The organism is Cellulomonas sp. P5_C6, from assembly GCF_054049635.1.
In genome coordinates this window covers 1-54,949 of record NZ_JBFULZ010000001.1, presented here as the reverse complement: position 1 = coordinate 54,949, position 54,949 = coordinate 1, and the positions used below count along the sequence as shown (strand labels likewise).

Annotated in this window: 63 protein-coding genes (1 of these 63 cut by a window edge); 24 read left to right on the top strand and 39 right to left on the bottom strand. The window is 72.8% G+C overall.

What is annotated here, in order from left to right; all coding sequences use genetic code 11:
* The 4 genes from ACXJKG_RS00315 to ACXJKG_RS00300 all read left to right on the top strand — a co-directional run.
* Window positions 1–80, top strand: partial view of a TetR family transcriptional regulator gene (locus ACXJKG_RS00315; RefSeq protein WP_456843759.1) — the final stretch only. It extends 487 nt beyond the left edge of the window; 80 of the gene's 567 nt are visible here — the last part of the coding sequence; its start codon lies beyond the left edge, outside the window; it ends in the stop codon at window positions 78–80.
* A gap of 61 nt (window positions 81–141) precedes the next feature.
* A complete protein-coding gene (locus ACXJKG_RS00310) occupies window positions 142–2,103 on the top strand; it encodes a potassium transporter Kup (RefSeq protein ID WP_456843758.1) in 1,962 nt (653 codons plus the stop codon).
* Between the two features lie 46 nt (window positions 2,104–2,149).
* On the top strand, window positions 2,150–2,770 hold the full coding sequence (locus ACXJKG_RS00305; RefSeq protein ID WP_456843757.1) for a TetR/AcrR family transcriptional regulator: 621 nt from the start codon (window positions 2,150–2,152) through the stop codon (window positions 2,768–2,770).
* Window positions 2,767–4,437 carry an MDR family MFS transporter gene (locus tag ACXJKG_RS00300; RefSeq protein ID WP_456843756.1) on the top strand — a complete coding sequence of 557 codons (1,671 nt, stop codon included), beginning with the start codon at window positions 2,767–2,769 and terminating at the stop codon, window positions 4,435–4,437. The genes ACXJKG_RS00305 and ACXJKG_RS00300 overlap by 4 nt, the downstream gene beginning before the upstream one ends.
* A 75-nt stretch (window positions 4,438–4,512) precedes the next feature.
* On the opposite strand, the gene ACXJKG_RS00295 is transcribed toward ACXJKG_RS00300, so the two are convergent.
* The 8 genes from ACXJKG_RS00295 to ACXJKG_RS00260 all read right to left on the bottom strand — a co-directional run bounded on the left by ACXJKG_RS00295 (window position 4,513) and on the right by ACXJKG_RS00260 (window position 9,968).
* On the bottom strand, window positions 4,513–5,481 hold the full coding sequence (locus ACXJKG_RS00295) for an aldo/keto reductase (protein WP_456843755.1): 969 nt from the start codon (window positions 5,479–5,481) through the stop codon (window positions 4,513–4,515).
* A 24-nt stretch (window positions 5,482–5,505) separates the two neighbouring features.
* A complete protein-coding gene (locus ACXJKG_RS00290; RefSeq protein WP_456843754.1) occupies window positions 5,506–6,486 on the bottom strand; it encodes an alpha/beta hydrolase fold domain-containing protein in 981 nt (326 codons plus the stop codon).
* A gap of 108 nt (window positions 6,487–6,594) precedes the next feature.
* Window positions 6,595–6,900 carry a putative quinol monooxygenase gene (locus ACXJKG_RS00285; protein ID WP_456843753.1) on the bottom strand — a complete coding sequence of 102 codons (306 nt, stop codon included), beginning with the start codon at window positions 6,898–6,900 and terminating at the stop codon, window positions 6,595–6,597.
* Between the two features lie 63 nt (window positions 6,901–6,963).
* Window positions 6,964–7,464, bottom strand: a complete 501-nt coding sequence (locus ACXJKG_RS00280; protein ID WP_456843752.1) for a GNAT family N-acetyltransferase — start codon at window positions 7,462–7,464, stop codon at window positions 6,964–6,966.
* Between the two features lie 17 nt (window positions 7,465–7,481).
* Window positions 7,482–7,961, bottom strand: a complete 480-nt coding sequence (locus ACXJKG_RS00275) for a nitroreductase/quinone reductase family protein (protein ID WP_456843751.1) — start codon at window positions 7,959–7,961, stop codon at window positions 7,482–7,484.
* Between the two features lie 33 nt (window positions 7,962–7,994).
* A complete protein-coding gene (locus ACXJKG_RS00270; RefSeq protein WP_456843750.1) occupies window positions 7,995–8,621 on the bottom strand; it encodes a cation transporter in 627 nt (208 codons plus the stop codon).
* Window positions 8,622–8,629: 8 nt separating this feature from the next.
* Window positions 8,630–9,229, bottom strand: a complete 600-nt coding sequence (locus tag ACXJKG_RS00265; RefSeq protein ID WP_456843749.1) for a potassium channel family protein — start codon at window positions 9,227–9,229, stop codon at window positions 8,630–8,632.
* A 121-nt stretch (window positions 9,230–9,350) separates the two neighbouring features.
* Window positions 9,351–9,968 carry a TetR/AcrR family transcriptional regulator gene (locus tag ACXJKG_RS00260; protein WP_456843748.1) on the bottom strand — a complete coding sequence of 206 codons (618 nt, stop codon included), beginning with the start codon at window positions 9,966–9,968 and terminating at the stop codon, window positions 9,351–9,353.
* A 125-nt stretch (window positions 9,969–10,093) separates the two neighbouring features.
* Between ACXJKG_RS00260 and ACXJKG_RS00255 the strand changes: the two genes are divergently transcribed.
* The 3 genes from ACXJKG_RS00255 to ACXJKG_RS00245 all read left to right on the top strand — a co-directional run bounded on the left by ACXJKG_RS00255 (window position 10,094) and on the right by ACXJKG_RS00245 (window position 12,898).
* Window positions 10,094–11,644, top strand: a complete 1,551-nt coding sequence (locus tag ACXJKG_RS00255; protein WP_456843747.1) for an MFS transporter — start codon at window positions 10,094–10,096, stop codon at window positions 11,642–11,644.
* A 67-nt stretch (window positions 11,645–11,711) separates the two neighbouring features.
* Window positions 11,712–12,158, top strand: coding sequence for a DUF1579 family protein (locus ACXJKG_RS00250; protein WP_456843746.1), 447 nt, complete (start codon window positions 11,712–11,714; stop codon window positions 12,156–12,158).
* Window positions 12,159–12,181: 23 nt separating this feature from the next.
* Entirely contained in the window at window positions 12,182–12,898 is a 717-nt protein-coding gene (locus ACXJKG_RS00245; protein WP_456843745.1) for a flavodoxin family protein, read from the top strand.
* A gap of 78 nt (window positions 12,899–12,976) precedes the next feature.
* Here ACXJKG_RS00245 and phoA read toward each other — a convergent pair whose 3' ends face one another.
* Window positions 12,977–14,689, bottom strand: a complete 1,713-nt coding sequence (gene phoA, locus ACXJKG_RS00240) for an alkaline phosphatase (protein ID WP_456843744.1) — start codon at window positions 14,687–14,689, stop codon at window positions 12,977–12,979.
* A 176-nt stretch (window positions 14,690–14,865) separates the two neighbouring features.
* On the opposite strand from phoA, the gene ACXJKG_RS00235 reads away from it, so the two are divergent.
* Window positions 14,866–15,027: a zinc finger domain-containing protein gene (locus tag ACXJKG_RS00235; protein ID WP_456843743.1), complete on the top strand. Its 162-nt coding sequence runs from the start codon at window positions 14,866–14,868 to the stop codon at window positions 15,025–15,027.
* Between the two features lie 14 nt (window positions 15,028–15,041).
* Here ACXJKG_RS00235 and ACXJKG_RS00230 read toward each other — a convergent pair whose 3' ends face one another.
* The 9 genes from ACXJKG_RS00230 to ACXJKG_RS00190 form a co-directional block, all read right to left on the bottom strand.
* Window positions 15,042–15,248 carry a three-helix bundle dimerization domain-containing protein gene (locus tag ACXJKG_RS00230; RefSeq protein ID WP_456843742.1) on the bottom strand — a complete coding sequence of 69 codons (207 nt, stop codon included), beginning with the start codon at window positions 15,246–15,248 and terminating at the stop codon, window positions 15,042–15,044.
* 143 nt (window positions 15,249–15,391) lie between these two features.
* Window positions 15,392–16,156: an ABC transporter permease gene (locus ACXJKG_RS00225; protein WP_456843741.1), complete on the bottom strand. Its 765-nt coding sequence runs from the start codon at window positions 16,154–16,156 to the stop codon at window positions 15,392–15,394.
* Window positions 16,153–16,941 (bottom strand): ABC transporter ATP-binding protein, encoded by a 789-nt coding sequence (locus ACXJKG_RS00220; protein ID WP_456843740.1) that lies wholly within the window; start codon window positions 16,939–16,941, stop codon window positions 16,153–16,155. The genes ACXJKG_RS00225 and ACXJKG_RS00220 overlap by 4 nt, the downstream gene beginning before the upstream one ends.
* 30 nt (window positions 16,942–16,971) lie before the next feature.
* Entirely contained in the window at window positions 16,972–17,823 is an 852-nt protein-coding gene (locus tag ACXJKG_RS00215; protein ID WP_456843739.1) for a DUF4097 family beta strand repeat-containing protein, read from the bottom strand.
* An 80-nt stretch (window positions 17,824–17,903) separates the two neighbouring features.
* Window positions 17,904–18,392 carry a histidine kinase gene (locus ACXJKG_RS00210; RefSeq protein WP_456843738.1) on the bottom strand — a complete coding sequence of 163 codons (489 nt, stop codon included), beginning with the start codon at window positions 18,390–18,392 and terminating at the stop codon, window positions 17,904–17,906.
* 80 nt (window positions 18,393–18,472) lie between these two features.
* On the bottom strand, window positions 18,473–18,742 hold the full coding sequence (locus ACXJKG_RS00205) for a hypothetical protein (RefSeq protein ID WP_456843737.1): 270 nt from the start codon (window positions 18,740–18,742) through the stop codon (window positions 18,473–18,475).
* 106 nt (window positions 18,743–18,848) lie between these two features.
* The gene (locus ACXJKG_RS00200; protein ID WP_456843736.1) at window positions 18,849–19,130 is read right to left on the bottom strand and encodes a hypothetical protein; all 282 of its coding nucleotides are present in this window, start codon (window positions 19,128–19,130) and stop codon (window positions 18,849–18,851) included.
* Window positions 19,131–19,273: 143 nt separating this feature from the next.
* Window positions 19,274–19,717: a hypothetical protein gene (locus ACXJKG_RS00195; protein ID WP_456843735.1), complete on the bottom strand. Its 444-nt coding sequence runs from the start codon at window positions 19,715–19,717 to the stop codon at window positions 19,274–19,276.
* Between the two features lie 16 nt (window positions 19,718–19,733).
* Entirely contained in the window at window positions 19,734–20,468 is a 735-nt protein-coding gene (locus ACXJKG_RS00190; protein WP_456843734.1) for a dienelactone hydrolase family protein, read from the bottom strand.
* A 103-nt stretch (window positions 20,469–20,571) separates the two neighbouring features.
* On the opposite strand from ACXJKG_RS00190, the gene ACXJKG_RS00185 reads away from it, so the two are divergent.
* Window positions 20,572–20,976 carry an aldehyde dehydrogenase gene (locus tag ACXJKG_RS00185; protein ID WP_456843733.1) on the top strand — a complete coding sequence of 135 codons (405 nt, stop codon included), beginning with the start codon at window positions 20,572–20,574 and terminating at the stop codon, window positions 20,974–20,976.
* Here the strand turns inward: ACXJKG_RS00185 and ACXJKG_RS00180 are convergent.
* A complete protein-coding gene (locus ACXJKG_RS00180; protein WP_456843732.1) occupies window positions 20,973–21,227 on the bottom strand; it encodes a nuclease in 255 nt (84 codons plus the stop codon). The two genes, ACXJKG_RS00185 and ACXJKG_RS00180, sit on opposite strands and share 4 nt — an antisense overlap.
* 388 nt (window positions 21,228–21,615) lie before the next feature.
* Between ACXJKG_RS00180 and ACXJKG_RS00175 the strand changes: the two genes are divergently transcribed.
* On the top strand, window positions 21,616–21,984 hold the full coding sequence (locus ACXJKG_RS00175) for a nitroreductase family deazaflavin-dependent oxidoreductase (protein WP_456843731.1): 369 nt from the start codon (window positions 21,616–21,618) through the stop codon (window positions 21,982–21,984).
* Window positions 21,985–22,106: 122 nt separating this feature from the next.
* Window positions 22,107–22,880, top strand: a complete 774-nt coding sequence (locus ACXJKG_RS00170) for a phosphatase PAP2 family protein (RefSeq protein WP_456843730.1) — start codon at window positions 22,107–22,109, stop codon at window positions 22,878–22,880.
* A 3-nt stretch (window positions 22,881–22,883) separates the two neighbouring features.
* Here the strand turns inward: ACXJKG_RS00170 and ACXJKG_RS00165 are convergent, their stop codons facing one another.
* Window positions 22,884–24,725 (bottom strand): PKD domain-containing protein, encoded by a 1,842-nt coding sequence (locus ACXJKG_RS00165; protein ID WP_456843729.1) that lies wholly within the window; start codon window positions 24,723–24,725, stop codon window positions 22,884–22,886.
* Window positions 24,726–24,962: 237 nt separating this feature from the next.
* Here ACXJKG_RS00165 and ACXJKG_RS00160 point away from each other — a divergent pair, with 237 nt between their 5' ends.
* The 3 genes from ACXJKG_RS00160 to ACXJKG_RS00150 all read left to right on the top strand — a co-directional run bounded on the left by ACXJKG_RS00160 (window position 24,963) and on the right by ACXJKG_RS00150 (window position 26,673).
* The gene (locus ACXJKG_RS00160; RefSeq protein ID WP_456843728.1) at window positions 24,963–25,439 is read left to right on the top strand and encodes a CD225/dispanin family protein; all 477 of its coding nucleotides are present in this window, start codon (window positions 24,963–24,965) and stop codon (window positions 25,437–25,439) included.
* Between the two features lie 335 nt (window positions 25,440–25,774).
* Complete coding sequence (locus ACXJKG_RS00155) at window positions 25,775–26,272, top strand: cysteine dioxygenase (protein ID WP_456843727.1); 498 nt, start codon at window positions 25,775–25,777, stop codon at window positions 26,270–26,272.
* Complete coding sequence (locus ACXJKG_RS00150; protein ID WP_456843726.1) at window positions 26,269–26,673, top strand: rhodanese-like domain-containing protein; 405 nt, start codon at window positions 26,269–26,271, stop codon at window positions 26,671–26,673. Before ACXJKG_RS00155 ends, ACXJKG_RS00150 begins: the two co-directional genes overlap by 4 nt.
* Here the strand turns inward: ACXJKG_RS00150 and ACXJKG_RS00145 are convergent.
* The 10 genes from ACXJKG_RS00145 to ACXJKG_RS00100 all read right to left on the bottom strand — a co-directional run bounded on the left by ACXJKG_RS00145 (window position 26,670) and on the right by ACXJKG_RS00100 (window position 36,332).
* The gene (locus ACXJKG_RS00145; protein WP_456843725.1) at window positions 26,670–27,614 is read right to left on the bottom strand and encodes an endonuclease/exonuclease/phosphatase family protein; all 945 of its coding nucleotides are present in this window, start codon (window positions 27,612–27,614) and stop codon (window positions 26,670–26,672) included. The genes ACXJKG_RS00150 and ACXJKG_RS00145 overlap by 4 nt on opposite strands.
* Window positions 27,615–27,643: 29 nt before the next feature.
* Window positions 27,644–28,411: a DUF4118 domain-containing protein gene (locus ACXJKG_RS00140; RefSeq protein WP_456843724.1), complete on the bottom strand. Its 768-nt coding sequence runs from the start codon at window positions 28,409–28,411 to the stop codon at window positions 27,644–27,646.
* A gap of 104 nt (window positions 28,412–28,515) precedes the next feature.
* Window positions 28,516–29,460 carry an alpha/beta hydrolase gene (locus ACXJKG_RS00135; RefSeq protein ID WP_456843723.1) on the bottom strand — a complete coding sequence of 315 codons (945 nt, stop codon included), beginning with the start codon at window positions 29,458–29,460 and terminating at the stop codon, window positions 28,516–28,518.
* Complete coding sequence (locus tag ACXJKG_RS00130; protein ID WP_456843722.1) at window positions 29,460–30,704, bottom strand: glycoside hydrolase family 1 protein; 1,245 nt, start codon at window positions 30,702–30,704, stop codon at window positions 29,460–29,462. The genes ACXJKG_RS00135 and ACXJKG_RS00130 overlap by 1 nt, the downstream gene beginning before the upstream one ends.
* On the bottom strand, window positions 30,701–31,924 hold the full coding sequence (locus ACXJKG_RS00125) for a multidrug effflux MFS transporter (RefSeq protein ID WP_456843721.1): 1,224 nt from the start codon (window positions 31,922–31,924) through the stop codon (window positions 30,701–30,703). Before ACXJKG_RS00125 ends, ACXJKG_RS00130 begins: the two co-directional genes overlap by 4 nt.
* Entirely contained in the window at window positions 31,921–32,343 is a 423-nt protein-coding gene (locus tag ACXJKG_RS00120) for a VOC family protein (RefSeq protein ID WP_456843720.1), read from the bottom strand. The genes ACXJKG_RS00125 and ACXJKG_RS00120 overlap by 4 nt, the downstream gene beginning before the upstream one ends.
* Window positions 32,336–33,709, bottom strand: a complete 1,374-nt coding sequence (locus tag ACXJKG_RS00115) for an FAD-binding oxidoreductase (RefSeq protein WP_456843719.1) — start codon at window positions 33,707–33,709, stop codon at window positions 32,336–32,338. The genes ACXJKG_RS00120 and ACXJKG_RS00115 overlap by 8 nt, the downstream gene beginning before the upstream one ends.
* Window positions 33,706–34,476: an SDR family NAD(P)-dependent oxidoreductase gene (locus ACXJKG_RS00110; protein ID WP_456843718.1), complete on the bottom strand. Its 771-nt coding sequence runs from the start codon at window positions 34,474–34,476 to the stop codon at window positions 33,706–33,708. The genes ACXJKG_RS00115 and ACXJKG_RS00110 overlap by 4 nt, the downstream gene beginning before the upstream one ends.
* On the bottom strand, window positions 34,473–35,714 hold the full coding sequence (locus tag ACXJKG_RS00105) for an FAD-dependent oxidoreductase (protein ID WP_456843717.1): 1,242 nt from the start codon (window positions 35,712–35,714) through the stop codon (window positions 34,473–34,475). Before ACXJKG_RS00105 ends, ACXJKG_RS00110 begins: the two co-directional genes overlap by 4 nt.
* A gap of 93 nt (window positions 35,715–35,807) precedes the next feature.
* Entirely contained in the window at window positions 35,808–36,332 is a 525-nt protein-coding gene (locus ACXJKG_RS00100) for a VOC family protein (protein ID WP_456843716.1), read from the bottom strand.
* A 51-nt stretch (window positions 36,333–36,383) separates the two neighbouring features.
* Here ACXJKG_RS00100 and ACXJKG_RS00095 point away from each other — a divergent pair, with 51 nt between their 5' ends.
* Entirely contained in the window at window positions 36,384–37,013 is a 630-nt protein-coding gene (locus ACXJKG_RS00095; protein ID WP_456843715.1) for an MBL fold metallo-hydrolase, read from the top strand.
* On the opposite strand, the gene ACXJKG_RS00090 is transcribed toward ACXJKG_RS00095, so the two are convergent.
* The 9 genes from ACXJKG_RS00090 to ACXJKG_RS00050 form a co-directional block, all read right to left on the bottom strand.
* Complete coding sequence (locus tag ACXJKG_RS00090) at window positions 36,988–39,618, bottom strand: family 78 glycoside hydrolase catalytic domain (protein WP_456843714.1); 2,631 nt, start codon at window positions 39,616–39,618, stop codon at window positions 36,988–36,990. The two genes, ACXJKG_RS00095 and ACXJKG_RS00090, sit on opposite strands and share 26 nt — an antisense overlap.
* Before the next feature lies 1 nt (window position 39,619).
* On the bottom strand, window positions 39,620–40,399 hold the full coding sequence (locus ACXJKG_RS00085) for an ATP-binding cassette domain-containing protein (RefSeq protein WP_456843713.1): 780 nt from the start codon (window positions 40,397–40,399) through the stop codon (window positions 39,620–39,622).
* Window positions 40,400–40,404: 5 nt separating this feature from the next.
* The gene (locus tag ACXJKG_RS00080; protein WP_456843712.1) at window positions 40,405–41,502 is read right to left on the bottom strand and encodes an ABC transporter permease; all 1,098 of its coding nucleotides are present in this window, start codon (window positions 41,500–41,502) and stop codon (window positions 40,405–40,407) included.
* A 28-nt stretch (window positions 41,503–41,530) separates the two neighbouring features.
* Window positions 41,531–42,538, bottom strand: a complete 1,008-nt coding sequence (locus ACXJKG_RS00075; protein ID WP_456843711.1) for a sugar ABC transporter substrate-binding protein — start codon at window positions 42,536–42,538, stop codon at window positions 41,531–41,533.
* Window positions 42,539–42,673: 135 nt separating this feature from the next.
* Entirely contained in the window at window positions 42,674–43,546 is an 873-nt protein-coding gene (locus ACXJKG_RS00070) for a flavodoxin family protein (protein ID WP_456843710.1), read from the bottom strand.
* A 21-nt stretch (window positions 43,547–43,567) separates the two neighbouring features.
* Window positions 43,568–44,500, bottom strand: coding sequence for a ketopantoate reductase family protein (locus tag ACXJKG_RS00065; protein ID WP_456843709.1), 933 nt, complete (start codon window positions 44,498–44,500; stop codon window positions 43,568–43,570).
* The gene (locus ACXJKG_RS00060) at window positions 44,497–45,474 is read right to left on the bottom strand and encodes a GlcG/HbpS family heme-binding protein (RefSeq protein WP_456843708.1); all 978 of its coding nucleotides are present in this window, start codon (window positions 45,472–45,474) and stop codon (window positions 44,497–44,499) included. Before ACXJKG_RS00060 ends, ACXJKG_RS00065 begins: the two co-directional genes overlap by 4 nt.
* On the bottom strand, window positions 45,471–46,265 hold the full coding sequence (locus ACXJKG_RS00055; protein WP_456843707.1) for an SDR family NAD(P)-dependent oxidoreductase: 795 nt from the start codon (window positions 46,263–46,265) through the stop codon (window positions 45,471–45,473). The genes ACXJKG_RS00060 and ACXJKG_RS00055 overlap by 4 nt, the downstream gene beginning before the upstream one ends.
* 43 nt (window positions 46,266–46,308) lie before the next feature.
* Window positions 46,309–47,067 carry an SDR family NAD(P)-dependent oxidoreductase gene (locus tag ACXJKG_RS00050; protein ID WP_456843706.1) on the bottom strand — a complete coding sequence of 253 codons (759 nt, stop codon included), beginning with the start codon at window positions 47,065–47,067 and terminating at the stop codon, window positions 46,309–46,311.
* A gap of 144 nt (window positions 47,068–47,211) precedes the next feature.
* Here ACXJKG_RS00050 and ACXJKG_RS00045 point away from each other — a divergent pair, with 144 nt between their 5' ends.
* The 9 genes from ACXJKG_RS00045 to ACXJKG_RS00005 all read left to right on the top strand — a co-directional run.
* Entirely contained in the window at window positions 47,212–48,042 is an 831-nt protein-coding gene (locus ACXJKG_RS00045) for an IclR family transcriptional regulator (RefSeq protein WP_456843705.1), read from the top strand.
* Window positions 48,039–48,608 carry a carboxymuconolactone decarboxylase family protein gene (locus ACXJKG_RS00040; RefSeq protein ID WP_456843704.1) on the top strand — a complete coding sequence of 190 codons (570 nt, stop codon included), beginning with the start codon at window positions 48,039–48,041 and terminating at the stop codon, window positions 48,606–48,608. Before ACXJKG_RS00045 ends, ACXJKG_RS00040 begins: the two co-directional genes overlap by 4 nt.
* 81 nt (window positions 48,609–48,689) lie before the next feature.
* Window positions 48,690–49,583 carry a fumarylacetoacetate hydrolase family protein gene (locus ACXJKG_RS00035; protein WP_456843703.1) on the top strand — a complete coding sequence of 298 codons (894 nt, stop codon included), beginning with the start codon at window positions 48,690–48,692 and terminating at the stop codon, window positions 49,581–49,583.
* A 4-nt stretch (window positions 49,584–49,587) separates the two neighbouring features.
* Window positions 49,588–50,430, top strand: coding sequence for a fumarylacetoacetate hydrolase family protein (locus ACXJKG_RS00030; RefSeq protein ID WP_456843702.1), 843 nt, complete (start codon window positions 49,588–49,590; stop codon window positions 50,428–50,430).
* Complete coding sequence (locus ACXJKG_RS00025; RefSeq protein ID WP_456843701.1) at window positions 50,427–51,629, top strand: 4-hydroxybenzoate 3-monooxygenase; 1,203 nt, start codon at window positions 50,427–50,429, stop codon at window positions 51,627–51,629. Before ACXJKG_RS00030 ends, ACXJKG_RS00025 begins: the two co-directional genes overlap by 4 nt.
* 2 nt (window positions 51,630–51,631) lie before the next feature.
* Window positions 51,632–52,390 carry a protocatechuate 3,4-dioxygenase subunit beta gene (gene pcaH, locus ACXJKG_RS00020; protein WP_456843700.1) on the top strand — a complete coding sequence of 253 codons (759 nt, stop codon included), beginning with the start codon at window positions 51,632–51,634 and terminating at the stop codon, window positions 52,388–52,390.
* On the top strand, window positions 52,383–52,940 hold the full coding sequence (gene pcaG, locus ACXJKG_RS00015) for a protocatechuate 3,4-dioxygenase subunit alpha (protein WP_456843699.1): 558 nt from the start codon (window positions 52,383–52,385) through the stop codon (window positions 52,938–52,940). The genes pcaH and pcaG overlap by 8 nt, the downstream gene beginning before the upstream one ends.
* Complete coding sequence (locus tag ACXJKG_RS00010) at window positions 52,937–54,133, top strand: lyase family protein (RefSeq protein ID WP_456843698.1); 1,197 nt, start codon at window positions 52,937–52,939, stop codon at window positions 54,131–54,133. The genes pcaG and ACXJKG_RS00010 overlap by 4 nt, the downstream gene beginning before the upstream one ends.
* Window positions 54,130–54,949, top strand: an 820-nt coding sequence (locus ACXJKG_RS00005; RefSeq protein ID WP_456843697.1) for an alpha/beta fold hydrolase, incomplete at its 3' end; no start/stop codon positions are given. The genes ACXJKG_RS00010 and ACXJKG_RS00005, both read left to right, overlap by 4 nt.

The following is a 54,949-nucleotide window of genomic DNA, read 5'->3' as shown; positions in this document are numbered from 1 at the left end:
CGGACGGCGAGGACCGGCCGTTCGCCCAGATCCAGGACGGCGTCCTCGCGGACCTCCGCGCCCTCACCGGAGCCGCCTGACCGGACGCACCTGCGCCCGTCGACCCGCTGAACCAGCCCGGCACCGTGCCACGATGCCGGGGTGACCCCCAGCCAGTCGCCGAGCGACCCGCAGGCCGCGACCGGAGTCGACGTCCGAGAGAGCCCACCCGCCAGGCACGGGCCCCGGGCCTGGCTGGCGCTGGGCGCTCTGGGCGTGGTCTTCGGTGACATCGGCACCAGCCCGCTGTACTCGCTGCAGACGGTCTTCAGCATCGATCACAACAACGTCAAGCCCACGTCCGTCGACGTGTACGGCGTGATCTCGATGGTGTTCTGGTCCATCGCGATCGTCGTCTCGGTGAACTACGTGGCGCTGGTGATGCGAGCCGACAACGACGGCGAGGGCGGCATCCTCGCGCTCGTCGCGCTGCTGCGCCAGAAGCTCAGGGACAGGCGTCGGCTCGCGGCGGCGATGATGCTGGGGATGTTCGGTGCAGCGCTCTTCTACGGCGACAGCGTGATCACCCCGGCGATCTCGGTGATGTCGTCGATCGAGGGCGTCGTCGTGGCCGACCCGGCCTTCGAGCGGCTCGTGCTGCCGGCCTCGGTGGCGGTGCTCACGGTCCTGTTCCTCGTCCAGCGACGCGGCACCGAGGTGGTCGGGCGAGCGTTCGGACCCGTGATGGCGCTCTGGTTCGTCGTGCTGGCCGTCCTGGGCGTGCCGCACATCGCCGAGAACCCGGCGATCCTGCGCGCGCTGTCGCCCACGTACGCCGTCGCGTTCGTCGTCGAGCACCCGCTCACCGCGTTCGTCGCCATGGGCGCCGTCGTGCTGACGATCACCGGGGCGGAGGCGCTCTACGCCGACATGGGCCACTTCGGGGCGGCGCCGATCCGCTTGGGCTGGTACGCCGTCGTGTTTCCGGCCCTGACCCTGAACTATCTCGGGCAGGGGGCGATGATCCTGGACGACCCCGGCACGATCGACAACCCCTTCTTCCACCTCGCACCGACCTGGGCGACCCTCCCACTGGTGGCGCTGGCGACCCTGGCGACGGTCATCGCGTCGCAGGCCGTCATCTCCGGGGCGTACTCCGTGTCCCGGCAGGCCGTCCGCCTCGGCCTGTTCCCGAGGCTGTCGGTGCGGCAGACGTCCCGCCACGCCGGCGGCCAGATCTACGTGCCGGCGGTCAACTGGATCCTGTTCGTGGGCGTGCTCGTGCTGATCGCGGTGTTCCGCAGCTCGACCCGGCTGGCCACCGCCTACGGACTCGCGGTCACGGGGACGTTGCTGCTCACCAGCCTCCTGTTCCTGCTGCTCGCGAAGCGGGTGTGGCACTGGGCGACGTGGAAGGTCGTCGCGTACGGCGTCGTCGTCATCGGCCTGGAGCTCGTGTTCTTCGCCGCCAACGTCACCAAGATCGTCAGCGGCGGGTGGCTCCCGCTGGTCATCGCCGCGATCGTGATCACGCTCATGACCACGTGGCGCGCCGGTGCCGAGCGGCTGGCCGCCCGGCGCAACGACCTGGAAGGACCGCTCGACGAGTTCGTCGCGATGGTCCAGGACACCGGCGTCCCGCGGGTGCCCGGGCTGGCGGTGTTCCCCCACCCCAACAAGCTGACGACGCCGCTGGCGCTGCGCTCGCACGTCGCGTTCAACCACGTGCTGCACGAGCACGTCGTCATCGTCCAGATCGTCAACGAGAACGTCCCCCACATCCGGCACGTCGACCGCGTCGTCGTCGACGACCTCGGCTACGCCGACGACGGCATCGTGCACGTCTGCGTGCGCGTCGGGTTCAACGACAGCCAGGACATCCCGAGGGGCCTCGCGCTCGCGGTCGGTCAGAGCCCCGAGCTCTCGCTGGACGTCGACGACGCGCGCTACTTCCTGTCGGTCCTCACCGTGCACGTGGGCGGAGCTCCCCATCGGCGGGGCTGGCGCGCGCGGCTGTTCGTCTGGATGGCACGCAACGCCGCGAGCCGCGCGGAGGTCTTCCACCTGCCGCCGGAGCGGACCGTGGTCATGGGCGCGAACCTCGACCTGCAGGGCGCCCCGTGACCGACGGCACAGTGACTGCAGTTTGCAGCCGTGCAATAATGCAGTCATGCAATCAAACGAGAGCGGGCTTCGCGAGCGCAAGCGCGTCGAGACCCGGCACCGCATCGCGGACGCCGCTCTCGAGCTGACGCTCGAGCACGGCCTGGAGGGCGCAACCGTCGAGGCGATCAGCGCCGCGGCCGGTGTCTCCCCCCGCACGTTCTTCAACTACTTCGACTCGAAGGACGACGCGCTGCTCAACGCGCCCGACGCGCGGCAGATCGACCAGATGGTCGCCGCCGTCGTGGCGACCGGCGAGAGCCTGAGCCTGCGCGAGGTCGCCGTGCGCTTCTTCGTCGAGCAGATCCGCGCGAGCCTGCAGGTGGGAGCGCGTCGCGACGAGCGCCGTGCGCTGCTCCGTCGCCATCCCCACCTGTTCGCCGCGGCGTTCCGCCAGCTCGGAGACACCCAGGAGGCGTTCGCCGCCGCCCTGGTCCAGATCGCCGCCGCCCGCGCGGTCGGCACGGACCAGGACACGGCATGGGCGGACGTCGCCATCACCGCCGCGGCCGTCGCCGTGCGCGGCGCCATGAAAGAGGCGGCCACAGCGCCTGAGCCCGCCACCGCAGACCAGATCGAGGAGCGCGCGAACGCGCTCCTGACCACAGCATGGGAGAACCTCACGTGACCACGACCACCGCGGCAGCCGGACGGGCGCCGCAGACCCCCTCGCAGCCGGCGAGCGAAACGTCCCACAAGGGCGTCCTGCTGGTGTTCGCCGGCCTGCTCATCGCGATGCTGCTGGCGTCGCTCGACCAGATGATCTTCTCGACCGCACTGCCGACGATCGTCGGTGAGCTGCACGGCGTCGAGCACATGGTGTGGATCACGACCGCCTACATCCTGGCCTCCACCATCGTCATGCCGGTCTACGGCAAGCTCGGCGACCTCGTCGGCCGCAAGTGGCTGTTCGTCAGCGCGATCGCGATCTTCCTCGTCGGCTCCGTCATCGGCGGCCTCTCGCACTCCATGGGCGGCCTCATCGCGGGTCGCGCGGTCCAGGGCCTCGGCGGCGGCGGGCTCATGATCCTGGCGCTGGCGATCATCGCCGACGTGGTGCCCGCCCGTGAGCGCGGTCGGTACAGCGGGATCATGGGCGCGGTGTTCGCCGTGTCCTCGGTCGCCGGTCCCCTGCTCGGCGGGTTCTTCACCGAGGGTCCCGGCTGGCGCTGGGCGTTCTGGATGAACGTGCCGCTCGGCATCCTCGCGATCGCCTCAGCCATCAAGTTCATCCACCTGCCCAAGCGCGTCCAGGCCAAGCCTCGCCTCGACTACGCGGGCAYGGTCCTCATCGCCATCGCGAGCACCTGCATCGTGCTGACCACCACCTGGGCCGGCTCCACGTACGCCTGGGCATCGCCGCAGATCATCGGCATGATCGTCGGCGCCGTCGTGGCCGGGTTCGCCTTCGTCTTCGTCGAGAGCCGCGCCGCCGAGCCGATCATGCCGCTCGCCCTGTTCCGCAACCGGAACTTCAACGTCGCCACCCTCGGCGGCCTGCTGACCGGCATCTCGATGTTCGGGGCGATGGCCTTCCTGCCGACGTACCTGCAGATGGTCACCGGCTCGAGCGCCACCGAGGCCGGCCTGCTGATGGTCCCGATGATGCTCGGCATGCTGCTGACGTCCGTGATCACCGGCATCGCGATCTCGCGCACCGGGAAGTACAAGTGGTACCCGGTCGTGGGCATGGCGCTCGTCGCCGTGGGCCTGCTGCTGCTCTCCACGATGACGCCCGGCCTGGCCGTCTGGGTCATCTGCGCGTACACCGCGATCATGGGCGTCGGGCTCGGCATGACCATGCAGAACCTCGTGCTCGTCGTGCAGAACTCGTTCTCCATGAAGGTCGTGGGCACCGCGACGTCGTCGAACAACTACTTCCGCCAGATCGGCGCGTCGGTCGGTTCCGCCGTCGTCGGGTCGCTGTTCGCGACGAACCTCGCCCACCTGCTGACCCAGCGGCTCCCGGCCTCCGGGGCGGGTGACACCGGCAGCTTCACGCCGGACCTCGTGCACAGCCTGCCCGACCAGGTGCGGGAGATCATCGTCGGCGCCTACAACGACGCCCTCACGCCGGTGTTCCTCTACATGGTTCCGCTCGCGATCCTCGCCGCCGTCGTGCTCGTGTTCATCAAGCACAAGCCGCTGGCCACGTCGATCGACCTCGAGGTCGAGCCGGTGGACGCCGACGACGCGACGTCCGGTGTCCTGAGCACCGACGCTGAGCTCGACGACGCGATCGACGCCCTCACCCGGGAGGCGCGGGACGCCGAGCTGGCGACCACCTCCTCCTGAGAACCAGAGAGAACGGCCCCGCACCGCCGGTATCGGCGGAGCGGGGCCGTTGGGCTGTCCCCCGGTCGCGATGACTCAGTGCGCGGCCCGGTAGAAGTTCCGCTCCCACCGGTGGCGCCGGATCACCTCGCGCTGCGTGTCGGTGAGCCGCCGACCGTCGCTCGTGGCGGCGTTGCGCTCGACGTTGCGCACGGTGCGCATGCCGGCGATCACCGTGGACACGGCGGGGTGGTCGAGGACGTAGCGCAGGGCGATGTCGGGCAGCTCGTCGGTAGAGATGCCCAGGTCGTCGACGAGCGCGGTGACATGCTCCTCGACCTGCGCCGACCGATCCCCGCCGAAGTACGTGGTGCGGAAGTCCCCGGCGGGGAACGTCGACCCCGCCGTGATGCGCCCGGTCAGTCCGCCCTCGTCCAGGGCGACCCGCACGATGACCCCGACGCCGTGCTCGGCACACGCGGGAAGCAGCTGCGCCTCCGGCTGCTGGTGCCAGGCGTTGTAGATGACCTGGACGGTGTCGACCGTGCCGCTGCGGACGAGCTCGAGCGCGTTCTCGGGCTGGTAGTCGTTGACGGAGACCCCGAAGAATCGGATCTTGCCCTCCTGGCGCAGGTCGGCGATCGTCTCGAGCCAGTCCCCCCGGCCCACCCACTCGTCGCTCCAGACGTGGAGCTGGAGGACGTCGAACGCCTCGAGGCCGGACGCGGCGAGGCTGGTCTCGAGGCTCCGGCGGATGTGGGCGCCGGGGAACGTCTCGTCCGGGTGCACGCCGTCGGGCGCCGGCCAGACGCCGTTCTTGGGCGGGACCTTCGTGGCGACGAGCACGTCCGGGTGGTCCCGCAGGACGCTGCCGACGATGCGCTCGCTCTCGCCGTAGCCGCGCGCGGTGTCGACGAAGTTGACGCCGAGCTCGATGGCGCGGTGCAGCGCCGCGACGGACTCGTCCTCGCGCGCCCCGATCCACATGGAGGCACCGATCCCCCACGCTCCGTAGCCGATCTCGGACACCGTCAGACCGGTGCGCCCCAGCTGGCGAGACTCCATGCGAACTCCTCGATCGTGTTGGGTCTAGCTGTCGTCGGACGCGTCTCGGTGGAGGTGGCGTCGCAAGAAGTCGTCCACGAGGTCGAGCACGTCGTCCTGCCAGAACGGCGGACCCCCGTGGTCGGCGCCCTGGAGCTGGTAGAGCTCGACGGGTCCGCCGGCCTCGACGAGCGCGTCGTGGAGCAGCACGCTCTGACCGAACGGGACCAACCGGTCCTTGCTGCCGTGCACGATCAGCACCGGAGGCAGGTCCCGCCGCGGCGACAGGTGGTTCATGAGGACCGTGGGCTCGACCAGGTCCGGCCGTCGCAGCACGTCGTGGCCGCCGATGAGCAGGCCCTCGGGGCTGGTCGGCGCGATGTGGTCCTGGACCGAGGGCTCCTCGTTCATGCGCGCGATGTCGGTCGGCCCGTAGTAGTCGACGACGCACCGCACTCCCAGTGGCTCGTCGCCGACCGGCTCGTCGGAGTACTCCTGCTGCCCGTCCGTCAGCGCGGTGAGCGCGGCCGTGTGCGCCCCCGACGAGTCACCCCACAGTGCGACGCGCTCGGGGTCGAGGTGGTACTCGTCAGCGCGACTGCGCAGGAAGCCGATCGCGCTCCGCGCGTCTCGGACCTGGGCCGGAAAGATCGCCAGCGTCGACGGCCGGTACTCGACGATCGCGACGACGTACCCGCGTCGCGCGAACTCGGCGAGGGCCGGGAGCGACAGACCGAGCGCCTGCTCCTTCCAGGCCGACCCCTGCACGAACACCACCAGTGGGAACCTCGGACCGGCGTCCGCTCCGGGCAGGTCGTCGCGCATCGGCGGCAGCAGCACCTGCAGGTGCAGGGCGCGCCCGGACTTGCGGGCGTACTCGACCCCGAGCACTGCCGAGCCGTACCGCGGGGTCGGGTCGGCGGCCAGCACCGTCATCCCCGCGCTCCGCCGGGTGCTCTCGGGGAAGTCGGTCGCCCAGGACTCACGCGCTGCCATCGCGGAGGCAGCATCCGGGGCGTTCGTCATGTCATCTCTTCTCGCGGGGGACCCGAGGCTCGCTCTACCGTGCCAGCCCCGCGCCCCCACGGCACGTCGTCGTGACCTGACCTGGCGACGACGACCCCGAGGGCCCGGTCACTCGTTCCAGGTGAACCGGACGTCGAGGTTCAGGAACGTGGGGGGCCCGTCGCACAGGGCTGCCATCTGGGCCGCGAACGCGTCGGTGTCCGGCCGGGCCGAGTTCTCCATCGCCGCCTCGTACGAGTCGAACTCGATGATGTTGAGATAGCGGCCGGGATCGTCCCGGTCGGCGGTGACCACCGCCCGCACCACCGCCGTGCCGCCCTCCGCCGCTCGGGCCGCCCGGTACGCGTCGCCCAACGCCTGGACCTCGTCGATCCGCGAGGTCCGGAAGTCGATGATCTGCACGAACTGTGTCATGGCGCACCTCCGTCCCCGCCCACGGTCCTCCGGCGTGGAACGTGGGACAAGCCCTGGGCATGCTCACAGCTCTCGCACGGTCAGCAGGCTGTCGCCGTGGACCGCGTCGGGCTCGACCCGGCCCGTCTCGTGGAAACCGAGCTTCTCCAGGACGCGCCGCGACGCGACGTTCCAGTCCCGGACCGAGGCCCACAACCGCGGGTAGCCGGCCTCGCTCGCCCACGCGGCCACGGCCCCGCCCGCCTCGGTCGCGTACCCGTGGCCGTGCACCGCACGCAGCAGCTCGAAGGCCAGCTCGGGCTCGCCGGGTCCCCCGTTCCCGTAGAAGACCAGCCCGCAGTAACCGATGACGTCGCCCTCGCCCGTCCGCTCCACCGCCAGGATCCCGGGCCCCGGCCCCGCGAGCTCGGCGCGGATCTGCGCGGCGATGTCCTCCACGGTGGGTCGGCCCTCGGAGTCGATCTGTCGGTGCGGCGGCACGCGCGGATCCCGCTCGGTCCACAGCCGCCGATAGACGGCGGCTTCGTCCGGTCGGCGACGCCGAAGGACGAGGCGCGCCGTCACCAGGGCATCGGGAGCGATCACGAGCCCGCGGCGGGGCTCTCGCGCCGTTCGAGGAGGATCACCGGCAGCTCCCGGTCGGTCTTCTTCTGGTACGACGCGAAGCGCGGGACCGCGGTCGTGATCCTGGTCCAGGCGGCCTCGCGCTCGTCTCCGTGCAGCTCGCGGGCCGTCACCGGGATCGTCTGGCCGACGAGGTCGATGGTGAGCTGGTCGGGCTGGGCGGCGGCGTTGAAGTACCAGGCCGGGTTGTGGGTCGCACCGGCGGCTGCCGCGACGACGATCCAGCCGTCCGGCTCGCCCGGGAACCACCCGAGCGGGCTGGCGCGCTTCTTGCCGCTCTTGCGGCCGACCGTGTTCAGCACGAGGGCGTCCATCCCCATGAACGTCGCGCCGCCGCTCGTCTTCATGCGGCGCGCCGTCCGGTCGTTCATCCATCGGAAGAACCGGTTGTCGGGCTGACGTGCGCCGCGGGTTCCCACGGGGTAGCTGAAGCTCATCGGGTCACGCTCCTTCGTGTGCCGGCGGGGCCCTCAGTCGATCTCCTCCCCCGCCAGCGCCTTCGCGGCGAGCCGTTCCTCCTCCGCGGTCTGCCAGACCACCTTGGCGGCGCTGAGGTTCACCACGATGATGATCAGCCCCAGGACCAGGTCGGGCCAACCGGAGGCGGTCCACAGGGTCAGGACGCCCATGGCGATGACCGCGACGTTCACGATCACGTCGTTGCGCGCCGACAGGAACGCCGCGCGAGCCATCGAGCTGTCGTGGTGCCGGAAGCGCGCGAGGACGAGCGCGCAGGCCAGGTTCACCACCGCCGCTCCACCGGCGGTCAGGACCAGCGCCGCCGGGCTCGGCGGGACGGGATCACCGAGCTTGCCGAACGCCTCCCACGCCGCCGACAGCGCGGGCACCACGATGATGACGGCCATGACCTTGCCCGCCAGCGCCTGACGGTGGAGCGACCAGCCCAGGGCGATGAAGATCAGCACGTTGATCGCGGTGTCCTCGAGGAAGTCGACGCTGTCGGCGAACAGCGACACCGATCCGATCGACAGCGCGACGGTGAACTCGACGAAGAAGTACGCCAGGTTCAGGCCGGCCACCACCAGCACGGCGCGCCGCAGCCGCGTCCGGAGGTCACCGCCGTCGTCGTCGGTCATCGGGTCGCCTACGGCCGCGGCGCGGGCGCCTCGTCGGGCTCGCCGGGTGGCGCCGTGGACCCGGGCTGGGTGCGCTCGGCCTCGCGTCGTGCGGATCCGATGTGGACGGCCTGCGTCAGCAGCCGGACCCCGGCACCGACGAGGATCAGGTTGAGGACCATCTGGACCATGACGACCGTCCGCCCGACCTGGCTGGTGGCGTTGATGTCCCCGAAGCCGACGGTGCTGAACACGGTGAGCGTGAAGTACAGGGTGTCCGTGCGGGTGAGGCCCCCGACGTTGAAGTTGGCCGGGTCCGCCTGGGCCATCAGGTAGTAGCCCGAGGCGAACAGGACGAGGAACACCGGGAGGTACCCGGACAGAGCTACGGTGGCGCGGATCGTCGGGTTCTGCGCGTTCATGATGGAGCGGATCTGCCAGGCGCCCCACGTTCCGAGCAGGAGCAGCCCGGCGACGAGCGGCACGGCGAGTGGCGTGTCCGCGAGACGGTCCATCGGCAGCGTGTAGTAGAGCACGAGCACCACGGCGGCGGTCGCGAGCACTCGCAACGTGACGAGAAGCAGAAGGCGACGGCGTTGCCGTGCCGTCGAGCTGGGTCCTTGCACCATCGCTGAACCTCCACGATCGGTGGTGTGGCGGGCGCCGGACCTGACCGGCGACGTCGTGTTCACCGGACTCTCCCACTGCCGTGCACGTCAGGTGAAACAACCACGCTGTTCGACGGGCGGCCTACCGAGCGGAGCCCGGATCGAGCAGGGCGTGGATGAGGGCCCGCACGGGATCGACCAGCCGGTCCGGCTCGGCGGACGCCAGCGGCTCCATCACCATCGACGACCGCAGGACGGCGATGCCCAGCGCGGCGCACAGCGCGAGCTGCGCGCGCAGGAGGACGTCCGGACCGGCCGGCGCGCCGCCCGCAACCTCGGCGATCCGTCCCGCATAGCTCTGCAGCGTGTCGAGGCGGATCCGCTCGGCGCGCTCGTCGCCCGAGGTGCGCAGCAGCAGCACGAGCTGGTTCGGGTGCTCGGCGCTGTACGGTCCGGCGATCTGCTCCGCCATGGCGCCGGCCACCTCGTGCAGCGTCGCCCCGGGCGCGACCGCGGTCCCCAGCTCGTCGGAGACACGCATGAGGCAGGCCTCGAACAGCCCTTCCTTGGAGTCGAAGTAGCGGCTGATGAGCGCCACGTTCACGCCGGCGTCGTCGGCGATCTCCCGGACCGTGGTGGCGGCGTAGCCCTGACGGGCGAACCGGTCCCGCGCGGCGCCGAGCAGCAGCTGCCGGGTGGCGGCCGCATCCCGGCGCCGCGGTGCCGGCAGGGTGTCGTCGGCGACGTTGCCGATGCTCATGGAGCCCCTCTCGACCCGGCCAGCCTAGCGTTCCGGGAGTGGTGGTAAACGAACGTTGACTTGACTGTAGCCCAGTGTGCATACTGCTAGTCAACAAACGTTTACAACTATCCACCGGGGAACTCGTGTCGCACTCCACCGATCAGACCGGCCTCGCCGGCGCTGCCGTCAGCGCCGGTCAGCCCGCCGCACCACGCTCCGGGACCAGGTTCCTGGTCCTCTACCTCTCCCTGGGCGGTCTCGCGTTCGCCGTCCTGCAGTCCCTCGTGGCGCCGGCGCTGCCCGTCCTCGCAGGCGACCTGAACGTCTCGACCGCGGACGCCTCCTGGATCCTCACGGCCTACCTGCTCTCGGCCTCCGTCCTGACCCCGATCCTGGGCCGCCTCGGCGACATGGTCGGCAAGCGCAAGGTCCTCATCGGCGTGCTGGCGGCCCTCGCCGCCGGCACCCTGGTCGCGGCGCTCGCCCCGACCCTCGGCGTCCTGATCATCGCCCGCGTGCTGCAGGGCTCGGCGGGCGCGATCCTGCCGCTGTCCATCGGCATGGTCCGCGACGAGCTGCCGCGCGAGAAGGTCAGCGTCACCGTCGGCCTGCTCTCGGCGATCTTCGGCGTCGGCGCCGGCGTCGGCATCGTGGCGGCCGGCCCGATCGTCGACCACCTGTCGTGGCACTGGCTGTTCTGGCTGCCCCTCGTGCTCGTCGTCATCGCGCTGCTCGGTGCGATCTTCGGCATGAAGGAGTCGCCGGTCCGCACCCCGGGTCGGCTCGACGTCCTCGGCGCCGGCGTCCTGACCGTCGGGCTCGTCTCGCTGCTGCTCGCGATCAGCAAGGGTCAGTCGTGGGGCTGGTTCGAGACCAAGACCGTCTCCCTCTTCGTGCTCGGCCTGGTCGCGCTCGTCGCCTTCGTGCTGATCGAGCTGCGGGTGAGCCAGCCGCTCATCGACATYCGACTGATGGCCAACCGCGGCGTGTGGGCGACCGACCTGGTCGCGCTGGCCCTCGGCTTCGCGATGTTCGGCACGTTCCTCCTGGTCCCGACCCTGCTCGAGCTGCCGCCCGTGACGGGGATCGGCTTCGGCAAGTCCGTCTCCGAGGCCGGGCTGTTCCTGCTGCCGACGGTCCTGATGATGATCGTGTTCGGTCCCATCTCGGGGCTGCTGGACCGGAAGTTCGGACCCAAGCTGCCCATGTTCCTCGGCACGTTCCTGGTCGTCCTCGCCTTCGCGCTGCCCGCCGCCGTGCACGACGACCTCTGGCAGGTGCTGGCCTCCGGGCTGCTGACCGGCGCCGGCATCGGCCTGGCCTTCGCGGCGATGTCCAACGCGATCATCGAGAGCGTCCCGGCGGCACAGACGGGCGAGGCCAGCAGCGTCAACGTGATCTCGCGGACCATCGGCAGCAGCATCGGCACGGCCGTCGTCGCCGCCGTCATCACGTCGCACAGCACCCCGCAGGGGATGCCGACCGACGACGCGTTCACCTACGGGTTCCTGGTGTGCGCGGCCGTGGCGGTCCTCGCCGTCCTCGCCTCCGCCGCCATGCCCTCGGCCCGCCACCGCCGCGAGAGGGCGCTCGCGGACGGCATCGACGACCTCCCGTCGGAGCCGGCCGAGATCCACGTGCCACACCCGCACCTGCCGGGCCACGGCAAGGACGACACGCACGCCCGCGCCTGACACGTATCGACCGACGGCCCCCTCCGAGCCCACCGCTCGTCGGGGGCCGTCGTCGATACAGTCAGGTATGAGCGTCGTCGAGCACCTCGCCCCCCTGATGGGCAGCTGGCACGGCACGAACCGGCTGCGTCTGATGCCCACGGACGACTACCAGTCGTCCACGGCGACCGCCACGGTCGGCGTCACGGCCCACCGGTTCGTCTCGATCGCCTACACGTGGTCGGACGGCGACGCGGCGCAGGACGGGCTCATCCTGCTGGGCGGGTCCCCCGACGCCGCCACGGCGGTGTGGGTGGACTCCTGGCACACCGGGCCGACGTGGATGAGCTTCTCGGGGGCCGTCGGCGACGGCGACGAGCTGCGGCTCCTCGGCTCGTACCCCGCGGAGTCCGGCCCGGACTGGGGCTGGCAGATCCACGTCCGCCCCCGGGACGCCGTCCTGACGATGCACAACGTCGTGCCCGGGTCGGACCCGTACCAGGTCGTCGAGCTCGCCCTGGGTCGAGACGGCTGAGATCAGCAACCCCGGAGGAACCCATGTCCAGCGTGGCGCCCGACTTCACCGGCCTGCGGGCCACCTTCGTCAACTGCACCCTCAAGCGCAGCCCCGAGCTCAGCCACACCCAGGGGCTGGTCGACGCCAGCGCAGGCATCATGCGCAAGCACGGCGTCGAGGTCAGCGAGATCAGGCTGATCGACCACGACGTCGCCACCGGCGTCTACCCCGACATGCGCGAGCACGGGTGGGCCACCGACGCCTGGCCCGAGCTCTACCCCGGGATCCTCGCCAGCGACATCCTCGTGGTGGCCGGCCCGATCTGGCTGGGCGACAACTCCAGCGTGACCAAGCGCCTGATCGAGCGGATCTACTCGCTCTCCGGCGAGCTCAACGACAAGGGCCAGTACCTGTTCTACGGGCGGGTCGCCGGGTGCCTGATCACCGGCAACGAGGACGGCATCAAGCACTGCGCGCAGAACATCCTGTACTCGCTCCAGCACGTCGGGTACACGATCCCCCCGAACGCCGACGCGGGCTGGATCGGTGAGGCCGGGCCCGGACCGTCGTACCTCGATCCCGGCAGCGGCGGACCCGAGAACGACTTCACCAACCGGAACACGACGTTCATGACCTGGAACCTCATGCACCTGGCCGCGATGCTCCGCGACGCCGGCGGTGTGCCCGGCTACGGCAACCAGCGCGCGGAGTGGAACGCGGGGAACCGCTTCGACTTCGAGAACCCGGAGTACCGCTGAGCCTCCTGACGGGCGCGGACGCGCCGACGCACCCGGGGACGAGCTCCCCAGGTGCGTCGGCGTACGGTCCGGTCGAGGTCAGTGGTTCGCGATCGTGATCCCGACCAGCTTCTCCGTCGTCTGGCCGTCGATGCCCACGGCGTCGATCTTCAGCGTGTAGGACCCGTCGGGGTAGTCACGGGTGTCCAGCACGAGCGTCGGCCGCTTGCCGGACTGCGTGCTGCCCGGCGCCTTCGTGTTGTCCGTGATCCAGGTGCCGCCCTGGTTGAGCTCGATGTAGGTGTAGCGCGGCTCCGTGTCGAGCGTGACCCGGACGGTCTGGCGACCGTGCAGGACGGCGCCCTCGCTGACGTTGACGTTCTGGACGACCGGCGCGGCGGGCGAAGGCGCCGCCGGGTCGAGCCGCAGGGCGTCGCGGATGGTGAAGAACAGGTCCGTCTGGTCGGTGAGCCCGACGACGTTGCCGGCGCGGGGTCCGTAGGCAGCGACCCGCACCTGGGTGCCGGTGTGGTCCTGCGAGCCGCCCACGTCCGCGGTGCCGTAGGCGACCGTCATCGGCTTGCCGTCGGCCGTCAGCAGCGTGCGGGTGAGGCCCGGCGTCAGGGTGTTCGGATACACGATCTGGCTCGAGTGCCCGTGGTCGGCGGTGACGACGACGAGCGTGTTGCCGTCCTTCTTGGCGAAGGCGAGCGCGGCCTGCACGGCCTCGTCGAGGTCGACGGTCTCGCCGATCTGACCGCACGGGTTGGCGGCGTGGTCCTGCTTGTCGATGCTGGCACCCTCGACCTGCAGGAAGAAGCCCTTCTTGCCGCCCTGGAGCAGGTCGATCGCCTTCGAGGTCATCGCCGCGAGCGTCGGCGACGTCGCGACGTACGCCGGGTTGGGGGTGCAGGTGACGGCCGGCTCGGTGCCGCCCGTGTGCGTGGCCAGCGGGCCGACCCAGCGCGTCGCCATGTTGCCCGGCGCGAACAGACCGAGGACCGGCGAGGACTGGTTCGCCTGCGTGACCCCGGCCAGTCCGGCGGCGTCGGAGACCACCTGGTAGCCGCGGTCCTTCGCCTGCTGGAGGAGGGTCTTGCCCACCCACGGGCCGGCGACGGCGGTCTCGTTGAACGAGGTGGCACCGCCACMGAGGGTGACGTCGGGGCGGTTGCCGATCAGCTGCTCCGTGATCGAGCCGAGGCCGCCGTTCTGCAGCGCGTTGGTGGGGCACTTGGCCGTGGTGGCCGTCGGCCCGTAGCAGCCGCGGTCGGTCACGTGCGAGACCAGGACCGCAGGGGTCGCGTCCTGGATCTCCGCCGTGCTGACGTCACCGGTGCGCAGGCCGTTGGCGCGGGCGATCTCCAGCAGCGTGCGCTGCGGGGTGCCGGCCACGTCCACCGAGATGGCGCCGTTGTACGTCTTGGTGCCGGTCGCCCACCCCGAGCCCGAGGCGGCGGAGTCGGTCACGTAGTCCGGCTTCCCGTCGGTCCTGTCGAGCGCGTAGGTGGTGTACTGCCCGGTCAGCGGCAGGGCGTCGATGCCCGCGAACCGGCCGGCCGCGCCGAGCGCGTAGTTGCGCGCGACCGTGATCTCCGAGTCGCCCATCCCGTCGCCGATGAGCAGGATGACGTTCTTGGCGGAGCCCCCGCGGAGCTGGTCCCGCACGGCCGCCGTCTGGTCGCCCGTGAGCCGGCGGGCGTCGCCGTTGCCCGTCAGGCTGCCGGTGGCCGCCCAGCCGCTCGCGGCGCCCAGCAGCAGCGCTCCGCTGACCACTGCCACGCCGAGCGGGCGCAGTGCTCGTGTCCTCATGGTTGTTCCCTTCAGCCTCATCCTGTGGCGACGACGTCGCGCACAGAGTCGACCGGGTGAAGGTGGCCGCCAGGTGAGGACCGGATGAGCGCGGGAGGAACAGGACGAGTCAGGCACGGCCACCAGGACGGTCGGCGACCCTGGCCCGGCGTCGAGAGATTGGGCACCATGGGCGCATGAGCACCGAGCCCGACGACGACGACGTCGCCCTGACGGTCACCTGTCCCCGCTGCGCAGCCGCCCCGGGAGAGCCGTGCCGCACGGCCGACCGCCTCCGGCGCCCCCCGCACTCGCGGCGTACCGCTGCCTACCTCGACAAGCTGGCCGCCGACCACTGAGGGCCGGCTTCACCTCACTCGGGCCCGCCGAACTCGGCGAGGAGCTCGATCGTTGCGTGCTCGACGAGGATCGGGACGAAGTCGCGGACGGTCGAGCCCGCGAAGGCGGCGAGCTGCGCGTCGACCTGCTCCCGGATGATGCTCCGGGGCAGGTTCGGATACTTCGCGGCGATCCGGTCGACGACCTCGTCGATCGCGCGTCCTTCGTCCTCGATGGGCATGGGCGCAAGGCTGCGGCGGGCCGGGCCGTCGGTCAACGGACGCCGTCCGAACAGTGGCCGAACAGCGGGCGCCCCGCACGGAAACGGCGGAGGCCGGCCGTGCGGAGAGTGTCCGCACGACCGGCCTCGACGAGGTCCCGCGGTCAGCTGATCTTGCGCCGGTAGACCGACATCGCGAAGTAGTACGCGAGGACGAGGATGCCGACGCACCAGGCCAGCGCGACCCAGATGTCGCTGCCCACCGGCTGCCCGGCGAACAGGTTCTGGATCGTGTCGACGATCGACGTCACCGGCTGGTTCTCCGCGAAGGCGCGCACGGGGGCCGGCATCGTGTCGGTCGGGACGAACGCCGAGCTGATGAACGGCAGGAAGATCAGCGGGTAGGAGAACCCCGCGGCCCCGTCGACCGACTTCGCCGACAGCCCGGCGATGACGGCGACCCAGGTCAGCGCCAGCGTGAACAGCGCCAGGATCCCGGCCACGGCGAGCCACGCCAGCACGCCGGCGGAGGTGCGGAACCCCATGAGCAGGCCCACCAGCACGATGATCACGACCGTGATCGCGTTGGAGGCCAGCGAGGTCAGCACGTGCGCCCACAGCACGGACGGCCGCGAGATCGGCATGGAGTGGAACCGCTCGAAGATGCCGCTCTGCAGGTCCGTGAACAACCGGACGGCGGTGTAGGCGATGCCGGACGCGATCGCGATGAGCAGGATGCCCGGCAGGAGGTAGTCGACGTAGTTCTCGGTGCCGGTGTCGATCGCCCCGCCGAACACGTAGACGAACAGCACCATGATCGCGATCGGGGTGACCGCGGTCGTGATGATCGTGTCCACGCTCCGCGTGATGTGGCGCATCGAGCGGCCGGTCAGGTCGACCGTGTCACTGACGAAGTGGGTGGCACTCATGACAGCTCCTCGCTGGTCTCGTGGGTGGCATCRCTGCCGACGAGCGCGAGGAAGATCTCCTCGAGGGTCGGCTGCTTCTCGACGTACTCGACGGTCGCCGGCGGCAGGAGCTGCTTGAGCTCGGCCAGCGTGCCGTTCGCGATGATGCGGCCCTGGTGCAGGATCGCGATCCGGTCGGCCAGCTGCTCAGCCTCGTCGAGGTACTGCGTGGTGAGCAGGACGGTGGTGCCCTGCGTGGCCAGCTCCTTGATCACGTGCCAGACCTCGATGCGCGCCTCGGGGTCCAGACCCGTCGTCGGCTCGTCGAGGAACAGCACGGTCGGCTGCCCGATCAGGCTCATCGCGATGTCCAGCCGGCGGCGCATGCCCCCGGAGTACGTCGCGACCCGGCGGGCCCCCGCCTCGGTCAGGTTGAACCGGGCGAGCAGGTCGTCCGCCACCTGGCCCGGACCCGGCAGGTGCCGCAGCCTGGCGACGAGGACGAGGTTCTCCCGCCCCGAGAGGATCTCGTCGACCGCGGCGAACTGCCCGGTCAGGCTGATGGACTCCCGGACGCGGAGCGGGTCGGCCACGACCTCGAACCCGTTGACGGTGGCCGTCCCGGCGTCCGGCTTCAGCAGCGTCGACAGGATGCGCACCATCGTCGTCTTGCCCGCGCCGTTCGAGCCGAGGAGGGCGAAGATGCTGCCAGCCCCCACCTCGAAGTCCACGCCGCGCAGCACGTGCAGCTCCTTGTACGACTTCTCGATGCCCTGCACGCGGATCGCAGGTTCACGGTCGGTCATGTCTCTCTCCCCTTCTGGTGGTTGCCCGGCTCAGTGGGCGCGCTGGATGGTGATGTTTCCGGCCTGGGTGCGGGCCCGGACGGCGACAGCCGATTCCGAGTCCGCAGGCGCGCGGTCGCCGTCGAGGTGGTTGCGGACGGCCCCGCTCTTCGACGACAGGTCGAGCCAGGCCGGGGTGCCGGCGCGGACGCCGATCACGATCTGGCCGAAGCCGCTCTCGACCTGGACGGACCCGCTCGACACCTCGCGCAGCGCGATGGTGCCGTAGGCGGTCTTCGCCGCGACCGAGGCCAGGGCCTGGGTGATCTCGAGGTCGCCGTAGGACAGCTTCGCCTCGAGGTCGCCCCCGGACTGCCCGACCTGGATGTTGCCGTGCGACGCCTTGAGGACGGCGTCGCCGGTGACCGTGCCGAGCCGGATCTGACCGTGGTCGGCGGTGATCTCGGCGCCGCCGTCGGCGGTCCCGACGGTCGCGCTGCCGTGCCCGGCACGCAGCCAGAGGTCGCCGGTGGTGTCGACGTCGACGGCGCCGGTGGAGGCCTTGATGCGGGTGGCGCCGAGGCGTCCGGCGGTCCGGACGTCGCCGACGGCCAGCTCGGCGGTGAACCGCGAGCCCGTGGGCAGCTCGATCACCATGTCGACCGAGTCGAAGGGCCCGGCCCCGATCCAGCTCAGCCGCGGCCGTGGGCCGGTGATGGTGAGCCGCCGGCCGTCGAAGTCGACCTTCGTGTTCTGCACGCCGCGGTGGTCGACGGACTTCGCCGGGTTGGTGGGCGACAGGGTGACGACCGTGTCGGTGCGGTCGCTCGCGACGACCTCGATCTGACCGACCTGCAGGTTGACGGCGAGGTCGATGGGGTCGGGGGTGGGGTACGTGGGCATGCTGACGCCTCCCGGGCTCGGGGTGTGTTCGTCCGGCCCCGCAGGTCTGCGTGGCTGGTGGTCTGGTGGGCTGCGCGGGGCTAGCGCGCCCAGCCGGCGAAGCTGTCGCCGGTGCGCAGGGCTCGCTGCGCGGATCGTCGTTGCTTGGGCTGCAGCGCGGCCGCGACCGCACGGACCAGCCAGGTGTTGACGGACAGGCCGTCGGCCGCCGCCGCCTCGTCCACCCGCACCTTGAGGGCGTCGGGCAGGCGGAGCGTGGTGCGCGAGGTGCTCACGTCGTCGAGGTCGACCGGCACGGCCGGCGCCTCGTCGGCGTCCGGGTCGCTGTTCGGCTGGACGACCACGAACTCGACCTCGCGGCCGCGCAGCCGCAGGTCGACGGAGCCGGGAGCGAGGTCGCGCGTGATCTCGCCGACCGCCGACGACAGGACGTCGAGCAGSACGAGCCGYGCSGCGGCGTCSAGKCCGGCGACCAGCCGYTCGGCSACSGCGCGGGTCTCGTCCGTGCCGTTCTCCGCGGCCTCCAGCAGCTGGCGCTGCAGATCGCTGATGTGATGTCCCAGGTCCATGGCACCAGCATGACACCACGGTGGTGTCGCGTCAACACCTTGTGGTGTCGCGGCGGTGCGATGTTGACACCAGGGCCGCCTCAGGCCGAGCGGATCGCCCCACCCGCGACGTGCGCCGGCCCGAGCAGGCGCAGCACCGACGTCCCGTACTCGTCCTGGTGCTCGAGGCTCACCGAGAGCAGGCGGCCGCGTTGCCGGCTCCTCGCCCACTCGAGCACGTCCTCCACGTCCTCGGCGTCGAGCAGCCGCCAGCGTTCGGCGGGGCCGCCGAGCGTCCACAGCTCGACGACGTACACGGGCTCGGTGACGGACGTCCACGAGTAGTGCGCGAGCGCGCGTTCGACCCGCACGGTCGGCTCCCTCCAGCAGGATGAGCCGCCATCGTCGTCGGCCCGCGTGAACGCCTGGCGGATCGCCGGCGACGCCCGCATGACCGGCACCGGGCTACCGGACCCGCTACGGGTTGCCGGTGGGCTCGTCGAGCCTGGCGACCTCGCGCGCGAACTCCTGCCCGGAGAGCTGCCCGTCCAGGCGCAGCTGGTGCAGCCGGCGCAGCGCGACGACGCGGTCGGTGTGGGCCCCGGCTCGGCCGGTCCGTCGGCGTCTCACGACCGCCGCGACGACGGCGGCGACCAGGCCGACGACGGCCACCAGCAGCGCGGCGTCGAGGACCTCAGCGGTGTGCGTCACGGCCGTGGGCAGCCGGTGCTCACCGTCGGCGACGACGGCGCCCGCCACCGCGTCGTCGTGGCGCGTGGTCGGGTCGACATGGTCACCACGGTAAGGAGCGTGCCGACCCGCGAGGTAGTCCCCCGTACCGATGTTTGCACGTGCGTCGTGCGGTGTTCATGCAGGGGCCGGCGCCGGACGCCGCCCGCGGCTCAGGCCGTGCGCAGCACGAGGAGGAACTGCCCGCCGCCGGGCTCGACGTCCGCGGTCACCCGCAGGTCCGGCGCGAACCGCGAGAGCCGGTCGACCAGCCAGGTGGCGGCCTCGTCACCGTCCGACCGCGTGGGGCAGCGCGCCACGACCTCGCGGCCGCTCTTGCGGGTCAGCCGCTCGACGGTCGCGACGATCGGCGCCGGGTCCACGACGAACAGCGACGGCGACCACGCCACGACGGGCTTGACCGCGCCCTTGCGGGTGTTGCACGCCCGGTGCGCGAGCCGCTCGGACCCGGGTGCCGGCTTCTTGCCCTTCGGCGTCGCTCCCCCGTCGATGCTCGGGCCGCGGTCGGAGTTGACGGACGCGTCGGGGTCGACGGGCTCGTCGCACAACCAGCATCGCCATGCGTCGCGCTCGCCGACCTCGTCCAGGGTGCTCATGCCCGGAGCCTACGGGTCACGCCGTGCCCAGCTTCTCGTCGAAGAAGTCCAGCACGCGGGTGACCGCCGCCTCGTCGCGGTGCTCGGTCAGGGTGCCGTGCAGCGAGCCGGGCAGGTCGACGGCGAGGAAGTTCTCCCCGAGCGCCCGGCGCAGCGTGTCGAACCGCGTCCCGACCGCGCGGTCGCCGACGTACCGCACGCCGAGCACCTGGCAGCCGGCCGCGACCTTGGCGCGCACCGCGGCGACGTCGCCGGGACTGAGCCCGAGGTCCGCGGCTCGTCGGCGTCCGACCGGGAACGGGGTCGCGGGCTGCGCCAGGACCGGTGCGGCGACCGGGGCGTCGGCCAGCATCGCCAGCGCGAACCCGCCGGTGAAGCACATGCCGACCGCGCCGACGCCCGGCCCGCCCAGCTCGTCGTGCAGGTGCCGGGCCAGGGACCGGAGCCACCCCGCGATCGGGCTCGTCCGTCCGAGGGCGAAGGCGTGGAACTCACGGCTGACGCAGACCGACGCGAGCGAGCTCGCGGTGGCCCTCGCCGACTTCGGCTCCCCCGGGGTGCCGAAGAGCACCGGCATGACCACGGTGTGACCCCGTGCGGCGATCTCCTCCCCGAACCGGATGCACGGGGGCGTCAGGCCCGGGAGCTCGTGGATCATGACGACGCCCGGACCGGTCCCGGCGCGGTAGGTGGGGTGCGTCACGCCGTCCGCGGTGTACTCACCGGCGATCCAGCCGTCGAGGTGTGCCATGCCCGCACAGTAGGCGCGCCCGAGCCATGGCGTCCGGCGCGGGGCGCGGCGTAGCGTCGCTGAGGTCAGGAACGACCGGGCGGCACGAGGGCGGAGAGCACCCATGAGCATGATGGCGGACATGATGAAGACGATGCCGATGTCGGGCACGACGGGCATGGACATGTCGATGATGCAGGGCTGCATCGAGGCATGCTCGGCGGCGTCGATGGCGGCCACGATGTGCGCGGACGCCGACAGCGGCGAGGGCATGGGGCGATGTGCGTCCATGTGTATGAGCACCGCGGACGTCGCCATGACGATGATGCGGATGATGATGCGGCCGGCCGGCTACGACATGGCCGTGATGACCTCGATGATGACGGCGTGCATGGCGATGGGCGAGGCCTGCGCGGACGAGTGCGAGATGCACGCCTCTATGTCCGAGCACTGCCGCATCTGCGCCATGGCCTGCCGCGCGATGGTCGACTCGTGCAGGTCGATGATGGCGGGGATGCAGTCCGCCTAGCCCTCCAGGCGGCGCGCCGAGTACCAGGCGCCCCCGATCGCGACGACACCGGCGACGGGGTGCACTGCGACGGGCTCGCCCGGCTCGGGTGAGGCCGACGTGGTCAGGACCGAGACCTGGCCGTCGAGCAGGACGACGGTCAGCTCGTCGGCCTGCCGGGACGCGACCAGGCCGTCGAGCCAGGCGCTCGGAGAGGCGGTCGCGACGATCTCCTGGATCGGGAGGACATCGATTCGGGTGCGGTTCAGCACGTCAGCTCCATCGGTCGTTCTGCGAATGCGTCTGGTCCGCACCGGATCCCGGACGACTTCCGGGACCCGCGGTAGCGGGCTGCGCCGCGTGGCGGCGGGACGGGTCCCCACCCACGGACCAGGCGGATCGCCTGCGGGGAGCTCCTCAGAGCTGCGGGGACGGGGACGACAGGGTCGTCAGCGACACATTCGACAGAGGCACCGGTGCGTCGACGTCACGTCGACGGAACCCGCGTGACGCGGGTCCACGGGCACGGGCCGGGCGATGGACATGTCTCGAGTGTGCGCAAGGCGTCCACATGCTGTCAAGGGATCTCACATCGCGGACGGGCGGTGTCCGTGGGCCGCCCCCCTTGCCGCGGCACCGCCCGCGGTCGACAGTGAGCGCATGGACGACGCGCTCTCGGCCGAGCTGCACCACAGCCAGATCATCGACCTGACGACGACCGGTCGCCGGAGCGGGGAGCCGCGACGCATCGAGATCTTCCTGCACGAGCTCGACGGTCGGCTGTTCATCTCCGGCACGCCCTTCCCGCAGAAGCGGGCGTGGCTGCGGAACATCGAGGACGACCCGCACGTCACCATCCACCTCAAGCAGCACCGCGCGGTGGACGTCCCGGCGACCGCTCGGGCGATCGACGACCCGGTCGAGCGCCGGCCGTTGATCGAGGCGGCCGCGCATCGCTGGAGGCGGGACGACCTCGACGACATGATGGCGATGAGCCCGCTCGTCGAGGTGTTCCCCGACCCGTCGTGACGCGCTGAGCGTGTCGCATGCTCGCCGCGTGCTCGCCGCGTATCTCGGAGACACGACGTCAGGACTCGTGGGATCATTTGCTGCTCGGGGCATCTGTCGCGGCGGACGAAAGGCTTGATCGGGTGCGACGTTTCACCGTTCACGGGGCGCGCGGGCTGCGCGAGCTGGCGGTGCTCGTGCTGCTCTGGATCGGCTACACCGTCGTGCGGGCCTCCGCCGGCACGGACGTCGACGCCGCGAACCGGTCGGCCGTCGGGATCCTGCACCTCGAGCGGACGCTGCACATCGACGTCGAGCAGGCGCTCAACCAGTGGGTCGTCGGCGTCCGGGGCGTCGAGGTGGTCGCCTCGTTCTGGTACGCGTCGCTGCACCTGGTGGTGACCGGGACGGTGCTGCTGTGGCTCTACCTGCGGCACCCCGCCGCCTACCGTCCGCTGCGCACGGCCCTCGTCGTCGCCACCGGGTTCGCCCTCGCCTGCTACCTCGCGCTGCCGACGGCTCCGCCCAGGCTGCTCCCCGGGTACACGGACGTCCTGCAGCACACCGCCGACGTCGGCTGGTGGCCGGGCTCCGGCGGGTCCGGCGCCGTGCCGACCAACGAGCTGGCCGCCTTCCCGTCGATGCACGCCGGCTGGTCGCTGTGGGTCGGTGTCGCCGTGGTGGTCGCCGCACGCAGGCCGGTGGTCCGGTGGCTCGGCGCCAGCTACGCGCTGGGCACGGCCGCGGTCGTCGTGCTCACCGCCAACCACTGGGTGCTCGACGTCCTGGTGGGCTGGGTCGCGGTCGCCGTCCCCGCGGTATGGCTCCTGCACCGCGCAGCCCGGCCGACGGCCCTGTCACGGGGCGCGTCGACGGGGCCGCGCGAGAGCGACGAGCTCGTCCCGACCACGTCCTGACGCTCAGGACGTCGTGGTCAGCGTCTGCACCGGGCCGTACGTCGTGCCGAGCGCGTTGCGGGCGACCACGCGGTACGAGTACGTCGTCCTCGCGGTCAGCCCGGCGAGCCGGAGCGTGGAACCGCGCTCGTAGGAGGCGGCAGCCATCGGCACGTCGATGCTGCGCTGGGCGAGACCCGGTCCCCACTCGACCCACGACGTGGTGTCCAGCAGGTGCGGGTGCACGCGGAGCTTGACCGTGGCGGCCGTCCGGGTGATCTCGACGGCGGGCGCCGCCCGGACCGTCGGCGGTCCCGGGGTACCGAACGTCCGCGTGAGCACGGTCAAGCCGGCGGCGCTGGTCGCCGTCACCGTCCAGGTGTACTGCGTGCCCGGCGCCAGGCTCGTGACCGCCTGCGTGAGCTTCTGCGTCGAGGTCTGCGCACCGACGGCGAGGTCGACGGCGCCGCTGCCGGGCTTGCCCGCCTCGGCGGTCCACGCGATCCGGACGGTGGCAGCCAGCCCCTGCGGTCCGACCCACGTCTGCAGCGTCGCGGACGTGCTCGTGACGTCGCGCTCCCCCGCCGTGACCGAGGGGGTGCCGGCGGCGCGGACGGGGCGCGAGTCGACGGCCGTCGCGCCGCCCGCATCCGTGACCGTCAGCCGCGGCGTGAACGTGCCGGCCCGGTACGTGTGGGTGACCTTGCCGGGCTGCCCGGTGCCCGTCAGCACGGCGCTCCCGTCGCCCGGGTCCAGCTCCCAGCGCACGATGCCCGATCGGTTCACCGACGAGGCCCCAGTGCTGCGCCCCATGTCGAACGTCACGGCGAGCGGCGCGGCCCCGACCTTGGTCGACGGGATGAGCCACGCCGACGGGCGGGCGTGCGCGGTCGGGTCCGACGCGGCCTTCGCGAACGCGGTCGTCGCTGGTGCCGAGGTGGTGACCGACCAGGGGCAGGTGCCCGTGCCCTGGTAGTACACCGCGGCCTCGAGCTCCGGCCACGAACGGAACAGGGCGAACGCGTCGGTGAGCCAGGCGGCCTTGCGGCCCGGGTCGGCCGCGTCCTCGACGGTGCCGAACTCGGCCAGCAGCGGCGTCTTGCCGCGGGCCTTCGCCCAGGCCCGGAACGCCGACGTGATGGTGTCCAGCGAGCGCCAGTCGGTGATCTTGTTCACCGAGCAGGCGTTCCAGTTGTACGCGTTGAGCCCGACCCGGTCGACCACGTCGTCACCCGGGTAGTAGGCGTCGGCGCCGGCCGTGGAGACCATGCCGTAGCTGCCCGTGGTGGTCACGAAGGTCCAGAGCGCGTTGGTCGCCCCCGCGGCGCGGGACACCTCGACGTAGTGGCGCCACGCCGCCTGGAACTCGGCGGGCGTGCCCCAGGACCTCGAGGTGTCCATCTCCTGGTGGAACGCCACGTACACCGGCACCTTGAGGGACGCGATCCCGGCGGCCTGCGCGCGGATCTGCGCATCCGCGTCGCCGCGCGCGATGGCGGCCCAGGTGACGATCGTGTCGTCCTTCTTCTTGGGCCAGATCGAGAGCAGCGGGGTGCGGCCGCGGTCGACGGCCTGGACCACCGGGGTGACCGGCTGCACGTCGTCCCACCGCGAGTACCACCGCTCGACGTCGAGGCGGCGGTCCAGCGTGCCCTCGAACGCCGTGATCGCCGACTCCGCGTCCGGCTGCGAGCCGGTGGTCACGTGCGCACCGAGCAGCACGGCGCCCGCGTCCGCCCGCAAGGTCAAGGCCGGGTCGGGACCGTCCGCGACGGCGGGTGCGGCACCCGCCAGGAGGGCGCCGACGAGCACGGCCGCGACGGCCACCCCCCGGGTGCGGGCATGGGCGAGCAGACGTGACGGCATGGACGGGACCCCCTGGGCGACGATGGAGCACGACGGACCCGGTGCAGGCACGGGTGCGTCCTCGGGCGCCCACTCGGCGCCCGCTCTGCCCTATCGGTCGATCAGGCCCTCCACATGACATTTCCGGAGAACGTCCTCGAACCGTGCGACTCGGGCGCCGTTCGCCGACAGTCAAAGGCTCCTCCCAGGTGCGGGCCGTACCGTGCACCTGACCAGCCACGACGTGCGGAGGAACCCATGTCATCCGACCCGACCCCCAGCGCCGCCGCCCCCGAGCCGTCGGCGGCCCCCCTGCCTCCGGCCGCACCCGCGGCCGTGCCCGTGATGGCACCCCCGCCTCCGCCCCGTCCGACGATGACGTCGGCGCCCGTCGGCTGGGTCATCGCGGCCATGCTCCTGTTCTGGCCGACCGGCATCCCCGCGCTGCTCGCCTCCCACCGCGCCGCCCGCGCGTTCGGTGCCGCCGACCTCGAGGTGGCCGTCCGGGAGTCCGCGACCGCGCGGCGCTGGGGCATCATCAGCGTCATCGTCGGGGCCGTGCTGATCGTCCTGTCCGTGCTCGCGTCGATCGCGTGGTTCCTCGTCGTCGCGTTCGCCGTGCACTCCGGCTTCGGCGACGGTGAGTGGAGCCGCGCGCCCGGGTACTCGCACGTGCAGCCGTTCGGCGGCTCCGACCGGCCCGGCATGCCGGACCGCCAGGGCTCCGACGGGTAGACCCCGGCCCCCGGTCCAGCATGCGAGAGCACGGCACCCGACCCTTGACCGGGCGGCGGGACCGTGCTGCCCTGTGCCCCTCGACACCCGGTCGAGCACCTCGCGACGCGCAGGAAGGGAGCACCCGATGATCCACGTCCCCCCGCTCCCCTCCCCGCTGCCGCCCCTCTCGCTGTCACCTTTCCCGCTGTCACCTTTCTCGCTTCGCTCCTGTCCGGCCTGCTGTCAGCAGCACTGACGTCCCACCCGGCTGACGCCGGGAGCAGGCCCGTCCGACCGCGCCCCCTTGATGGCTGAGCGCCGTCGGTCCGCAGACGCACCCGAGAGGCACCGCCATGACCGTCGACCTGTCCCACCGCACGGACACCGTCCTGGGTGTCGACGAGCTGAGCGCCCTGACGCGCTCGATCGCCGCCCGCACCGAGCTCTGGCAGCCGCTGGTCCGCTTCCGGCAGAGCGGTCGCTGGTGGACCCGCCTCGACGGGCCGCCCGGCGTCGACGTCTGGCTGCTCACCTGGCTGCAGTCGCAGGGCACGGAGCTGCACGACCACGGGCTCTCGTCGGCCGCGTTCACCATCGCCGCGGGAACGCTGACGGAGATCCGGCCCGACCGGAACGGGCGGCTGGTGCCGCAGCAGCTCCGCGCCGGGCAGACCCAGACGGTCGACCCGGGCGACCTGCACGACGTGGTCAACACCTGGGCCGAGCCGGCCGTGAGCATCCACGCGTACTCGGTGCCGCTGACCCGGATGACGTACTGGGCGCGCGACGCGGACGGGGCGCTCGTGCCCAGCCGCACCGTGGAGACCGACGAGCCGGAGAGCGAGGGATGAGCGCCGTGCGTCGCCGGACCATCGACGACGTGCTGGCCGAGGCTCGCGGACGCCTGCAGCGGCTGTCCCCGCGCGAGGCCTGGGACGCCGTGGAGCAGGGCGCCCTGCTGGTCGACATCCGCCCGGCCGCGCAGCGCGCGCTCGAGGGCGAGGTGCCGCAGGCCGTCGTGATCGAGCGGAACGTCCTCGAGTGGCGGCTCGACCCGGCCAGCGACCACCGGATCCCCGCCGCGACCGGCTACGACCTGCAGGTGGTGGTGCTCTGCTCCGAGGGCTACACGTCCAGCCTCGCCGCCGCCGCGCTGGCCGACCTCGGCCTGGACCGGGCGACCGACGTGGTCGGCGGGTTCCACGCCTGGTCCGCGGCCGGGCTGCCGGTCGCCGGGGCGGTGCTGGTCTAGAGACCGATCGTCGCCAGGACCGGCCGGTGGTCCGAGCCGGGCTTGCCGCGGCGCGCGTTCGGGTCGTCGCCGATCGACGGGACAGGCCCGGCGTCGTTGGTGACGACGCCTCCGTCGGCCACCAGCGAGACCAGGACGTGGCTGACGAGGATGTGGTCGATCAGCTCGCGCCGGCCCTGGTACTCGCGGCTGAACCGCTGCGCCTCCGGGATGCGGGCGGCGAGGTTCCACAGGCGCTGCCGGTCGCCCTTGTCGGGATGGTCGAACCCGCCCGTGCCGATCTCGGAGCCGGTCGGCCCCAGCAGGATCTGCGTCGTCGCCGCCGTGGCCTCGTCGTTCAGGTCCCCCAGCACGACGACCGCGGCGCTCGCGGCCTCGGCCAGCCGGTGGGTCGCCGCCGAGCGCACGGTGACCGCCTCGGCCGCGCGACGGCTCAGCGCGTAGGCGCCGAACCGCGCGCGCTCGCCCTCGTCGTCGGTGGAGAAGCGGCCGCCGGGGAACGTGAGCAGCTTCGACTTGAGGTGGCAGGCGATCACGTCGACCGGGCGACCGCCCACCTCCACCTGCACCTGCAGCGCGGACCGGCCCATCGACGACAGCCTCTCGCCGGCGTCCGAGACCTGGATCGGGCGCAGCCCCGCCGGGAAGTGGCTCCAGTGCCGCACATGGGTCAGGGGCAGCCGGGACAGGAAACCGACGCGGATCCCCCGATCGTCCGGGTCGGCCGTCTCGAGATGCCACCCGCCGCCGGCCCGGTCCGCCAGGTCGGCGAGCGCGGCGACCTCGCCGACCTCCTGCACCCCCAGCACGTCCGGGGCCATGGCCTCGATGACGCCGGCCAGCGCGGCCAGCTTCGCCTGGTACTCGGCGTCGGTCCGCGGACCGAACTGGCCGCCGGGAAGGAACAGGTTCTCCAGGTTCCAGGTGCCGATCCGCACCATGGCGACCACCCCCACGAGTCCCCTCGTGTCTACTCCCCCGACGAAACCGTGGGCAAGGGAGCCGCCATGGCCGCGCCCACCTGGTCGGCCAGCAGCACGACGACCCTGCGCTGCTCGAGGCTCGGCCGGGCCACGCGCGTCGAGGCCGTGAGCACGAAGCGTCCGAGCCGGACGCCGTCGTGGCGGACGTCGAGCGCGATCCGGTCGTCCGAGGGCAGCCCGTAGCGCTCGACGTCCACGGCCTGCCCACGCTGGGTCACCGTGCCGTCGGGGCCGAGGACCGTCGTCGAGCGGGACTCGGCCCCGGGCGCCTCGAACCGGCAGTCGTCGATGTCGAGGATCTCCACGATCTGCCGGCCGACCCGCTGGACGAGGGCGCCCGCCTCGGTCGGCCGCGCCGCGACGAGCTCCGCCGTGCTGAGCACGCCGTCGAGGTAGCCTGCGCGCCGGCTCGCGCGCGCCTGCTGGCGGCGTCCCCACAGGGCTATCTCGCTGACCGCCACCCCGACCACCAGCAGCAGCACGGTCGCCTGGATGTCGTCCCGGTCGGTGACCTTGAAGCTGCCGTGGGGCTCCGTGAGGAAGTAGTCGAACCAGGCACCGGCGGACAGTGCGGCGACGATGCCCGCCGAGCGCACGCCGGTCGCGGCCGCGCTGACGACGAGCAGCACGAGCACGAGCGCGGCCGTGGTGGGCGTGACCGCGTCGCCGAGCGCGTGCAGGGCGGCCGCCACGACCAGCGGCGCGACCAGCGCATACCCGATCACCACGGACGGGTGCGTCCGGACGTACGACATGCTGCCCACTCCCCTTCGCTGCTCCCTCTCGAGCATGCGACCGGAGGGCGGCGGTGCGAAGGTCCGGCTGCGTCAAGAACGGGGGTCGGACCGTCAGGGTGTCGTCAAGAGGCGCGCTGCAGCAGCTCGCTCATCGCCTCCAGGGTCGCGGTCGCGGCGGGCAGGCCGGCGACGTTGAGGTGGCCGTGCGGGGCGCCCGCGACGTCGTCCTCGACGACGGTCACGCCGCTCGACCGCAGGTCCGCCAGGAGCCGCTCTCCGGACGGCCTCAGGTCGTCGTACTCGCACACGGAGACGAGCGTCGGCGGGAGCCCGTCGAGCCGGCCGAGGCCGGGGAACGCGTACGGGACCGTCGACGGGTTCGACCCGAGGTAGTTCTGGTTGAGCCACCGGGTCGACTCCGCGGTGAAGCGCAGGACGGACGGCATCGAGGCCATCTGCTCCTGCTGCTCGGGCGTCCCGAAGGGCACCGGGTCGTGCGCCACCGGGTAGGCGAGCAGGACGGCCGCGGCGTCCGGGCCGTCCTCGTCGCGCAGGCGCTGCGCGACCCCGAGCGCCAGGTTGGCGCCGGCACTGGCGCCGCCGATGGMCCACCTCGACCCCGCCGGCGCCGGGCCTGCTGCCGACGCGGCCCACACGAACGCCGCGTGCACGTCGTCGTGCGGCACCGGGAAGTGCACGCCGTCGTTGCACAGCCGGTAGTCCACCGAGACGACCGTCGCGCCCGTGCGGGCTGCCAGCTCGCGCGCCACGACGTCGGCCTCGGGCATGTCCAGGTGGCCGGTGACGAAGGCGCCGCCGTGCATCCAGACCACGCCGAGCGGCTCGGCCGGGCGGTCGACGGGCCGGTAGACGCGGACCGGGACAGGGCCGTGCGGACCCGGGACCTCGAGCGCCTCGACGAGCGCCTTCGGGGCCGTGTAGTCGCCGACAGGGGCGAAGAACCGGTCCATGCGCGCGATGTCCTCGGGGGCCGGGGGCGCGCCGCCGAGGTCGGACATCCCCTCGAGCAGCGGGAGGCGGGCGGCGAGCTCGGCGTTGAGGGGCATCAGACCTCCAGGGTGTTCGCGCGGGCGATGGACGCGTAGACGCCGGCGCTCGGCTTGGGTGTGCGGACGAACGTCTCGCGGTCGACGGAGTGGAGCCCCAGCTGCTGGCCGTAGCCGAAGATCCACTCGAAGTTGTCCATCAGCGTCCAGTGCGTGTAGCCCAGGACCGGGACGCCGTCCTCGATCGCGTCCAGCAGACCCGCGAGCGAGGGAGCGATGAAGGCCGCGCGGAACGCGTCGTCGCGGGTGGACATGCCGTGCTCGGTGACCAGGACCGGGACGCCCGCCACCTCGTAGGCGTAGCGCACGGAGCCGGCCAGTGAGAGGGGCTCGATCGCCGAGCCCATGTCGTTGGTCGGCGTGCCCTCGGGGAGCGGCGCGCGGCCGTTCGCGTCGTAGACGACCCGCTCGTAGTTCTGCACGCCGACGAAGTCGTCGTCGCGGGCCAGCTCGAGCCACCGCGCGTACACCTCGGCGCGCTTGCGGTCGCGCACGGAGGCGTCGTCGCCGGCCACCACGTCGTCGACGATCGCGATGCTCAGCCCGACCGGGAGGTCGTGACGGTGCGCCTTGATGGCCTCCCGTGCCGCGCGGTGACCCGCCGCCATGCCGTCGGCCATGGCGTCCATCTCCTCGGGGACCATCACGTTGCCCAGCCGGTAGCGCGGGACGCCTGCGGCCGCGCTCGCGGCGGCCAGGGTGGCTCGCTCCAGCTCCCGGACGACCTCGGGCAGCCCGATCCAGGTGAGCAGGCGGGCGAGGTTGGGCTCGTTCATGGTCACCGCGTACGCGATGCGGTCCCCGAACGCGGCCATCACGGCGTCGCAGTAGCGCGCGAACAGCGCGGGCGCCTCGGGGTTGAGCCATCCACCGGCGGCGGCGAACCAGTGCGGCGAGGTGAAGTGGTTGAACGTCACCACGGGGGCCAGACCGAGCTCGAGGCAGCGGTCGACGATGGCCTCGTAGTGGGCGAGCGCGCCGTCGTCGAACTCCCCCTCGGCGGGCTCCACCCGCGCCCACTCGACCGAGAACCGGTAGGCGTTCAGGCCCATGCCCGCGACCAGGTCGAGGTCCTCGCGCCACAGCTCGTAGCCGTTGCAGGCCTTGCCGGACGGCTCACGGAACACGGTGGGGCTGACGTTCTCGGCGAACCACGTGTCGCTCGTCGTGTTGTCGCCCTCGTTCTGGTGGCCGGCGCTGGCCACCCCCCAGACGAAGCCGTCGGGGAACTCTCGCGCGGTCATGTGGTCCTCCTCGTGTCGGACGGGTACGGGTCGACGGGATCCGGCGTCGGACGCCGGAGCAGGTGCAGGAGCAGGGGGCCGGCCAGCGCGCTGACGGCGACGACGGCGACGAGCGACCACGGCGAGCCACCCGCACCGGCCAGCGGGGCGGCGACGGCGCCGACGGTGAACTGGCAGATGCCCAGGACGCCCGACGCGGAGCCGGCGCGACCCGTGGCCGCCGCCATCCCCAGCGTCGTGGCGGCCGGGATCACCAGGCCCAGGCTGGCCACCGCGAGGAACAGGCCGGTCATGACGAGCGGCAGGCTGTGCAGGCCGACGCCCACGCCGAGCACGACCGCGCCCGCGCCGGAGGTCAGGTGCCCGCTGGCGAGCAGCCGGGACGAGCCGGACCTACCGACCAGGTGCCGGCTGAGGTTCGACGCGACGAAGATGCCGACGGCGTTCAGGGCGAACACGAGGCTGTACTGCTGCGGCGAGAGCCCGAAGGAGTCCTGCAGCACGAACGACGACGCGCCGATGTAGCCGAAGAGGATCCCGCCGAACGCCGCGGTCGCGGCGAGGTAGGCGAGGAACGTGCGGATCCGCAGCACCGACCCGAGCCCGGCGACGACCGCGCCCAGGTGCGGCGGGATCCGGCGCTCGCGGGGCAGCGTCTCGGGCAGGGCGCGCCAGCTGACGGCCGTGAGGACGGTGGCCGCGACGGCCAGCACGACGAACATGCCCCGCCAGGTCATCACGTGCGCCAGGAGGCCGCCCGCGACCGGCGCGACGACCGGCGCGATCGCCGTGACCGCGCTCAGCGTGGCGAACGCCTTGGCGGCGGCAGCCCCCGGGTACGCGTCCGCGACGACCGCGCGCGTGACCACCAGGCACGCGGCCGTCGCCAGTCCCGCGAGCACCCGCAGCCCGAGCAGCACGCCGATCGACGGCGCCAGCGCGCTGAGCAGGTGCGCGACGGCGTACCCCAGCCCACCGAGCAGCAGCGGGACCCGACGGCCGACGGCATCGCTCAGCGGCCCGATGACCACCTGGCCGACCGCGATGCCGACCAGGACCGCGGAGACCGTCGCCGCCGCCGCCGCGCTGGTGGTGCCCAGGTCCGTCCCCAGCTGAGGCAGGACGGGGAGGTAGACGTCGGTGGTGAAGACGACGAGGGACGTGAACGCGGCGAGCAGCGGGACCAGGTGCCGCGGCACGACCACCGCCGGGGACGTCACGCGGCGCCGCCCGACCGGTCGAGCAGCTCGACGAGGTTGCCCTCCGGGTCCGCGACGAACGCCATGCGGACCCCGGGCTCCGGCGACTGCTGCGGCGCCATCACCGCCCGGGCACCGAGCGCCAGCAGCCGGTCGTACGTCGCGTCCAGCGGGACGACGTCGAACGCGAGGTGCCCGAAGCCCTGCGTGAGCGCCGCCTGCCCGGGGTCGGCGGCCCGCAGGCCCGGGCGCGACCCGGAGCGGTGCAGGAGCTCGAGCCGGCCGCCGTCCGTCGGGTGCACCAGCATGACGATGTCCAGGTCGACGGCGTCGACGCGCGCCTCCAGCTCCGTCGCGTAGCCGAACGCGGCGCAGTACCAGGCCTGCGCCGCCGCCAGGTCGGCGACGTTGAGACCGACGTGGTCGAGTCGCTCAGGCACGGGCGTTCAGCCCGGCCCGGTCGGCCGTGAGGTAGGAGGCGATGCGCCCGTCGGGGTCGTGCTCGGCGCGGACCGCCTCGAGCCGCGCGAAGTTCTCGGGCGTGAGGAACCGGTCCTGGCGGCGCGTGAAGTCGGTGTCGCCGAGGTACACGCCCACGCCGCCCTGGCGGGCGATCGCGGCCGTCTGCTCGTGCACCCGGGTGCGGTAACGCTCGTCGTCGGCCTCGTCCGTGTAGATCAGGTACGTCGCCACGTACACCTGGCCCTCGACCGAGAACGCCATGTCCGGCAGGGGTCGCGTCGGGGCCCAGCCGTACCAGATCGAGAACGAGTGCTCGGTGTCCAGCCCGCGCCAGACGTCGAGCAGCAGCGGGGCCAGCACGTCCGCTGGGGCGTCGGTCCACGCGCAGTCGACCGCGTAGCGGTGGCCCTCCGGGTTCTGGCCCGTCTGCGCGACGCTCTCGTCGGCCACCGACGTGGGACCCGTGACGTGGCCGAGCTCGCGCCCGAGCACCGGGCACTCCCCCAGCGCCGCGAGCAGCGCGAGCGCCTCCTCGTCCGAGTCCGCCATGCACGTGGTGTGCAGCAGCAGGAGCGTGCCCCCTGGGTGCGGCACGCCGTCGTACAGCGGCACGTCCGGCAGCCGGGTGGCGGCCATGACCGGTTCGACGCGTCGATCGAGCCCGGGGAGCACCGCGTGCAGCCAGTGCACGACCGCCTCCGCGTCGTCCAGCCGGAACGTCCAGGTGTCCTGCCACATCACGGGCGGCTCGGGGTAGGTCTGCAGGTGGAACCGGGTCACGATGCCGGGGAAGCCCGGGCCGGCCCCGCGGGCCGCCCAGTACAGGTCCGCGTTCTGGTCGGCGTCGGCGCGGACCAGCGATCCGTCGGCCGTGACGACGTCGACGGCGACGATCCCCTCGCACGCCCAGCCCCGCGCCCGACCGTTCCAGCCCTGCCCGCCCTGCAGGAGGAACCCGCCGATGCCGACGGTCGCGCAGTGGCCCACGGGGAACGCGCGGCCGCGCTCCGCCAGGAACGGCGCCAGCTCGAGCGCGCCCGTGGTCGCCGGGCCGGCCGAGACCACGCCGCTGCCCTCGTCGTACGAGATCGACCGCAGCGCACCGAGGTCGAGCAGCAGCACGTCGTCGCGCACGCTCCACGCGGCCCACGAGTGGCCGCCCGAGCGGACGCTGATCCCCCAGCCGCGCGCGATCGCGAGCCGCACGCCCGCGACGACGTCGTCCTCGTCCAGCGCCTCGAGGACCGCCGCGGRGTACCGGTCGGGGCGGCGCGCGTTGAACACCCGCCCGACCCGCGCCTCCTCGTACCCCTCGTCGCCCCGYAGGACGAGCCGGCCCCTCATCCGACGACCGCCGCACCGCCGTCGACCGGGATGTTCGCCCCGGACACGTGCGACGACTCGTCGCTCGCCAGGAAGAGCACGGCGTTCGCCACGTCCTCCGGCTGACCCCACCGGCGCAGCGGCACCCGGGACAGGATCTGCTCGGCAGGCCCGTCGGGGTCACGCAGCATCGCGTCGGTCTGCGGGGTCTGCGTCATCGCCGGGCTGACCGCGTTGACGCGGATGCCGTGCGGACCTCCCTCGACGACCAGGTGCGAGGTCAGGGCCAGCACCCCGCCCTTCGCGGCGCCGTGCGCGTTCTGCGGCTCGAACCACGCGCCGCGCGACCCGCTGATCGAGCCGATGTTGACGATCGAACCGCCCCCGCGGGCGACCAGGTGCGGCCAGGCCGCCCGGGTCACCAGGAAGACGATGTCGAGCTCGTTGCGCATGGTGAACGACCAGTCGGCGTACGTGAGCCGGTCGATCGCGCCGAACCGGATCGCCGACGCGTTGTTGACCAGCACGTCGACGCCTCCGGCCAGCGCGACGGCCTGGTCGACCCACGCCTGCGCGCCGTCCTCGGTGGCCAGGTCGACCGGCGCGACCGCGTCCATCCGGCCGCCGGCCGCCCTCACCAGGTCGACCGTCTCCTGCGACGGCCCGGGGTTCAGGTCGCACCCGACCACGTGGGCGCCCTCCCGCGCGCAGAGCAGCGCCGTGGCCCGGCCGATGCCGCCGCCCGTGCCCGTGACGAGGACGACCCGGCCTGCCAGCCGCCCCGTCACCCTGCCTGCCGATCCCCGGTCGTCTCCGCCAGCGCGCCGCCGCCGAAGTTCTTGTCGTGGTCCACGGTCATGCGCAGGATCGGGTACGCGGTCGCGCGCATCGTCGCCTCGTAGGCGCCGATCGCGTCGGTGAGCTCCGCCTCGCCGCGCGCGACCCGGTCCAGCTGGTCGACGAGCAGGGCGGCGTCGTTCAGCGCGAGGTTGGCGCCCATGCCGAGGGTCGGGAGCATGCCGTGCGCCGCGTCGCCGATGATCGTCACGCGCGACGGCTCCCAGCTGTCGGCCGGCTCGAGGAAGCCGAACGGGATCGCGAACATGGACGCCGGGTMCATGTTCGCGACGAGCGCCGCCGCCGCGGGGTGCCACCCGTCGATGGCGGCGAGCATGGAGTCGCGCAGGTCGAGCGCCGTCTGCTCGGTCCACTCGCCGGCCGGCGGGACGTCCGTGCCGGGGGCGAGGCTGCAGCTCACCATCGCGTAGGCGGGCACCGGGTCGAGCGAGATGTCCGGGGTGAGCTCGGCGGCGGCCTCGTCGGCGGGCTGCCGTGGCCGGAAGTTGGCGACGAGCAGGCGGGACCCCTTGCGGTCCACGGCGATGAGGACGCCCTGGTCGAGGATGTTCGGCAGGACCGCGTCGAGCTCCGGGGTGAGCAGCGTCCGGCCGTAGACCCCGATGCCGCGGATGCCCGTCGGGATGACCGGGACCTCGGGCAGGAGCTGGCGGCGGACCGCCGAGCGGATGCCGTCGGCGCCGACCAGCACGTCGCCCCGCGCGGTGCTGCCGTCGGCGAGCGTCACCGTGACGCCGTCGGCGTCCTCGACGTACGACACCACGGGCGCCCCCGTGCGCATCGAGTCCCCGAGGCGGCCGGACAGGATCTGCCGCAGCGTCCGACGGTGCACGCCCGTGTGCGGGACGGGCCCGTCGTTGGGCGGCCCCATGTGCGGCTGGGAGCTCAGCTCGTTCAGCTGGTTGTCCAGCACGATCGACTCGGGCCGGTCGTAGCTGCGGCGCGAGGTCTGCTGGTAGAGCGCGTACAGGTCGTCGGGCAGGCACCGGTGCAGGGCCTCGCCGCCGATCGCGTTGAAGTGCAGGTAGTAGCCCTGCTTGCGGTCGAGGTCGGCGTCCCGCTCGAACACCTCGACGGTGTGGCCGGACTTGCGCAGTCCCTGGGCGGTGGCGAGGCCGGCGAGGCCACCACCGGCGATGAGGACGTGCAACGGTCGGGGATCGGTCACGGCGGCACTCCCTTGTGCAAGGCGACACTTTCGTCCTGTGAAAGCGACTTTCGCATCAAGGATATAGCGCGTCCGGCCAGGAATCCAGCACCCTCAGCCCTGCATCGGCCGGCGGGTGTCGCGACCGTCCCAGCCTGCCGCGAGAGCCGTCAGTCGACCGTGCATCCCGAGGATCGGCGCGCCGGCGCGATGCACCTCGACCGGGTGCGGGAACAGCGCTCCGCCGTCGTGCCACGCGACGGACACCGCCCCCGAGCTCGCCGTGTGGATCAGCCGGCAGCCCTGCTCCTCCAGCCGCGCCGACTCCGCCTCGAGGTCGTCGACCACCCAGCTGACGTGCCCGAGGCCGGGCGAGCCCAGACCGTAGGCCGCGGCCAGCCACGGGTCGACCGAGTGCACGACGGCGAGCTCCAGCACGACCGGGCCCCAGGAGGCGAACGCCGCCGAGTGGTCGAAGTAGGCGGGGTCGTCCACCGCCGTCCCGTCCGCCAGGGTGAACGTCTCGAAGCGGACGTGCTCGTGGACCAGGAAGGGGCCGACGCCGAGCGTGCGGACCGCGCGGTCGATCCCCTCGTCGAGATCCTCGACCCAGTACCCGAGGTGATGTAGCGGACTCACGGCGTCTCCCGTTCTGTGGAAGTCATGTTCTGAGAGTGAGAGCATGGGGCCATGCAGCTCACCCACCTCGGCCACGCCTGCCTGCTCGTCGAGACCGACGGAGCCCGGCTCCTGCTCGACCCGGGCACCATGTCGACCTTCGAGGACCTGCGCGACCTCGATGCCGTCCTGGTGACCCACCAGCACCCGGACCACGTCGACACCGGCCGACTGGGTGCGCTGCTCGCGGCGAACCCGGGAGCCACGCTCGTCGTCGACGCCGACACCGAGGCTGCCGTGTCCGGCCTCGCCGCCACCGTCGTCGTCGCCCGGCCCGGCGACCGCCTGACGTTCGGCGGCTCGGTGGTCGAGGTGCTGGGCGACCTGCACGCACCCGTGTACGCCGACGTGCCGGGGTGCACCAACGCGGCATACCTCGTCGACGACGGCGCCCTCCTGCACCCGGGCGACTCGTTCGTGCTGCCGGGCCGGGACGTCGACGTGCTCGCCGTGGCGATCGACGGCCCGTGGCTCAAGCTGGCCGAGGCCGTCGAGTACGTCCGGGCGGTCGCCCCGCGGGTGGCCGTGCCGATCCACGAGGGCGAGACGACGGACCCCGGCAAGTACGCCGGCATGCTCGCCGCGTTCAGCCCCGAGGGCGTCGTGCGGCGGCTCGTCACGGGCGAGGCCACGACCCTGTGACCCGCCGGTGGTGCGGGCCCGGCCCGACCTCCTCGGTCGACCCGTCGGGCAGCACCACCCGCGCGGACGTCCCCGGCGGCACCTGCACGTCGAGCTCGAAGGTGTCGTCGTCGATCCGCCAGGCCACCTCGATCGGGCCGAACGGGCTGTCGTGCCGCACAGTCGCCCAGGTCAGCCTGCCGCCGGGCAGCGGCCGGACCTGGAACGTGCGGTAGCCCGGCGCGGTCGGCTGCAGGCCGGCGACGTGCCGGTGCAGGAACGACGCCACCGCGCCCTTGCTGTAGTGGTTCAGCGAGCCGTGGGCGTCCCCGTGCTGGTCGACGCCGTCCCAGCGCTCCCAGACGGTCGTCGCGCCGCGGTCGATCATGGTCAGCCACGAGGGCTCGGTGTCCTGGAGCAGCAGCGCGTACGCGGTGTCGACGCCGCCGGCCTCGGCGAGGGTCGGCAGCAGGAGCCCGGTCGACAGGAACCCCGTGCCCAGGTGGCCGCCGGCCTCGGCGACGAGCCGCACCAACCCGTCGGCGACGGCCGGGCGCAGCCCGTCGGGCACCAGGTCGAACGCCAGCGCCCGCACGTGCGAGGCCTGCGTCTGCACCCGCAACGTCCCGTCCGGCCGGACGAACTCCGCCTGCCAGGCGGCTCGGGCCCCGTCCGCGACCCTGCGATACCGGGCGACGTCCTCGCCGAGGAGCTCTCCGATGCGGACCATCGTCGCGGCGGAGCGGTGCAGGTACGCGGTCGCCACCTCGGACTTGTCGGCGCCGACGAACGCCCGGAAGTCACCGACCTCGACTCCGGGCTCGAGCCACTCGCCCCAGTGGAACCCGGTGTCCCACAGGAACTCCTCGTGCGGCGCCGCCTCCGGGCGCCGGGCCGCCCGGTCGGGGTGCCGCCCACCTGCGGCCCCGCGGATCGCGAAGTCCAGCCAGCGGGAGGCCGCGGTCCACGACTCGCGCAGCAGCGAGAGGTCGCCGTAGGCCTGGTAGAGGTCCCACGGCGTGGCCACGACGACGTCGCCCCAGCCCGCGGAGCCGTTGAGGAACCCGATCGGGCCGTCGAACCCCTCGGCGGGCGGGCACGGCGACATGTTCGCCGCGCACCCGTCGGCGCGCTGGTCGAGCGCGACGTCCCGCAGCCACCTCCGGCTGAACCCGAGCACGTCGAACAGCACCGCGGCCGTCGGCGCGAAGACCTGCCAGTCCCCGGTCCACCCGGCGCGCTCGCGCTGCGGGCAGTCCGTCGGGATGTCGCACACGTTCCCGCGCAGCGACCACACGACCGCGTCGTGCAGGCGCTGCGCCCGCTCGTCGCTGCAGGCGAACCAGCCCGTGCGGCGCAGGTCGGAGTGCACGACCACGCCGGTGACGTCGTCGGGCGTCAGGGTCCGCGGATGGCCGTCGACCCGGACGTAGCGGAACCCGTGGGTGGTGAACCGCGGCTCGAACACGTCCCCGGGCGTGCCGGCCGAGGTCACCGAGTCGACCTGACCGAGCGGCAGCGGTTCCGGGAGCATCGGGAGGTCGACGTCGAGGTGGGCGGTCGTGAGGTCGGGGGTGTGGTCGACGTGCTCGCCGTGCCGCAGCACGAGCGTGGTCCCCGCCGGCCCGAGATCCGTGACCCGCGTCCACCCGTTGATGTTCTGGCCCAGGTCGACCAGGGACGCACCGTCGGCGAGCCGGGTGACCGCGACGGGTCGGAGCTCCTGCGTCCGGCGCACGGGCGGCGCGACCGCGCCGACCACCACGACGTCGACGTCACGGACGACCGCCGCGGTCCAGCCGGGCAGCTCGACGGCGGTGTGCACGGCCGCGTCGACCAGACCGCGGTCCTCGCGCTGGCCCCCGATGAGGTCCGCGGCCAGCACGTGCGACGGTCCCGTGCGCCAGTGCTCCCCCGTGGCCGCAACCGTGGTCCACGCTCCGCCGTCCAGGACCTCGAGCTGCAGCCGCAGGGCGGTGTCGGTGCCGAACTCGTCGGCGGCGCGCGGCGCGCCCACCTGACCGCGGAACCAGCCGTCGGCGAGCAGCACCGCGACGGCGTTCCGCCCGGGTCGCAGGAGATGCGTGACGTCGTAGGACTGCCGCTGGACCCGTCGCGCGTACTGCGTGTAGCCCGGGGCCAGCTCGACGTCTCCCACGCGCGCACCGTTGAGGAACACCTCGTACAGGCCGAGCGCGGTGACGTGCAGGCGGGCGTCCGAGGGCTCCAGCTCGACCAGGGTCCGCAGCCACACGGCCGGCCGCGAGGCCTTCGGCGCGGGCGTCGGCTCGTCGGCCCCGATCCACCGGGCCGACCAGTCGGCCTCGGCGAGCAGACCGCTCTCGAGCAGGACCGGTTCGCTCCAGTCGCTCTCCCCCAGGTCCGTCCGCACCTGGACGCGGGCGTGACAGCTGCGCCGCGACCGGTCGAACACGGGGACCTCGACGTACGACTGGCGGTCCGACCCGACGACCCCCGAGTCGTACCCGTCGTCGGTGACCACCCGGTAGGCGCTCTGCCGGGTGGCCCCCTGCGGGAGCCACCACGACAGCGCCGGGCGGTCGCCCACCCCGAGGGCGTCGCCGCCGACGACGTCGACCCGGACGGCCCGGGGAGCGGCGGGCACGTCAGACGAACATCGAGGCGCGGGCCCCGGTGATCCACCCGACGAGCTGGTCGTTGTCCGTCTCGGCCGTGGGGAGGTCCGCCACCTTGCGGCCGCGGTTGAGCACCGCGATCCGGTGGCACACCGACGTCGCCAGCGGGAGGTTGTGGGTGACCAGGACGATCGCGATCCCCTGGTCCGCCATCCGCCGGATGAGCGCCTCCACCACCTGCGTCTGCTCGTAGCCGAGGGCGGCCGTGGGCTCGTCGAGCAGCAGGATGCCGTTCTGCTCGCCGGACACGCGCGTGGCGCTGCGGGCCAGGGCGACGACCTGGCGCTGACCGCCGGAGAGCATCTCGACCGGGCGGGTCATCGCCGCCGTCCGGACGCCCAGGCGGTCGAGCTCGGCCTCGGACCGGCGACGCTGCGCCTTGTGGTCCACGAAGCCGATCGTGCCCAGCAGACCCTTGCGGAGGATCTCGCGGCCGATGTTGAGGTTCGTCGCGATGTCCAACGGCTCCACCAGGGCGAGGTCCTGGTAGACCATCTGGATCCCGGCCCGCGTGGCATCGCTGGGCGCGTGGAACTCGACCTCGGTGCCGTGCACCCGGAGCGTGCCGCCCGAGGGTCGGTGCGCTCCGGACATCACCTTCAGCAGCGACGACTTGCCGGCTCCGTTGTCGCCGAGCAGGCCGACGACCTCGCCCTGCCCCACCCGGAAGTCGATGGAGTCGAGGGCCCGGACGTAGCCGTAGTGCATGTCGACGGCCTCGAGCTCGAGTGCCGGTGTCTGGTCGGTCATGGCGTTCACCGCGTTCCCGTGTGGACGGATGCCTGCGCCGTGGCCATGAGCCGGCGCGAGACCGTCATGGAGATCCAGCGCTCGAGGGCGAGCGAGCCGAGCAGCAGCAGGCCGGTGACGCCCGTCGCCCAGTACGGCTGCACGCCCTTGATGGTCAGGCCGTTGGAGATCGTCGCGAGCACCAGGGCGCCGACGAGGACGCGGGGCAGGCTGCCCCGGCCGCCGACGAGCGAGACGCCGGCGAGCGCGACGGCCGTCAGCGCCGTGAAGATGATGCCCGGGCTGGCCGACGGGCTGGCCTCGGTGACCGTGGCCGCGGTGACGAGGCCACCGAGGGCGGCGCAGCCGCTGCTGATCATGAACGCCAGCACCCGGTACCGGTTGCTGTGGATGCCGGACCGGCGCACGGCCTCGGCGCTGCCGCCGACCGCCATCAGCCGGATGCCGTCCCGGGTCCGGGTCAGGAAGACGGTGCCGACGAGGAACAGCACGGCGACGATCCAGACCGGCGCCGGCACGCCTAGGTAGCGCTGGGTGCCCATGAAGTCGAGGGCGTCGAGCCCGGGGATCGTGTAGCCGCCCGCGATGATGGCGGCGGCCGCGGACGTCAACGAGAGCGTCGCGATGGTCACGATGATCGGGTTGAAGCCGCGCAGCGAGACGAGCCCGTTGAGCAGCCCCACCAGCGGCCCCACGGCCAGACCGGCCACGAGGGCGAGCCAGACCGGCGCGCCGTTGATCATCAGCCAGCCCGTCAGGCAGCTGGCCAGCGCGGCGACGCCCGGGATCGAGAGGTCGAGCGCCCCGCAGATGATCCCGACCGCCACGCCCGCCGCGAAGATCGCGCTGATGGCCGCCGCGTTGGCGATGAGGATCGCGTTGTTCAGGCTCGCGAAGTAGGGGCTGCACCAGAAGCTGAACGCGACGATCAGCAACCCCCACAGCACGAAGATGCCGCGGTCCCGCAGGAAGATCAGGCCGCGCACCCCCGCGCTGTCGCCGACGGGCGACGGTGCGGGTGCGGGCGGGGCAGGCTGTGCCGGCACGGTGGCCCCCGGCTCGTCGGGGGCCACCTGGCCGTGCGCCTCTGTGGGCAGGCTCATCGTCACGTCTCTTCCCTCACGCGTCCGGTCAGCTGCCGGCCGTGATGACCTTCTGCGGAACCGTGAGCATCGGGCCGACGGCGGTCGGGTCCTTCTGCATCTCGACCAGCGTGTCGAACGACTGGGTCATGTCGTCGCCGAACTGCAGCGCGACGGATGCGTAGATCGTGCCGTCCTTGACCAGGCCGAGGACCTCGTCGTTGMCGCCGAACTCGACGATGCAGGGCAGCTCCTTGCCCGCCGCCTTGAAGGCGCCGATGGCGCCGAGCGCGCCCTCGTCGTTCGTCGAGGCGACCGCGTTGGCGTCGGGCTGGCCCTGCAGGATGTTGCCGACGTCGGTCTGCGACGCGGCGCGGTCCGAGATCGTCCAGCTCTGCACGATCTTCGCGTCCGGAGCGGTCTTGGCGAGCGCGTCCTTGAACGCCTTGTCGGACTCCTCCTTGCCGGCCGTGCCGGCCGCCGACTCGCCGTACAGGACGTTCGCGGTCCCGCCCATCTTCTCGTTGATGCACTTGCCCAGCTGCTCGCCGACGGCCGTGCCGCCGGCTGCGTAGTCGATGGTGTCGAACGAGATGCCCGCCTGCGGGCCGTCGAAGCCGTAGTCGGCCGGCACGCCGTTGATCAGCACCGGGATGCCGCTCGACTGGGCCTTCTTGAGCACGTCGCTCATCGACTTGGGGGCGATCGCGATGATCCACGCCGCGCCTGCGCGGCCGGAGTCGAGCACCTCGGTCACCTGCTGGACCTGCTTGGTCGGGTCGAGGCTCGGGTCCTGGACGATGACCTCCCAGCCCTGCGACTTCCCGTACCCGGTCACTCCCTCGGACAGCCCCTTCATCGCGGGGACCTGCAGGCCGATGGGCGAGAACGCGAGGGTCTGCGGCAGCGAGGAGGCGGCCGAGCTGCCGTCCGTGGACCCGGACGTCGCGGCCGTGTCGTCGCTGCCGGAGCCGCTGCACGCGGCCAGCAGGCCGACAGCGGTGGCGAGCGCGAGGCCCGACATGGTGCGTGTGTAGTGCCGGCGGGACAAGCTCACGGGGATCTCCTTTGATGTCCGCGGTGTTGTATCGCTCTCACATCGTGAAAGTGACTTTCCAACTAGCGACAACGGTAGTTCGGCGACCGCGCGTTGTCTACGTCCCGCGCGGTCGTGACTCAACTGTGACCGCGCTCAGGCGTCCGGACGGGTGACGGGGAACGCCGCGTAGGCCCGCGCGCGCTCGTCGATCAGGTCCCGCTGGGCCGCGTGCCGCTGCGCGGTCTCGACGATCTCGACGTAGTGCGCCCGCTTCTCCTCCAGGGAGATCACGGACGTGGTGAGGTCGGTCCACTCGACGGCGAAGTCCTCCCCGAGCCGACCCCGGGCCCCGCACGTCGCGCACTCCACGTCCCTGCCGGCGAGCACGACGACGTCGAGCCGGCACATCGGGCAGGCGCCCGGCGCGCCCAGGTACTCCGCCGCCTGCCACGCGCGGCCCAGCTGGCTCGCGACGTGGTGACCCAGGTCGGCGGCCCGGCCGATCGCGTCGGCGTCGAGCACCACCGACTGCGGGGTCCCGGCCCCCTCGACCACCATCTGGTCGACGACCTTGATGTGCATCGAGAAGGCCAGCGTGTGCATGACCGGCAGCGCGAGCGCCTTCCACTGCGAGGTCAGCGAGCCCCCGCACGCGATGAACCCGGCGACGCGCGGCTTGAGCACCCGCTCGTCGACGCGGAACGGGACCTGCGGGTCCGCCCCCGAACGCCGGGCCGCGAGGATGCCCTCGATGATCGCGGCGTCGGCGTTGGGGCCGAGCAGCAGGTCGGCGAGCACCTTCAACCGACCGGGCACGGTCCGGCTGATGATCGGCGCGCTGACGATCCACCCGTCGCACGCGACGAGCCGCTCCCAGAACCAGTCGGCGGCGTCACTCAGGTCGTCGAGCCGCACCAGCTCGACGGACGCACCGTCGGCCTGCGCGGCGCGCAGCGCCTCGATCAGCAGGATCTCGGCGMTGCCCCCCGGGACCCCGCTGGACAGTCCGAGCACTCGACCGGGCATGGCGGTGGTCCTTCCCTGGGATCAGTGCGACGACTCCGCCGTCCACGAGCTCTCGAGCCCGTGGACCAGCGCGACCATGGCATCGTGCAGGGGCGTCGCGACGCCCACCCGCGCGCCCTCGAGCGCGATGCCGCCGTTGAGGACGTCGACCTCGGTCGCCCGGTGGGCCAGGACGTCCTGCAGCATCGACGGCTTGTGCCAGAACGCCTCGTCGATCGCCTCCCGCACCGACTCGGCCGGCTCCCGGAGCAGCACGATCCCGGCGGCCGCGCACACCGCGAGGGCCTCGTCGATCAGGGCGTGGACCTGGACCCGCAGCCCGGGGTCGGTGCAGACCTGCCCCACGGTCAGCCCAGTGAGGGCCGCGAGCGGGCTGGTGGCGGCGTTGAAGACGACCTTCGTCCACTGCGGGCCGCGCGCATCGGCCAGCGCGTGGGTGCGCAGGCCGCCCTCCGTCAGGAGAGCGGCGAGCCGCTCGATCTCGTCGGCGGTGGCGGGGCTCGGCTCGAACGGGCCGAACCACGAGTCGCCGGGGGCGTCGTACCGCACCGTCCCCGGCGCCGTGACGGCTCCGGCGGTGATGATGCTGCCGCGCACGACCCTGGGCAGGACCTCCGCGACGACCTCCTCGTTCCCGATCCCGTTCTGCACGCTCACCACCGCGGCATCGCGGAGCGCGTGCCGCGCTGCCTCGACGGCGGCCCGGGTGTGCAGCGACTTGGTGGCGACGATCCCGAACGCGCAGTCCGGCAGCCGGGCGGCGTCGCCCACCGCGCGCACCGGCGCGACGAAGTCGGCGTTGCCGGTGACCCGCAGCCCGTCGCGCTCGATGGCCGCGACGTGCTCGGCCCAGGGATCGACGGCCCAGACCTCGACGTCCGGGACCCGGGCCAGGTGGGCCGCGTAGAGGCTGCCGATGGCACCGCAGCCGAGGACGGCGACGCGCACGGTCACCGGGCCGCCACCTCGGCGGCGATCTCGGCGCACGTCACCGGGTCCGCGCCGCCCACGCCGAGCGCGCCGACGACGCGCCCGTCCACCACGAGCGGTACTCCGCCGGGTGCCGCGAGGAACGGCGACGGCGACAGCGTGCCCAGCACGTTCGCGGCGGGTCCGAAGTCCGTCGCCAGCTCGCCGCTGGGCCGCCCGAAGCGCGCGGCGGCCGACGCGGTGGCGAGCGCGACGTCGACGCCGCCGGCGACCGCGTCGTCCATCCGGTCCTGCTGCACGGGGTCCCCGCCGCGGTCGACGACGGCGACGGACACGAGCACCCCGCGCGCCCGGGCGCGATCCATCACGGCGTCGCAGAGCGCGAGTGCCCAGGTCAGCTCGTCCTGGGCGCTCGCTCGTGGCGCGTCCTTCATCCCGAGGCTGGCCTCGGGCAGCACCACGAGGTCCCCGAACCGGGCCTCCCACCTCGCGCGGTCGTCGCCGTGCTGCCCGACGTAGCGGCCCGTGCCGAGCGCGTACGCGATGAGCAGGTCCTCGGGGTTGGCGGGATCGCCGTCGGCGCTCACCACCTCGGGCGCCACGCCGGTGGGCAGGAACGGGCTGACCGTCGCGCCGGACGCGGCGACCCCGCCGACGACGACGTCGTCGCGGAGCACGGGCATGCCCCCGGCCCCGGGGAACACGGCCTCGGGCGAGGCGGCCACGAAGCCGGTCGAGATCGGTGCCGGCAGGTGCGTCATGCGCTGGAGGTGCTCGGCGCTCGGGATCTGCTGGGTGGCCGAGATCCACGCCTTGGACCGGGCCCGCGCCATGCCGCCGGGGCCGCCGTGGTCGAGCCGCGACGCCGTGACCAGCGCGCCGCTGGCCCCGACCACCGCGATGCCGCCCCGCAGGCCGAGCTGCTCGGCCTTGTCGACCGCGCGCTGCACCAGCGCGCGCGCCTCGGCGAGCGGGAGGTCGCGCGGGTGGGTGCTCACGCGCCGACCATGTTGTAGCCGCCGTCGGCGACCATGTAGGTCCCGGTGATGTGCGCCGCGTCGTCGGTGGCGAGGAACAGGGCCGCCCCCGCGATCTCGGCCGGCCCGGGGATGTGCCCCATCGGCGTCAGCGACCGCAGCTGGTCGCCGCGGCCCGACTGCCAGTCCTTGCGGCCCAGCGTCGCCTCGGTCTCCATGAACCCGGGCGCGAAGATGTTGACGCGCACGGTCGGCGCGAACGCGTGGGCGTAGGACTTGGTGGCGCCGAGGAGCCCGTACTTGGCCGCCGCGTACTGCGGGGCACGCGCGCTGCCGCGGACGATGACGGTCGAGCCGATGTTGACGATGCTGCCGTGCCCCTGGTCGAGCATCCGCTGCCCGAACTCGTGGATGCACGCCATGGTGCCCTTGATGTCGACGGCGAGGACGTGGTCGATCGACTCCTCGGTGATGTCGCGCCACGACATCTGCTCGCGCGCGACGTCGCCCACGTTGTTGATCAGCACGTCGACCTGGCCCAGCGCCTCGAACGCGGCGTCGGCCATCGCGGCCACCTGCGCCCACTCCACGATGTCGGCCTGGAGCAGGACGGCCTCGGCGCCCTCGGCGCGCACCCGTGCGGCCGTGGCCTCCGCGCCGGCGGCGGAGCTGCGGTAGTGGATGCCCACGGCGCGGGCGCCCTCCTGGGCGGCACGGACCGCGATCTCGGCGCCGAAGCCGGTGCCGGCTCCGGTGACGACGACGGTGCGGCCCTCGAAGCGCCGCGGGACGGGGAGGGGAGCGAGAGGCACGGCGGTGTGTCCTTTGCGTTCGAACGGATCGGTCGGGTGGCGGTCAGACCAGCGTGCGGCCGCCGTCGATGTAGAGGCACTGCCCGGTGATGAACTCGGCCCGCTCGGAGAGCAGGAACGTCACAGCGTCGGCGACCTCCTCGGGGCGGCCCAGGCGGCGCGCCGGGACGAGCGACTCGAGCTCCTCGCGGTGCCCGTCGCGTGCGAGGTAGGTCCGCGTCAGGTCGGTCTCGACGTACCCGGGACCGACCGCGTTAACGCTGACGCCGTAGGGCGCCCACTCGCGGGCCATCACGCGCATCAGCTGGTTGATGCCGCCCTTGGTCGCCGCGTACGGCGCGTGGTTGGCGTGGGCCAGGAGCGCCGAGACGGAGGAGACGAAGACCATGCGGCCCGTCCCTGCCGCCACCATGCGCCGGCCGACCTCCTGGCCGAGCCACCACGCGGTGGACAGGTTCAGGGTGAGGATCGACTGCCAGTCGTCGTCCGCGAGCTCCAGGACGGGCCGGCGGTCGTTGCGCCCGACGGCGTGCAGGAACAGCTGCGGCGTCCCGACGAGCTGCGCGGCCTCCTCGACCACGGCGCGGGACGACTCGGGGGTGGCCACGTCGGCCTGCACCGTGACGACCTCGACACCCTGGTCCTTCGCGGCCCGTGCGACGGACTCCAGGGCGTTCCCGTCCCGGTCGGCCACGACGACCCGCGCGCCCTGCCCGGCGAGGCTCACCGCGCTCGCCCCGCCGAGGCCACCCGCGCCGACGACGAGAGCGGGCCTGCCCCCTAGACCCAGCCATTCCCCCATGGACTCCGGTGTCCCTTCACTCTCGCATCATGAAAGTCGCTTTCGGATAGGCTACGGTAGACACCGCGAGCCTGTCCAGGCGTCGCAGAGCGTTCCCCCTAGGCTGACGCCGACGAGCCGGGACGACGAGCACGGAGGACATGGATGCCCCCCAAGAACAAGGTCGCCACCGCAGCCGACCCGTCCGACGCCGGGACGGCCGAGAAGCGCGAGTACCGCGTCGAGGCCCTGGCGAAGGGGCTGCGGATCCTCAGCCTGTTCGACGAGCAGCGGCCCGCCTGGCGGGTCACGGACCTCGCGACGGCCGCGGGCCTGCCGATGCCGACCGTGTACCGCGTGGTCCAGACCCTCGCCTCCGAGGGCTACCTCGACCACCTGCCCAACGGCGACTACCGGCCCGGCGTGCGCACCCTGACCCTCGGGTCCGCGGCGCTGCGCAGCCTCGACCTCGTCGGCGTCGCGACCCCCAAGCTGCAGCACCTGGGCGAGAGCACGGGCGAGACGGTCAACCTCGCGGTGCTCTCCGGGGACCACGTCCTCTACCTCGTGCGGCTGCGCAACTCCGACCTCGTCACCGCGAACATCCAGGTGGGCTCGACGCTGCCGGCCGTGACGACGTCGATCGGCAAGCTCCTGCTCGCTCACCTCGACGAGGACGACCTGGCCTCGCGGATCACCCCGGAGTCGTTCGCGGCGCAGCACGGCCMGAACGCGAAGGTGTCGCTGGACGAGCTGCGGGCCGAGCTCGAGCAGATCCGGCAGCAGGGCTGGGCGATGCAGGACGAGGAGCTGGCGTACGGCCTGCGCTCGGTCGCCGGTCCCGTCACCGGCGCCGGCGGGCGCGTCGTCGCGGGCGTCAACCTGGCGGTCCAGGCGCGCGACTGGTCGACGCAGCGCATCGTGCGCGAGCTGCGGCCGACGCTGCTGGACACGTGCGCGGAGATCTCCGCGCTCCTGTCCGGCGGCCACGCGTGACCCGCGCCCCGCGTCTCGACCCGGCCTCGCTCGACGAGGCGCAGCGCGCCGTGTACGACGCCGTCACCGGGGGCCCGCGTGCCCAGGGACCGACCCTGTTCCGGCTGGTCGACGACGACGGAGCGCTCGAGGGGCCCTTCAACGCGTTCCTCCTGCAGCCCGGCGTCGGCATGGCGCTGCAGGAGCTCGGCGCGGCCGTGCGGTACCGGACGACGTTCTCGGACCGGGCCCGGGAGATCGCCATCCTCGTGGTCGCCGCGCTCCGCGACTCGGACTTCGAGTGGTACGCCCACGAGGCCGTGGGGCGCCACGCGGGCCTGACCGACGCCGAGCTCGAGGCCCTGCGCGAGCACGACTACGACGTCCTGACCACGGAGGCGGAGCGCGTCGTCGCCCGCACCACCCACCTGCTCCTGACCGCCGGCGACCTCGACGACGAGGCGTTCGCGCAGGCCAGGGACGTGCTCGGCCTCCCCCAGCTGTTCGAGCTGCTCACGCTCGTCGGCTACTACGACACGCTGTCGCTGCAGCTTCGCGTGCTGCGCGTCGCCGCTCCCCCGCACTGACCGCCGCGCCGCTTGACACGCGGACCGCCGCGTCATCAGAATTGTGAAACTAACTTTCGTAGAGTGAAAGAGGGTCGAGCGATGAAGCTCGTGACGTTCAACGAGGGCCTCGTGGGGTATCTCGACGGTGACGAGGTCGTGGAGCTGGGCGTCGGCTCGACCCGGGAGTTCTTCGAGCGGGGAGGCACCGAGGGCGACGTCGGCGAGACGGGCCGCCGGTTCGCCCTCGACGCGGTCCACCTGCGGGCGCCGATCGTCCCCAAGAAGTTCTTCCACACGGCCGGCAACTTCGCGGCCCACCACGAGGAGCTCGCTGCGGTGAACTGGTCGCACCCGGTGCACAAGGGCATCGTGTTCTTCCAGAACGTCGACGCGATCATCGGTCCGGACGACGCGATCGTGTACCCCGAGGGGCTCACGCGGGAGATGGACTACGAGCTCGAGCTCGGCGTCATCATCGGCAAGAGCGGCAAGTTCTTCGGGCCCGAGGAGGCCGACGACTACATCGCCGGCTACCTCGTCTTCAACGACATCACGGCCCGCGACATCCAGCGCCGCGAGATGCAGTCCGGCGTCTTCTCGTTCTCCAAGGGCATCGACACGTTCTGCCCGATCGGCCCGTGGATCGTCACCAAGGACGAGATCCCGGACGCGCAGAACCTGCGCATGGAGCTGCGGGTCAACGGCGACGTCCGCCAGCAGGGCAACACCTCGGACATGATCATCTCGCTGCCCCACCTGGTCGCGTACCACTCGGCGCAGGGCTACAGCGCGGGCGACATCATCACCACCGGCACCATCTCGGGGGTCGCGGCGATCCAGCCCAACCCCTTCGACTTCTACCTGCAGCCTGGCGACCGGATCGAGGCGGAGATCGAGGGCGTGGGCATCCTACGCAACCACGTCGTGCCGTGGAGCGCCGCGCACGACACGGAGCCGTACACGACCGACCTCTACTCGCCCACCAACGGCTGACGCGATGAGGTTCGGCACCCTCGACGGTCAGTTCACCCTCGTCCGTGGCGACCGGGCGCTCGACGTCGCTACCGCGTCCGGCGGCGACCTGCCGGCGGACCCGGTCGCCGCGCTCGAGCGGTGGTCGGACGTCGTCGCGTGGGCGCCGGGTGCCGACTGGTCCGCCGCGGCGACCGTGAGGGCAGACGAGCTCGGTGCACCGGTGCCGGCGCCGCGCCAGGTGTTCGCGATCGCGCTGAACTACCGGCCGCACGCCGCCGAGGCCGGGTTCGTCGCGCCGGACGAGCCGCTCGTGTTCACCAAGTTCCCCAGCAGCATCGCGGGTCCGGTGACCACCGTCGCGCTGCCCGAGGGGCACGTGGACTGGGAGATCGAGGTCGTCGCGGTCATCGGGCGCGGCGGCTACCGGATCCCGCGCGCGGACGCGTGGGACGCCGTCGCCGGGCTCACGGTCGGTCAGGACCTCTCGGAGCGGGTGCAGCAGCTGCGGGGCACGCCGCCGCAGTTCTCGCTGGCCAAGTCCCACCCCGGGTTCGGGCCGATCGGACCCGTCGTCGTCACGCCGGACGAGCTGCCCGACCGCGACGACGTGGGCTTCGAGTCCCGCATCGGCGACGAGGTGATCCAGCACGGGCGCACGAGCGAGCTCATCTTCCCGGTCGACGACCTCGTCGCGCGCCTCTCGGCGGTGTGCCGGCTGCTGCCGGGCGACCTGATCTTCACCGGCACGCCCGCCGGCGTCGGCAACCGCCGCACGCCGCAGCGCTTCCTGCAGCCGGGCGAGACGCTGGTCAGCACCGTGGACGGCATCGGGGAGATCCGCCAGACCTTCGTCGCCCGGCCGTGAGCACGACCGTGCAGCAGACGACGAGCGTCGCCATCGTCGGCGCCGGGCCCGCGGGCCTCACGCTCGGCCACATCCTCGCCCAGGCCGGTGTGCCGTTCCGGATCCTCGAGGCCACCACGCGCGAGCACCTGCTGGGCCGCGTCCGCGCCGGGGTGCTCGAGCAGGGCACGGTCGACCTGCTCGCGTCGCTCGGGATGGACGACGACCTGCGCCGGCGCGGCCTGACCCACCACGGGATCTACCTGCAGTACGAGGGCGAGCGGCACCACCTCGACTTCCCCGAGCTGGTCGGGCGGACCGTGACCGTCTACGGGCAGCAGGCGCTCGTCGCGCACCTGCTCGCCGAGCACGAGCGCGCCGGATCCGACATCGTGTTCGAGGTGGCCGACGTGCAGGTGCACGACGTGACCGGGAGCAGCCCGAGCGTGCGCTACCGCGACGGGGACGAGGAGGTCGAGCTCGCGTGCGACATCGTCGTCGGTGCGGACGGCTACCACGGCGTGTGCCGGCGGTCGCTGCCCCCGCAGGCCCGGGAAACGTGGGAGCGGTCGTACCCGTACGCGTGGCTGGGCATCCTGGCCGACGTGGAGCCCTCGACGGACGACCTCGTCTACGCGCTGCACCGCGACGGGTTCGCGATGCACTCCATGCGGTCGCGGCAGGTCTCGCGCCTCTACCTGCAGGTGGCCGCGGACGAGACGATCGACGGGTGGAGCGACGAGCGGATCTGGGACGCGCTGCAGACGCGCCTCGGCATCGACGGCTGGACCCTGGCGCAGGGCGCGATCACCGAGAAGTCGGTCACCCCGATGCGCAGCTTCGTCGCCTCGACCCTGTCGCACGGCCGCCTCTTCCTTGCGGGCGACGCGGGCCACATCGTGCCGCCGACCGGGGCGAAGGGCCTGAACTCCGCCGTCGCGGACGTCGCGCTGCTGGGCCAGGCGCTGCTCGACCACCGGGCCGGGGACGACACGGGCCTGGAGAGGTACAGCGAGCGCGCCCTCGCCAGGCAGTGGAAGGTGCAGCAGTTCTCGCAGTGGATGACCGAGATGCTGCACGTGCACCACGACGAGCCGGACGCCTCGGCGCGCGGGTTCCGCTACCGCAGCCAGGTGGGCCAGCTGGAGTACGTCACCCGGTCCCTCGCGGCCCGGCAGAGCCTCGCCGAGCAGTACGCCGGCCTGCCCTTCAGGGAGTGAGCATGCCCGAGCTGAGCCAGGAGACGATCTCGGCCGAGATCGCCGACCGTCACGCGCGCGAGCAGGGCAGCACCGCTGTGCACCCGCACCGCGACTTCGTGCCGTACCGGTCGACGGTCCTGCGCCACCCGACGCACGAGCTGGTCCGGGCCGACCCCGAGGAGATCGAGCTGGTCTCCCCCGCGTTCGGGCACACGGACGTGGCCGCCCACGAGTCGGACCTCACCATCCAGCACGCCGGCGAGCCGCTGGGCGAGCGGATCATCGTCACCGGCCACGTGCTCGACGGCGAGGGGCGGCCRGTCCGCAACCAGCTGATCGAGGTCTGGCAGGCCAACTCCTCCGGGCGCTACGTGCACAAGCGCGACCAGCACCCCGCCCCGCTCGACCCGAGCTTCACCGGCGTGGGTCGGGTGATCACGGGCGACGACGGCTCCTACCGGCTGACCACGATCAAGCCCGGCCCCTACCCGTGGCGCAACCACCGCAACGCGTGGCGGCCGGCGCACATCCACTTCTCGTTCTTCGGCACCGCGTTCACGCAGCGGCTGATCACGCAGATGTATTTCCCGGGCGACCCCCTGTTCGGCCTCGACCCGATCTACCAGTCGATCACCGACCCCGCGGCCCGCGCCCGGCTCGTCGCCACCTACGACCACGACGTCAGCGAGCCCGAGTGGGCGCTCGGCTACCGCTGGGACGTCGTGCTGACCGGCCCCCGGGCGACGTGGACCGAGCCCGAGGACGCCGACCATGCCTGAGCAGACCCCGAGCCAGACGGTCGGCCCGTTCTTCGGGTACGCGCTGCCCTACCCGGGCGGCCCGGACGTGCGGGCGCCGTGGCAGCCGGACGCGGTCCGCCTGCACGGCGTCGTCCTCGACGGCGCGGGCGACCCCGTCCCCGACGCGGTCGTCGAGCTGTGGGGAGCCGACGCCGAGGGTCGCGCGTCGACGGAGCGCGGGTCGTTCGACCGCGACCCCCACGGGTTCACCGGCTTCGGCCGGGCCGCGACCTCGGCCGACGGTGCCTTCTCGTTCAGCACGGTCAAGCCCGGGCCCGCCCGATCCGGGTCCGCGCCCTACGTCGTGCTGGCCGTCTTCGCCCGCGGCCTGCTGCACCACCTGCTGACGCGGTCGTACTTCGGCGACGAGCCCGAGGCGAACGCGGCCGACCCCCTCCTGCAGCGGGTCGACGCCGACCGCCGCGGGACGCTGGTCGCCGCCGTGGACGGCCCGCGCTCCTACCGGTTCGACATCCGCCTGCAGGGTGCCGACGAGACCGTCTTCCTCGACTACGGCACGCCGCGATGACGCCAGGCGACTGGGGGCTGCTGCAGCCGGCGACCGCCGGCACCCGCGACGCCGCGGGCGACGACCAGGTGCTCGCCGCGATGGTGCAGGCGGAGGCGGCCCTGCTGCGCTCCTGGGCCCGGCTGGAGGGCACGTCGTACGAGGCGGCCGCCCGCGTGCTCGACGCCGTCGCGGCCGACCCGGGCGCACTCGACCGCGACGCGCTCGTGGACGGCGTGGCGCGGGACGGTGTCGCGGTCGTCGCGCTCGTCGAGCTGCTGCGCGGGACGCTCGTGGCGGCCGGGGCCGACGCGCCGCGACTGCACGCGGGTGCGACCAGCCAGGACATCCTCGACACCGCGCTCATGCGGGTCGCGGCCTCGACGTTCGACCAGCTGCGGGTGCGGCTCGTGGCCGCCGGCACGGCGCTGGCGGTCCTGGCCGACGAGGAGCGGGACTCGGTGCGGGTCGGGCACACGCTCGGCAGGAACGCCGCGGCGACCACGCTCGGCGTGCAGATCGCCGGGTGGCTCGACGGGATCAGCTCCGCCGTCGCCGTGGTCGACGGCACCCGCTTCCCGGTCCAGCTCGGCGGCGCCGTCGGCACCGGCGAGCAGGCGGACCGCGCGGCGGGGTGCCCCGGCACGATCACCGTGCTGCGCTCCGGCTTCGCGTCCGCCCTCGGACTCGACGACCCCCGCCGCTCGTGGCACACCGAACGCACCCCGGTCCTCGCGGTCGCCACGGCGGCCGCCGCCGTCACGGCCGCGCTCGGTCGCATCGGCCGCGACCTCGTCATGGGCTCCCGCGAGGGCGTCGACGAGCTGGCGCTGGCAGGTGGGGGCGCCTCGTCGGCGATGCCGCACAAACGCAACCCCGTCGGCCCGGTCGTCATGAGCGCCGCCGCGCTGCAGGCCCCCGGGCTGCTGTCGACGGTGGCCCGCGCCGCAGTCTCGGTGGACGAGCGTCCGGCGGGCGAGTGGCACGCCGAGTGGGCGGCGGTACGGGACCTCGTACGACTCGCGGGCGGCTCGGCCGACGCGGCGGCGCGCGCGGTCGCCGGCCTGACCGTCCATCGCGACGCCGCGGCGAGGAACCTGCGCGACTCCGGCGTGCCCGCCGCCGACGACGTCACGCTGGCCGCGTGCGGCCTGGTGGTGGACACGGCGATCACCCGGTTCCGGGACACGCTCGACCAGGGGCCCCGCCCGTGAGCGTCCCGCGCCTGCGCGGCGCCTTCGCACCCGGCGCGGTCCCGGCCGCCCACCAGGACCTGCTCGTCCTGCTGCCCTCGCTCGGCACCACCACGGCCCTCTGGGACGGCGTCGTCACGCACCTGCGCGCGGACCCCGCGACGGCCTCGCTCCGCGTCCTGCGGCTCGACCTGCCGGGGCACGGTGCGGGTCCGGCGGCGCACGAGCCGTTCACCGTCGCCGAGCTGGCCACGGCCGTGCTCGACGTGGTCGACGAGGCCGGCGGCGGCGCCTTCCACGTGGCCGGTGTCTCGCTCGGCGGCGCGATCGCCCTCGAGCTCGTGGCGGCGCACCCGGCGCGGGTGCTCACCCTGACCCTGTGCTGCAGCGGCGCCCGGATCGGCACGGCCGACGGCTGGGCGCAGCGCGCGGCCGCGGTCCGCTCGGGCGGGACGGCATCCCTCGTGGCCGGCAGCGCCGCCCGCTGGTTCGCGCCGGACTTCCTCGCGAGCGGCGCCCGCGCCGGCGCACGGGCCCTGGACGCGCTGCTGGACGTCGACGACGAGTCGTACGCACGGTGCGCCGAGGCGCTCGCGACGTTCGACCGGTCCGGGAGCGTCGCCGACGTCCCGGTCCCGACGCTGCTGATCAGCGGCGCGCACGACGAGGTGACGACGCCGAGGTCGATGCAGTCGCTGGCGGAGCAGCTCCCCAGGGCCATGCACGCCACGATCGGGACCGCCGGCCACCTCGCCGTGCTCGAGGAACCCGCGATCGCCGCGGGCCTCCTGCGCGACCACCTCGCGGGCGACGACGTCGGCGCCCGCGGCATGCGGG

Bases quoted from the DNA above. Each gene is read 5' to 3' on its own strand.
- ACXJKG_RS00305 (WP_456843757.1), top strand. From the start codon at position 2,150: ATGCAATCAAACGAGAGCGGGCTTCGCGAGCGCAAGCGCGTCGAGACC.
- ACXJKG_RS00295 (WP_456843755.1), bottom strand. From the start codon at position 5,481: ATGGAGTCTCGCCAGCTGGGGCGCACCGGTCTGACGGTGTCCGAGATC.
- ACXJKG_RS00290 (WP_456843754.1), bottom strand. From the start codon at position 6,486: ATGACGAACGCCCCGGATGCTGCCTCCGCGATGGCAGCGCGTGAGTCC.
- ACXJKG_RS00285 (WP_456843753.1), bottom strand. From the start codon at position 6,900: ATGACACAGTTCGTGCAGATCATCGACTTCCGGACCTCGCGGATCGAC.
- ACXJKG_RS00275 (WP_456843751.1), bottom strand. From the start codon at position 7,961: ATGAGCTTCAGCTACCCCGTGGGAACCCGCGGCGCACGTCAGCCCGAC.
- ACXJKG_RS00270 (WP_456843750.1), bottom strand. From the start codon at position 8,621: ATGACCGACGACGACGGCGGTGACCTCCGGACGCGGCTGCGGCGCGCC.
- ACXJKG_RS00265 (WP_456843749.1), bottom strand. From the start codon at position 9,229: ATGGTGCAAGGACCCAGCTCGACGGCACGGCAACGCCGTCGCCTTCTG.
- ACXJKG_RS00260 (WP_456843748.1), bottom strand. From the start codon at position 9,968: ATGAGCATCGGCAACGTCGCCGACGACACCCTGCCGGCACCGCGGCGC.
- ACXJKG_RS00250 (WP_456843746.1), top strand. From the start codon at position 11,712: ATGAGCGTCGTCGAGCACCTCGCCCCCCTGATGGGCAGCTGGCACGGC.
- ACXJKG_RS00245 (WP_456843745.1), top strand. From the start codon at position 12,182: ATGTCCAGCGTGGCGCCCGACTTCACCGGCCTGCGGGCCACCTTCGTC.
- ACXJKG_RS00235 (WP_456843743.1), top strand. From the start codon at position 14,866: ATGAGCACCGAGCCCGACGACGACGACGTCGCCCTGACGGTCACCTGT.
- ACXJKG_RS00230 (WP_456843742.1), bottom strand. From the start codon at position 15,248: ATGCCCATCGAGGACGAAGGACGCGCGATCGACGAGGTCGTCGACCGG.
- ACXJKG_RS00225 (WP_456843741.1), bottom strand. From the start codon at position 16,156: ATGAGTGCCACCCACTTCGTCAGTGACACGGTCGACCTGACCGGCCGC.
- ACXJKG_RS00215 (WP_456843739.1), bottom strand. From the start codon at position 17,823: ATGCCCACGTACCCCACCCCCGACCCCATCGACCTCGCCGTCAACCTG.
- ACXJKG_RS00195 (WP_456843735.1), bottom strand. From the start codon at position 19,717: ATGAGCACCCTGGACGAGGTCGGCGAGCGCGACGCATGGCGATGCTGG.
- ACXJKG_RS00190 (WP_456843734.1), bottom strand. From the start codon at position 20,468: ATGGCACACCTCGACGGCTGGATCGCCGGTGAGTACACCGCGGACGGC.
- ACXJKG_RS00185 (WP_456843733.1), top strand. From the start codon at position 20,572: ATGAGCATGATGGCGGACATGATGAAGACGATGCCGATGTCGGGCACG.
- ACXJKG_RS00175 (WP_456843731.1), top strand. From the start codon at position 21,616: ATGGACGACGCGCTCTCGGCCGAGCTGCACCACAGCCAGATCATCGAC.
- ACXJKG_RS00165 (WP_456843729.1), bottom strand. From the start codon at position 24,725: ATGCCGTCACGTCTGCTCGCCCATGCCCGCACCCGGGGGGTGGCCGTC.
- ACXJKG_RS00160 (WP_456843728.1), top strand. From the start codon at position 24,963: ATGTCATCCGACCCGACCCCCAGCGCCGCCGCCCCCGAGCCGTCGGCG.
- ACXJKG_RS00155 (WP_456843727.1), top strand. From the start codon at position 25,775: ATGACCGTCGACCTGTCCCACCGCACGGACACCGTCCTGGGTGTCGAC.
- ACXJKG_RS00150 (WP_456843726.1), top strand. From the start codon at position 26,269: ATGAGCGCCGTGCGTCGCCGGACCATCGACGACGTGCTGGCCGAGGCT.
- ACXJKG_RS00145 (WP_456843725.1), bottom strand. From the start codon at position 27,614: ATGGTGCGGATCGGCACCTGGAACCTGGAGAACCTGTTCCTTCCCGGC.
- ACXJKG_RS00140 (WP_456843724.1), bottom strand. From the start codon at position 28,411: ATGTCGTACGTCCGGACGCACCCGTCCGTGGTGATCGGGTATGCGCTG.
- ACXJKG_RS00130 (WP_456843722.1), bottom strand. From the start codon at position 30,704: ATGACCGCGCGAGAGTTCCCCGACGGCTTCGTCTGGGGGGTGGCCAGC.
- ACXJKG_RS00095 (WP_456843715.1), top strand. From the start codon at position 36,384: ATGCAGCTCACCCACCTCGGCCACGCCTGCCTGCTCGTCGAGACCGAC.
- ACXJKG_RS00085 (WP_456843713.1), bottom strand. From the start codon at position 40,399: ATGACCGACCAGACACCGGCACTCGAGCTCGAGGCCGTCGACATGCAC.
- ACXJKG_RS00080 (WP_456843712.1), bottom strand. From the start codon at position 41,502: ATGAGCCTGCCCACAGAGGCGCACGGCCAGGTGGCCCCCGACGAGCCG.
- ACXJKG_RS00050 (WP_456843706.1), bottom strand. From the start codon at position 47,067: ATGGGGGAATGGCTGGGTCTAGGGGGCAGGCCCGCTCTCGTCGTCGGC.
- ACXJKG_RS00035 (WP_456843703.1), top strand. From the start codon at position 48,690: ATGAAGCTCGTGACGTTCAACGAGGGCCTCGTGGGGTATCTCGACGGT.
- ACXJKG_RS00030 (WP_456843702.1), top strand. From the start codon at position 49,588: ATGAGGTTCGGCACCCTCGACGGTCAGTTCACCCTCGTCCGTGGCGAC.
- pcaG (WP_456843699.1), top strand. From the start codon at position 52,383: ATGCCTGAGCAGACCCCGAGCCAGACGGTCGGCCCGTTCTTCGGGTAC.
- ACXJKG_RS00010 (WP_456843698.1), top strand. From the start codon at position 52,937: ATGACGCCAGGCGACTGGGGGCTGCTGCAGCCGGCGACCGCCGGCACC.